The 57320-nt window shown below is 66.0% G+C and carries 49 protein-coding genes and 1 tRNA gene (2 of these 50 cut by a window edge); 21 read left to right on the forward strand and 29 right to left on the reverse strand.

Translation table 11 applies throughout. The features are described 5' to 3' along the window. Positions 1 to 1002, forward strand: the 3' end of a protein-coding gene (locus tag IHE49_RS11570; protein ID WP_192157995.1) for an efflux RND transporter permease subunit. It extends 2103 nt beyond the left edge of the window; 1002 of the gene's 3105 nt are visible here — the last part of the coding sequence; its start codon lies off the left edge, out of view; it ends in the stop codon at positions 1000 to 1002. Positions 1003 to 1041: 39 nt separating this feature from the next. On the opposite strand, the gene IHE49_RS11575 is transcribed toward IHE49_RS11570, so the two are convergent. From IHE49_RS11575 to IHE49_RS11595, 4 genes are all read right to left on the reverse strand, one after another. After that, positions 1042 to 2403 (reverse strand): PAS domain-containing methyl-accepting chemotaxis protein, encoded by a 1362-nt coding sequence (locus IHE49_RS11575; RefSeq protein ID WP_192157997.1) that lies wholly within the window; start codon positions 2401 to 2403, stop codon positions 1042 to 1044. Between the two features lie 600 nt (positions 2404 to 3003). Beyond that, positions 3004 to 4440: a M20/M25/M40 family metallo-hydrolase gene (locus IHE49_RS11585; protein ID WP_192157999.1), complete on the reverse strand. Its 1437-nt coding sequence runs from the start codon at positions 4438 to 4440 to the stop codon at positions 3004 to 3006. 91 nt (positions 4441 to 4531) lie between these two features. Next, on the reverse strand, positions 4532 to 4942 hold the full coding sequence (gene mscL, locus IHE49_RS11590; protein ID WP_225578392.1) for a large-conductance mechanosensitive channel protein MscL: 411 nt from the start codon (positions 4940 to 4942) through the stop codon (positions 4532 to 4534). Between the two features lie 229 nt (positions 4943 to 5171). Continuing rightward, positions 5172 to 5858 carry a fumarylacetoacetate hydrolase family protein gene (locus IHE49_RS11595; RefSeq protein ID WP_192158001.1) on the reverse strand — a complete coding sequence of 229 codons (687 nt, stop codon included), beginning with the start codon at positions 5856 to 5858 and terminating at the stop codon, positions 5172 to 5174. Positions 5859 to 6053: 195 nt separating this feature from the next. Here IHE49_RS11595 and IHE49_RS11600 point away from each other — a divergent pair, with 195 nt between their 5' ends. From IHE49_RS11600 to IHE49_RS11615, 4 genes are all read left to right on the forward strand, one after another. Beyond that, positions 6054 to 7301, forward strand: coding sequence for an efflux RND transporter periplasmic adaptor subunit (locus tag IHE49_RS11600; RefSeq protein WP_192158003.1), 1248 nt, complete (start codon positions 6054 to 6056; stop codon positions 7299 to 7301). A gap of 69 nt (positions 7302 to 7370) precedes the next feature. Then, a complete protein-coding gene (locus IHE49_RS11605) occupies positions 7371 to 8057 on the forward strand; it encodes an ABC transporter ATP-binding protein (protein WP_192158005.1) in 687 nt (228 codons plus the stop codon). 10 nt (positions 8058 to 8067) lie between these two features. Further along, complete coding sequence (locus IHE49_RS11610; protein ID WP_192158007.1) at positions 8068 to 9234, forward strand: ABC transporter permease; 1167 nt, start codon at positions 8068 to 8070, stop codon at positions 9232 to 9234. Between the two features lie 10 nt (positions 9235 to 9244). Beyond that, positions 9245 to 10564 carry an ABC transporter permease gene (locus tag IHE49_RS11615; RefSeq protein WP_192158009.1) on the forward strand — a complete coding sequence of 440 codons (1320 nt, stop codon included), beginning with the start codon at positions 9245 to 9247 and terminating at the stop codon, positions 10562 to 10564. 76 nt (positions 10565 to 10640) lie between these two features. Here the strand turns inward: IHE49_RS11615 and IHE49_RS11620 are convergent, their stop codons facing one another. The 3 genes from IHE49_RS11620 to IHE49_RS11630 form a co-directional block, all read right to left on the reverse strand. After that, positions 10641 to 12056, reverse strand: a complete 1416-nt coding sequence (locus IHE49_RS11620) for a TIGR00366 family protein (protein WP_192158011.1) — start codon at positions 12054 to 12056, stop codon at positions 10641 to 10643. 71 nt (positions 12057 to 12127) lie between these two features. Beyond that, complete coding sequence (gene yedA, locus IHE49_RS11625; protein WP_192158013.1) at positions 12128 to 13036, reverse strand: drug/metabolite exporter YedA; 909 nt, start codon at positions 13034 to 13036, stop codon at positions 12128 to 12130. Between the two features lie 144 nt (positions 13037 to 13180). Continuing rightward, complete coding sequence (locus IHE49_RS11630) at positions 13181 to 13453, reverse strand: hypothetical protein (RefSeq protein WP_192158015.1); 273 nt, start codon at positions 13451 to 13453, stop codon at positions 13181 to 13183. Between the two features lie 78 nt (positions 13454 to 13531). On the opposite strand from IHE49_RS11630, the gene IHE49_RS11635 reads away from it, so the two are divergent. After that, positions 13532 to 13888, forward strand: a complete 357-nt coding sequence (locus IHE49_RS11635) for a Rieske 2Fe-2S domain-containing protein (protein ID WP_192158017.1) — start codon at positions 13532 to 13534, stop codon at positions 13886 to 13888. A gap of 33 nt (positions 13889 to 13921) precedes the next feature. On the opposite strand, the gene IHE49_RS11640 is transcribed toward IHE49_RS11635, so the two are convergent. The 5 genes from IHE49_RS11640 to IHE49_RS11660 all read right to left on the reverse strand — a co-directional run bounded on the left by IHE49_RS11640 (position 13922) and on the right by IHE49_RS11660 (position 20045). Further along, positions 13922 to 15763, reverse strand: coding sequence for an SLC13 family permease (locus IHE49_RS11640; protein WP_192158019.1), 1842 nt, complete (start codon positions 15761 to 15763; stop codon positions 13922 to 13924). Between the two features lie 272 nt (positions 15764 to 16035). Then, on the reverse strand, positions 16036 to 16770 hold the full coding sequence (gene trmB, locus IHE49_RS11645; RefSeq protein WP_192158021.1) for a tRNA (guanosine(46)-N7)-methyltransferase TrmB: 735 nt from the start codon (positions 16768 to 16770) through the stop codon (positions 16036 to 16038). A gap of 4 nt (positions 16771 to 16774) precedes the next feature. After that, entirely contained in the window at positions 16775 to 17575 is an 801-nt protein-coding gene (locus IHE49_RS11650; RefSeq protein WP_192158023.1) for a thiazole synthase, read from the reverse strand. A 50-nt stretch (positions 17576 to 17625) separates the two neighbouring features. After that, positions 17626 to 17826, reverse strand: a complete 201-nt coding sequence (gene thiS / locus IHE49_RS11655) for a sulfur carrier protein ThiS (protein WP_192158025.1) — start codon at positions 17824 to 17826, stop codon at positions 17626 to 17628. Positions 17827 to 17891: 65 nt separating this feature from the next. Continuing rightward, positions 17892 to 20045, reverse strand: a complete 2154-nt coding sequence (locus IHE49_RS11660; RefSeq protein WP_192158027.1) for a DUF6600 domain-containing protein — start codon at positions 20043 to 20045, stop codon at positions 17892 to 17894. A gap of 168 nt (positions 20046 to 20213) precedes the next feature. On the opposite strand from IHE49_RS11660, the gene IHE49_RS11665 reads away from it, so the two are divergent. The 6 genes from IHE49_RS11665 to IHE49_RS11690 all read left to right on the forward strand — a co-directional run bounded on the left by IHE49_RS11665 (position 20214) and on the right by IHE49_RS11690 (position 24183). Further along, positions 20214 to 20287: transfer RNA gene (locus IHE49_RS11665), tRNA-Gly, on the forward strand. Positions 20288 to 20351: 64 nt separating this feature from the next. Continuing rightward, positions 20352 to 20819 carry a RimK/LysX family protein gene (locus IHE49_RS11670; RefSeq protein WP_192158029.1) on the forward strand — a complete coding sequence of 156 codons (468 nt, stop codon included), beginning with the start codon at positions 20352 to 20354 and terminating at the stop codon, positions 20817 to 20819. Further along, positions 20816 to 21739: a 30S ribosomal protein S6--L-glutamate ligase gene (gene rimK / locus IHE49_RS11675; protein ID WP_192158031.1), complete on the forward strand. Its 924-nt coding sequence runs from the start codon at positions 20816 to 20818 to the stop codon at positions 21737 to 21739. Before IHE49_RS11670 ends, rimK begins: the two co-directional genes overlap by 4 nt. A 255-nt stretch (positions 21740 to 21994) precedes the next feature. Further along, a complete protein-coding gene (locus IHE49_RS11680) occupies positions 21995 to 22210 on the forward strand; it encodes a hypothetical protein (RefSeq protein WP_192158033.1) in 216 nt (71 codons plus the stop codon). Between the two features lie 3 nt (positions 22211 to 22213). Continuing rightward, the gene (locus IHE49_RS11685) at positions 22214 to 22900 is read left to right on the forward strand and encodes a response regulator transcription factor (protein WP_192104744.1); all 687 of its coding nucleotides are present in this window, start codon (positions 22214 to 22216) and stop codon (positions 22898 to 22900) included. After that, on the forward strand, positions 22900 to 24183 hold the full coding sequence (locus IHE49_RS11690) for a HAMP domain-containing sensor histidine kinase (RefSeq protein WP_192158035.1): 1284 nt from the start codon (positions 22900 to 22902) through the stop codon (positions 24181 to 24183). Before IHE49_RS11685 ends, IHE49_RS11690 begins: the two co-directional genes overlap by 1 nt. A gap of 88 nt (positions 24184 to 24271) precedes the next feature. Here the strand turns inward: IHE49_RS11690 and IHE49_RS11695 are convergent, their stop codons facing one another. Genes IHE49_RS11695 through IHE49_RS11705 form a run of 3 tightly spaced genes read right to left on the reverse strand, consistent with a single transcriptional unit; the run spans position 24272 to position 26136 of the window. Continuing rightward, positions 24272 to 24706 (reverse strand): hypothetical protein, encoded by a 435-nt coding sequence (locus IHE49_RS11695; RefSeq protein WP_192158037.1) that lies wholly within the window; start codon positions 24704 to 24706, stop codon positions 24272 to 24274. A gap of 48 nt (positions 24707 to 24754) precedes the next feature. Continuing rightward, positions 24755 to 25699, reverse strand: a complete 945-nt coding sequence (locus IHE49_RS11700; RefSeq protein WP_225578393.1) for a serine/threonine protein kinase — start codon at positions 25697 to 25699, stop codon at positions 24755 to 24757. Then, positions 25696 to 26136 carry a hotdog fold thioesterase gene (locus IHE49_RS11705; RefSeq protein ID WP_192158041.1) on the reverse strand — a complete coding sequence of 147 codons (441 nt, stop codon included), beginning with the start codon at positions 26134 to 26136 and terminating at the stop codon, positions 25696 to 25698. The genes IHE49_RS11700 and IHE49_RS11705 overlap by 4 nt, the downstream gene beginning before the upstream one ends. Positions 26137 to 26199: 63 nt before the next feature. Here IHE49_RS11705 and IHE49_RS11710 point away from each other — a divergent pair, with 63 nt between their 5' ends. Continuing rightward, entirely contained in the window at positions 26200 to 27249 is a 1050-nt protein-coding gene (locus IHE49_RS11710) for a 2Fe-2S iron-sulfur cluster-binding protein (protein WP_192158043.1), read from the forward strand. 82 nt (positions 27250 to 27331) lie between these two features. On the opposite strand, the gene IHE49_RS11715 is transcribed toward IHE49_RS11710, so the two are convergent. The 3 genes from IHE49_RS11715 to IHE49_RS11725 all read right to left on the reverse strand — a co-directional run bounded on the left by IHE49_RS11715 (position 27332) and on the right by IHE49_RS11725 (position 28784). Beyond that, positions 27332 to 27778 carry a rhodanese-like domain-containing protein gene (locus IHE49_RS11715; RefSeq protein ID WP_192158045.1) on the reverse strand — a complete coding sequence of 149 codons (447 nt, stop codon included), beginning with the start codon at positions 27776 to 27778 and terminating at the stop codon, positions 27332 to 27334. An 86-nt stretch (positions 27779 to 27864) separates the two neighbouring features. Then, a complete protein-coding gene (locus IHE49_RS11720; RefSeq protein ID WP_192158047.1) occupies positions 27865 to 28278 on the reverse strand; it encodes a hypothetical protein in 414 nt (137 codons plus the stop codon). 50 nt (positions 28279 to 28328) lie between these two features. Next, positions 28329 to 28784: a YiiD C-terminal domain-containing protein gene (locus tag IHE49_RS11725; protein ID WP_192158049.1), complete on the reverse strand. Its 456-nt coding sequence runs from the start codon at positions 28782 to 28784 to the stop codon at positions 28329 to 28331. A gap of 575 nt (positions 28785 to 29359) precedes the next feature. Here IHE49_RS11725 and IHE49_RS11730 point away from each other — a divergent pair. Next, positions 29360 to 30034 carry an AraC family transcriptional regulator gene (locus IHE49_RS11730; protein ID WP_225578411.1) on the forward strand — a complete coding sequence of 225 codons (675 nt, stop codon included), beginning with the start codon at positions 29360 to 29362 and terminating at the stop codon, positions 30032 to 30034. A gap of 316 nt (positions 30035 to 30350) precedes the next feature. Here the strand turns inward: IHE49_RS11730 and IHE49_RS11735 are convergent, their stop codons facing one another. Further along, complete coding sequence (locus IHE49_RS11735; RefSeq protein WP_225578395.1) at positions 30351 to 33524, reverse strand: TonB-dependent receptor; 3174 nt, start codon at positions 33522 to 33524, stop codon at positions 30351 to 30353. 662 nt (positions 33525 to 34186) lie between these two features. After that, the gene (locus IHE49_RS11740; protein ID WP_192158053.1) at positions 34187 to 35842 is read right to left on the reverse strand and encodes a protease pro-enzyme activation domain-containing protein; all 1656 of its coding nucleotides are present in this window, start codon (positions 35840 to 35842) and stop codon (positions 34187 to 34189) included. A gap of 327 nt (positions 35843 to 36169) precedes the next feature. Here IHE49_RS11740 and IHE49_RS11745 point away from each other — a divergent pair, with 327 nt between their 5' ends. Together IHE49_RS11745 and IHE49_RS11750 are read left to right on the forward strand one after the other, a co-directional pair. Beyond that, on the forward strand, positions 36170 to 37222 hold the full coding sequence (locus IHE49_RS11745) for a proline racemase family protein (RefSeq protein ID WP_225578396.1): 1053 nt from the start codon (positions 36170 to 36172) through the stop codon (positions 37220 to 37222). Beyond that, a complete protein-coding gene (locus IHE49_RS11750) occupies positions 37219 to 38253 on the forward strand; it encodes an Ldh family oxidoreductase (RefSeq protein WP_192158055.1) in 1035 nt (344 codons plus the stop codon). The genes IHE49_RS11745 and IHE49_RS11750 overlap by 4 nt, the downstream gene beginning before the upstream one ends. Before the next feature lie 100 nt (positions 38254 to 38353). Here IHE49_RS11750 and IHE49_RS11755 read toward each other — a convergent pair whose 3' ends face one another. Together IHE49_RS11755 and IHE49_RS11760 are read right to left on the reverse strand one after the other, a co-directional pair. Further along, positions 38354 to 39541, reverse strand: a complete 1188-nt coding sequence (locus IHE49_RS11755; protein WP_343227576.1) for a glycoside hydrolase family 27 protein — start codon at positions 39539 to 39541, stop codon at positions 38354 to 38356. A 58-nt stretch (positions 39542 to 39599) separates the two neighbouring features. After that, positions 39600 to 40802 (reverse strand): alpha-galactosidase, encoded by a 1203-nt coding sequence (locus tag IHE49_RS11760; RefSeq protein ID WP_192158057.1) that lies wholly within the window; start codon positions 40800 to 40802, stop codon positions 39600 to 39602. A 256-nt stretch (positions 40803 to 41058) separates the two neighbouring features. Here IHE49_RS11760 and IHE49_RS11765 point away from each other — a divergent pair, with 256 nt between their 5' ends. From IHE49_RS11765 to IHE49_RS11780, 4 genes are all read left to right on the forward strand, one after another. After that, a complete protein-coding gene (locus IHE49_RS11765) occupies positions 41059 to 41814 on the forward strand; it encodes a uroporphyrinogen-III synthase (RefSeq protein ID WP_192158058.1) in 756 nt (251 codons plus the stop codon). Between the two features lie 53 nt (positions 41815 to 41867). Then, entirely contained in the window at positions 41868 to 42980 is a 1113-nt protein-coding gene (locus IHE49_RS11770) for a uroporphyrinogen-III C-methyltransferase (RefSeq protein WP_192158060.1), read from the forward strand. After that, positions 42977 to 44230, forward strand: coding sequence for a heme biosynthesis HemY N-terminal domain-containing protein (locus tag IHE49_RS11775; RefSeq protein ID WP_192158061.1), 1254 nt, complete (start codon positions 42977 to 42979; stop codon positions 44228 to 44230). Before IHE49_RS11770 ends, IHE49_RS11775 begins: the two co-directional genes overlap by 4 nt. A gap of 234 nt (positions 44231 to 44464) precedes the next feature. Further along, entirely contained in the window at positions 44465 to 45361 is an 897-nt protein-coding gene (locus IHE49_RS11780) for a crotonase/enoyl-CoA hydratase family protein (protein WP_192158062.1), read from the forward strand. Here IHE49_RS11780 and IHE49_RS11785 read toward each other — a convergent pair whose 3' ends face one another. The 6 genes from IHE49_RS11785 to polA form a co-directional block, all read right to left on the reverse strand. Then, positions 45362 to 47545 carry an ATP-binding protein gene (locus IHE49_RS11785; RefSeq protein WP_192158221.1) on the reverse strand — a complete coding sequence of 728 codons (2184 nt, stop codon included), beginning with the start codon at positions 47543 to 47545 and terminating at the stop codon, positions 45362 to 45364. Between the two features lie 4 nt (positions 47546 to 47549). Then, positions 47550 to 48608 (reverse strand): HD domain-containing phosphohydrolase, encoded by a 1059-nt coding sequence (locus IHE49_RS11790; protein WP_192158065.1) that lies wholly within the window; start codon positions 48606 to 48608, stop codon positions 47550 to 47552. 345 nt (positions 48609 to 48953) lie between these two features. After that, the gene (locus IHE49_RS11795; protein ID WP_192158067.1) at positions 48954 to 49391 is read right to left on the reverse strand and encodes a GNAT family N-acetyltransferase; all 438 of its coding nucleotides are present in this window, start codon (positions 49389 to 49391) and stop codon (positions 48954 to 48956) included. A gap of 72 nt (positions 49392 to 49463) precedes the next feature. Then, complete coding sequence (locus tag IHE49_RS11800) at positions 49464 to 51758, reverse strand: ATP-dependent DNA helicase (protein ID WP_192158069.1); 2295 nt, start codon at positions 51756 to 51758, stop codon at positions 49464 to 49466. Positions 51759 to 51784: 26 nt separating this feature from the next. Next, positions 51785 to 52003, reverse strand: a complete 219-nt coding sequence (locus IHE49_RS11805; protein WP_192158071.1) for a hypothetical protein — start codon at positions 52001 to 52003, stop codon at positions 51785 to 51787. 451 nt (positions 52004 to 52454) lie between these two features. Continuing rightward, a complete protein-coding gene (gene polA, locus IHE49_RS11810) occupies positions 52455 to 55241 on the reverse strand; it encodes a DNA polymerase I (RefSeq protein WP_192158073.1) in 2787 nt (928 codons plus the stop codon). Between the two features lie 93 nt (positions 55242 to 55334). On the opposite strand from polA, the gene IHE49_RS11815 reads away from it, so the two are divergent. Then, on the forward strand, positions 55335 to 55880 hold the full coding sequence (locus IHE49_RS11815) for a DUF2782 domain-containing protein (protein WP_225578397.1): 546 nt from the start codon (positions 55335 to 55337) through the stop codon (positions 55878 to 55880). A 211-nt stretch (positions 55881 to 56091) separates the two neighbouring features. Here the strand turns inward: IHE49_RS11815 and purH are convergent, their stop codons facing one another. Then, a protein-coding gene (purH, locus tag IHE49_RS11820; protein ID WP_192158075.1) for a bifunctional phosphoribosylaminoimidazolecarboxamide formyltransferase/IMP cyclohydrolase crosses the window boundary here: on the reverse strand, positions 56092 to 57320 show its 3' portion. 382 nt of this gene lie beyond the right edge of the window; the window shows 1229 of its 1611 coding nt (coding positions 383–1611); its start codon lies beyond the right edge, outside the window; the stop codon is at positions 56092 to 56094.

Genomic DNA, 57320 nt, shown 5'->3' on the forward strand with positions numbered 1-57320 from the left:
CTCGATCTCAACGGACCGGCCATCGACGTCAAGGTGGATCGCTCCAAGCTGGCGCCGCTGGGACTCACCATGTACCAGGTGCAGAACGCGCTGGGCACGGCATTCGGCGAAGGGCAGGTCTCGACGATCTACGGCACGGCCACCCAGTACTGGGTGATCCTCCAGGTTAACTACGCGTTGCAGAACAACCCGGAGGTGCTGTCGCAGCTCTACGTCACCTCCAATACTGGCACGCTGGTGCCGCTCAACACGGTGGCCAGCTTCACGCGTACCGCACAGCCGCTCACCGTGAACCACCAGGGCGAGCTGCCGGCGGTGACCATCTCGTTCAACCTCGCGCCGGGCGTGAGCCTGAGCCAGGCAGTGGGGGAGATCGACGGCGCGATGCGCGACCTGCGCCTACCCGCGTCCATCACCGGCAGCGTGCAGGGCACGGCACAGGCCTTCCAGGACTCCATGCAGGGCATGGGCCTGCTGCTGGCGCTGGCGTTGTTCGTGATCTACCTCGTGCTGGGCATCCTGTACGAAAGCTTCATCCACCCGCTGACCATCCTCTCCGGCCTGCCTGCGGCAGGCGTGGGCGCGCTGCTCACGCTGATGATTTTCCGCGCACCGCTGGACCTGTTCTCCTTCGTGGGCATCGTGATGCTGATCGGCATCGTGAAAAAGAACGCGATCATGCTGATCGACTTCGCGCTGGAGCGGCAGCGCACGGAAGGCATGGCGCCGGCCGCGGCGATCATGGAAGCCTGTCACGTACGCTTTCGACCGATCATGATGACTACCATGGCCGCCTTCGCCGGCACCTTGCCGATCGCGCTGGGCCTGGGCGCCGGCGCGGAAACGCGCCGCCCGCTGGGTCTTGCCGTGGTCGGTGGCCTGCTGGTGTCGCAGGTGCTCACGCTTTACCTGACGCCGGTGATCTATCTGTACATGGACCGGTTGCAGCAGCGGTTCGGCGGCAAGCGCCGCCACGGCGCCGAGGCCGCACGGGCAGGCTGAGCCGGCACCCGGCGTCGCGGCGGCGACGCCGGGCGTCATTCAGTCGGCTGCACCTGCCTGCAGTTCGGCAATGGTGCGGCTGGCCTGCGCCAGGCCATTGGCCTGTGCACGGGCATCGTCGGCGATCTGCCGGATCAAATGGCCGACCTGGGTCGACGAGCCGGTGATGGCCTGCATCGCGTGGCCGGCGCGTTCGGCATGGTTGGCGCAACTGGTCACGGCATCGGTGGTGCTTTGCACCAGGGAGTGAATGTCCTTGGCGGACTCGGCGCTGCGTTGCGCCAGCGCGCGCACTTCCTGCGCCACCACGGCGAAGCCCTTGCCAAGTTCGCCGGCATGCGCGGCTTCCACTGCGGCGTTGAGGGAGAGGATATTGGTCTGGAAGGCGATCGAGTTCATCACCGAGATGATTTCGGTCATGTCCCTGGAGTGCCGGTTGATGTCGGCGATGTCGGTGACCAGGCGCGCCACCAATGCGCTGCCGGCGTTGGCACTCTCGTTGGCTTCGGAGGCCAGCTTGTTGGCGGTCTGCGCCTCGCCGGCGATCGCGGGCACCGTGGCATTGAGCTCTTCGACCGAACGGCGTAGCGCCTGCGCGGCCAGCGTCTGGCGGGTTACGTCGGTGGCGAGCTTGACCACCTTGTGCGGCTGGCCCGAGGCATCGAGGATGGGGTTGTAGCTGGCCTGCAGCCATACCGGGCTGCCATCGCGGCGCACGCGCTGGAACAAGCCGGAGTTGTACTCGCCCCGGTGCAGACGTATCCAGAAGTCGCGGTAGGCCGAGCTTTCGCGTTCCTTCCGTTCGACGAACATGCGATGGTGCTGGCCGACCACCTCGTCGCGCCGGTAGCCCATCACGGCGAGGAAATTGTCGTTGGCTTCCTGCACGACGCCGTCGAGATCGAAGGTGATGACCGCCTGCGCGCGGTCGATGGCGGCGAGGCGACTCGCCATCTCCGCCGCCGCAAGGCGCTGGGCGGTGACGTCGGTGGCATGCTTGATCACGCGACGCACGCGTCCGAGCGGATCGCGTATCGGGCTGTAGCTGCCCTGGATCCACACCTCGCGCCCGTTGGCATCGATGCGGCGGTACACGCCGCTGTCGTGCTGGCCGCTGCCCAGTCGTTGCCAGAACTCGCGATAGGCGTCGCTGTCGCTTTCGTCAGGAAGCACGAACATGCGATGGTGCTGGCCGACGACCTGCTCGCGGCTGTATCCGAAGCAACGGAGGAAGTTGTCGTTGGCGTCGAGGATGGTGCCATCCGGCGCAAACTCGATCACCGCCTGCTCGCGGTCGATGGCCGCGAGGCGGCCGATCAGTTCATGGCGCTCGCGCTGGTCGAGCCACAGTTGCCGCAAACCACGCAGGCGGTCGAACAGGGAATACAAGGTAGTAGCCACGCAATCCCCCCTGGTACGCAGGTTGTCCCTATCTCTGCGCTAACGGCGGCAGTGCGCCGGACTTGAGCGCTTTTACCGTTGCCAGGTTCCTTCCCGGCAAACAGCCCTGGTACCGGCCCCGGCATGCATCAGAACAACCATTGTGCGGCCCGCTGACGTTGGCGCTCGCTCAAACGGGAATTCGGCGGGGTTGGGCCGTAGCCCAGCAGGTAGTCGATAGCGCGGTGGCCTTTGGTATCGGCCTGGTACGGGTCGGCGCCGGCGTCCAGCAGTGCCTTGATCAGGTCCAGCGAGCCGTTGGCCGCGGCATGCTTCAGGGCGGTGCGGGCATCGTTGCCGAGTTGTGGTGCAAATCAACCTCGGCTTCAGATCGTTGCGTTGACTGACGCGCGATCTCCGGGCAGCAGGCTTGCAACGCCGGCCTGGTCGAACGGCGCAAACCTCCATGAGCGCCATCCTGCCAGCCCCCGGCTAGCCGCCGCGCGCTGCCTGCGTGCGATGACCCGCCGGGCAACCGGCAAGCGCCGTCGACGGCCTCCTGCATGGCCAAGTCCCGGTATGCGCGCACGGGCATGGGCACGTCGTATCGGGAAGCGGGCCTTATTCCTCCGCGCCATCTCCGGCAAAGGCTCCCGGCGCCGATCCGAAGTCGCCGTCCGCCTGCGCCGCCATGTACGACCACGCCGCATACGCGGCCACGTTCTGCGCCAGCTCCTTGGGGTCGACCTTGTCCAGCGTGTCGTTGCTGGTGTGGTGCCAGTCGAAGTAATGCGTCGCGTCCTGGTCGAGGGTGAGCGCGGCCATGCCCTTGGCGTGCATGGCGCCGAGGTCGGAACCGCCGCCGCCGGGACGCCTGGGGTCGTAGGCCACGCCCAGCGGCTTGAGCACGTCGGCGATCTGTTCGATGGCGTGCCGCGCCCCTGGCTTCACGCTGGCGCTGATGCGGTACACCTTGCCGGCGCCGAGGTCGGAGTCGGTGCCGAGCATGAAGTCCGTCACCTCCTTGGCGTGCCTGTCGGCGTAGGCGCGCGCGCCCCACAGGCCCATTTCCTCGTTGGCGAAGGCGATCACGCGGATGGTGCGGTCGGGGCGTTGCGGCAGGTCGTGGATCAGCTTGGCGGCGGCCATCGAGATGGCGACGCCGGCGCCGTCGTCGATGGCGCCGGTGCCCGGATCCCAGGAGTCCAGATGGCCGCCAATGGCGACGACCTGCTCGGGATGCTTGCTGCCGGTGATCTCGCCGATCACGTTGGCGCCGGTGTATTCGCCAACGATGCCGCAGTCGAGGTCGAGCTGCACCGACACCGGCTTGCCATAGGCGAGTTCGCGTTCGAGCTGGTCGGCGTCGGGATTGGAAAGCGCCGCGGCAGGGATCGCCTTGGACGGGTCGCGGAAGCCGGTGACGCCGGTGTGGGCGATGCGCTCGTGCGCGTCGGTGCCAGCCGAGCGCAACAGGTAGCCTGCCGCGCCTTTCGAGGCGGCGATCACCGGACCGGCCACGCGCACCATCGAACCCATGCCGTAGTCGTGGCCGTCCTGGCTGCGCTGCATGCGGTAGCCGACGTAAACGATCTTGCCCTTGATCGTGGCCGGATCGGCGGCCTTCAGCGCCGCGATGCTGTCGAAAGCGATCACCTGCGCGGTGAGGCCGCCCTTGGGCGTGCCAGGGGAATAGCCCAGCGCGGTGAGCACGAGATGCTGCGGGAACGGCGCCACGATGGAGCCGCTCTCATGGCGGCGCACCCACAACGGATAGGTTGCCGGCTCGGTGTAGACCTTGTCGAAGCCAAGCGCCTTGAATTTCGCCACCGCCCAATCGCGACCGGGCTGGTCGTTGGAGCCACCGGCCAGCCGCGGACCGACTTCGGTGGTCAGCGACTGCAGTACGGCATAGGCCGTGCCGTCATTGAGCGCCTTGTCGCGCAATTGTTCAGCCGTCTTTACCGCCGAGGCGGGAATGGTGGTGTCGGCGGCGCTGGCGGCACCTGCGGCAAGCAGCAGGCTGGCGGCGAGCAGGGTGGAAGCGTGATGGCGCATGAATGTTTCCTTTTTCGTGGGGCATGACGCCGCGGCGAACCATGGGTTCGCACACGGCGTGTCTGCGGCGTGTGGCCGCGCGGTGCGGGATTTACTGCCTGTTCTTCAGCAGATCGCGGATTTCGGTGAGCAGGACCACGTCGGCCGGCGGCGCGGCGGGAGCCTCCTCCTTCTTCTTCTGCAGCCGGTTCATCACCTTGATGAGCATGAAGATCGCGAAGGCCACGATGATGAAGGTGATGATGGTGTTGATGAAGCTGCCGTAGTTGATCGCCACTTCGGCGATCTTGTGCTTGGGGTCGCTGTCGTCGGCAGGCTTGAGCACCCACTTCATCGCCGAGAAGTCGATGCCACCGGTGAGTACGCCGATCGGCGGCATGATGACGTCGCTGACCAGCGAGCTGACGATCTTGCCGAACGCGCCGCCGATCACGATACCGACGGCCATGTCCAGCACATTGCCGCGCATGGCAAACGCCTTGAATTCCTGCAGCATGCTCATTGGTGCTACTCCCCGATGGTGACGAGCCGGATGGCCGGGAAACTCTAGCGCAGCACGCACAGTTTCGGCATCAGTGACGCCGGCAGATTCCGGGTTTGTCCGAGGTTCCACGAAGCCGTGTGGCCTTGCCGAAACCGATAGATGGCAGTGCTTGGCGCAGTGCTTGCTTGGCGGGCAAGCCAGGCCGCGCTGCCGGATGGCAGCCACGGCAAGGCAAGCCACAGGCGGATCAGACGATCCGGCAATCCAGCTCGGCGTAGCCGGCCAACTCGGCGCGGACATGGTCGCCGCGCTCCAGCGCCGCCACGCCGGCGGGTGTGCCGGTGAACACCAGGTCGCCGGGTTGCAGTTCGAACAGTGTGGACAGCGCGGCGAGGATGTGCGGCACGTCGTGGATCATTTCGCCCAATGGCGCGTGCTGGCGCATGCCGCCATTCACCGTGAGCCGAAGCTCGGTATCCGGGGCGGGCAGCGCACCCGCCACCGGCCGCAGCGCCGACACTGGCGCGGAATGGTCGAAGGCCTTGGCCACGTCCCAGGGATGGCCCTTGGCCTTGGCCTGTGCCTGCAGGTCGCGGCGGGTGAGATCCAACCCAACGCCTACGCCCCACACCAGCGCGGCGGCATGTTCCACCGGCACATCGCGGCCGCCGGCGCCCAGGGCGAGCACCATCTCCACTTCGTGATGGAGCTCGTTCGTGAGGGTCGGATAGGGGACATCCTTGCCGTCGGCCACCACGGCATCCGCCGGCTTGCAGAAAAACATGGGTCGCCCGCTTTCCACCGCGGCACCCATCTCCTTCGCATGCTCGGCGTAGTTGCGGCCGATGCAGAACACGCGGCGGATCGGGAAGCGCAAGGTGTCGCCGAGGACCGGCAGGCTGGTAGGAACAGGCGGGGCGATGACGTAGTTCATGTGCGAGAGCCTAGCGGGTAGCTGTCGGTCCAATCCTTACCGGGTCGCGCCAGGATGTCGAGCAGCGGGTGGATCCTGCGCCCGGCACATGTTTGCACGGACGGGATGACATCTGTCATCGTCGATGGCTGATAACCACCCGTGGCCGCGATGGCCCGGGAGCGCTACGGTGTCGCGCATCACGGAGTCACGGGGATGACGGTGAGCCAAGCCGAGTTGCTGAAGGAACTGCGTATCGAAAAACACCAGCGCGACGACCATCGCCAGGGCCCGGCGCGCTGGCCGTGGATCGTGCTGGCGGTCGTGGTGTTGCTGGCGCTGATCGGCGCCGGCACATGGTGGGTGGGGGGGCATCGCGCCATCCCAGTGCAGACCGTGGCCGCGGTATCGCCGGCCAGTGACCCCGGTGCCGGTGCTGTGCTGCAGGCCACCGGCTACGTCACCGCACGTCGACAGGCCACGGTGTCGGCGCAGATCACCGGCACGCTCACCGAGGTGCGGATCGAGGAAGGCGACCATGTGAAAAACGGCCAGGTGCTGGCCCAGCTGGACGACAGCGCCTACAAGGCTGCGTTGGACGCGGCACGGACGCAGGCCGCCGCCACGCATGCGCTGGTTGCGCAATACCAGGTCCAACTGGCGCAGAACCTGCGCGATGCCGCGCGCCAGCAGTCGCTGGCCGAGCAGGGTCTGGTGTCGAAGCAGACGGCCGAGCAGGCGCGCACACTCGCCGACAGTACGCGCGCCCAGCTTGTCTCACAGCAGAAGACCGCGGCGTCGGCCGATGCGCAGGTGGTCGAGGCGCAGGTCAATTTCGACTACTGCGTGATCCGCGCGCCGTTCGACGGCGTCATCACCACCAAGGACGCCCAGGTGGGCGAGATCGTCTCGCCGTTCTCCGCCGGTGGCGGCTTCACCCGCACTGGCATCGGCACCATCGTCGACATGGATTCGCTGGAAGTGGACGTGGACGTCAACGAGGCCTATATCGGTCGCGTGAAGCCGGACATGCCTGCCGAAGCGGTGCTCGATGCCTACCCGGACTGGAAGATTCCTGCCCATGTGATCGCCATCGTGCCCGCCGCCGACCGCGGCAAGGCCACGGTGAAGGTACGCGTGGCGATGGAGCAGAAAGATGCGCGCATCGTGCCCGACATGGGCGTGCGGGTGTCCTTCCTCGAACAGAAAGCGACGAGCGTGGCGCAAGCACCCAAGGGCGTGCTGGTACCGGCCAAGGCGATCGCCCAGCGCGACGGGCGCAGCGTGGTGTTCGTGGTCGCCGGTGGCAAGGCGCAACTGCGTGCGGTACTGCCGGCGGCGCAGAGCTACGGCGACATGAAACTGATACCCGATGCGTTGCAGACGGGCGACGCGGTGGTGCTGTCGCCGCCGGCCGAGCTGCGCGACGGCGCGGACGTCCAGACGGAAAAATCATCTCCCTGATTGCCGTGCCTGCGCGAGCGGGCACGTATCTGCCTCCATCCATCCGGCCAATATCCACGGAGCAATGCCATGGACACACTGATCCAGATCCGCGACCTTTCCAAGGTCTACGCGCGCGGCAAGCAGAAGGTCGAGGTACTGCACCACATCAACCTCGACATCGCCGAAGGCGACTTTCTCGCGCTGATGGGGCCGTCCGGTTCGGGCAAAACCACCTTGCTCAACCTGATCGGCGGCCTCGATTCGCCCAGTGCCGGCAGCATCAGCGTGGGCGGTTCGCGCATCGACCAGCTGGGCGGCGGTGCGCTGGCGAAGTGGCGTGCGTCCAACGTCGGCTTCGTGTTCCAGTTCTACAACCTGATGCCGATGCTGAGTGCGCAGAAGAACGTGGAACTGCCCTTGCTGCTGACCAAACTCTCGGGTGCGCAGCGTAAGAAGAACGCGGCCATTGCGCTGCAATTGGTGGGGCTGGCCGAGCGGGCCTCGCACAAGCCCAGCGAACTGTCCGGCGGCCAGCAGCAGCGTGTGGCGATTGCCCGCGCGATCGTCTCCGATCCCACCCTGCTGGTCTGCGACGAACCCACCGGCGACCTCGACCGCCAGTCCGCCGAAGACGTGCTCGGCCTGCTGCGCACGCTCAACCGCGAGCACGGCAAGACCATCGTGATGGTCACCCACGATCCCAAGGCTGCCGAGTACGCCAACCACACCCTGCATCTGGACAAGGGCACCCTCGTCGAACAAGTGACGGCTTGAGGACGACGCCATGAAATACTTTCATCTCGTCTGGGCCGCGCTGTTCCGGCGCAAGACCCGCACCATCCTCACCCTGGTGTCGATTGTCGCGGCGTTCCTGCTGTTCGGCATGCTGGACGCGGTACGCACCTCGTTCGATCAGGCCGGGCAGAGCGCAAACGGCGCCGAGCGCCTGCAGACCGGCTCGAAACTCTCCTTCATCCAGACCCTGCCGCAGTCGCTGGGTGCGCAGATCGCCCAAGTGCCGGGCGTGAAGATGGTGACGTACGCAAACTGGTTCGGCGGCGCCTACCAGGACCCGCACAACCAGGTCTTCAGCTTCGCGGTGGCGCCGAACTATCTGGATGCCTATCCCGAGATCCAAGTGGATCCCGCCCAACGCAAGGCGTTCGACGACTTGCGCACCGGGGCACTGGTCGGCGAGACGCTGGCGGAGCGCTTCCATTGGAAGGTGGGCGACAAGATCCCGATGCAGTCCACGATCTTCCCGGACAAGAGCGGCAACAAGACCTGGACCTTCGACATCGTCGGCATCATGCACGCGAAGGACAAGAAGTCCGCGGGCTTCTACGACCAGATGTTCCTGCTGCACTGGAAGTACTTCGACGAGACCACGCCGTACAACCGCGGTACGGTAGGCTGGTACGTCACCCGCGTGGCCGACGTGAACCAGGCCGATCGGGTGGCACGAGCGATCGATGCCTTGTCGACGAACTCCGACCACGAGACGCGCACGCAGACCGAGCAGGCCGCCACCGCGAACTGGATGAAGCAGCTGGCCGACATCGGACTGATCGTGGGCTCGATCATGGGCGCGGTGTTCTTCACCCTGCTGCTGTTGTCGGGCAACACCATGATGCAGGCGGTGCGTGAGCGCACGTCCGAACTCGCGGTGCTGAAGACGATCGGCTTCTCCAGCCGCAGCGTGCTGGCGATGGTGCTGGCCGAATCGGTGCTGCTGCTGCTGATCGGCGGCGTGGTCGGGCTGGGGCTGGCCGCGGTGCTGATCCCCGGCGTCAGCGCGCACAGCGGCGGCATGCTCAACCTGCCGACTGTGGGCGCCGGTAGCTGGGTGCTGGGTCTGGTGCTGATGGTGCTGATCGGCCTGTTGGTGGGCGCGCTGCCGGCAGTGCGCGCGATGCGACTCAACATTGTCGACGCGCTGGCCGGGCGTTGAGGAGCGAGCCATGAAGAAATTCCTGATCAATCTGTCCCTGCTGATCGCGCTCGCCGTGGCACTGGCGATCTGGGTGAAACTGCCGTGGCCGGCTGTAGTGGTGCTGGCGGCGCTCGGTGCGCTGTGGATGGCGTTCACTCGCCGAGGCCGACAAGCTGCTTCGGTCACCGGCGTAGGTGTCAGTACCTTGCGCCAGCGGCTGGGCTCGTCTGCGGTGATCGTGATCGGCATCGCCGGCGTGGTCGGCGTGCTGGTGGCGTTGCTGGCGATGGGTGAGGGTTATAGCCAGACCTTGCTCAAGACCGGCAATGCGGACACTGCCATGGTGATGCGCGGTGCTTCGGCTTCCGAGGTGATGTCGGTGCTCGATCACGACAGCATCGTGCAGGTCGTGCAGACACCGGGCATCGCACGCGATGCCAAGGGACAGCCGCTGGCCTCGCCCGAGCTGGTGGTCGCCGCCAACCTGCCGTTGAAAGGCGGCAGCGCCGACGACGAAGGCAGCGTGCAGTTGCGCGGCGTGGGCGACGAGGCCTGGGCGGTGCGGCCACAGGTGAAGATCGTCGAGGGACGCAAGTTCAACCCGGGTATGCGCGAACTCGATGTGGGCAAGGGCGCAGCGCAACAGTTTGCCGGCCTGGTGCCTGGACATCAGGTACGCCTCGGCAGCCAGTTGTGGACCGTGGTGGGCGTGTTCGCCTCCGGCGATGCGATGGATTCGGAAGTGTGGGGCGACGCCAACGTGGTGGCCGACACCTACCGCCGTGGCAGCAGCCGCGCCTCGGTCGTGGCGAAACTCGCCAATCCGCAGGCGTTCGATGCGTTCAAGGCCGCACTGGCGGCGAACCCGCAGCTGAAGGTGGATACGGACACCACGCTGGCCTACTACGCCAAGCAATCCGAAGGCATGACCACGGTGATCCGCATCATGGGCATCACGGTGGGTCTGATCATGGCGATCGGCGCGATGTTCGGTGCGCTCAACACCATGTTCGCCGCGGTGGCCACACGTGCCCGCGAGATCGCCACGCTGCGTGCGATCGGCTTCCGTGGCCTCCCGGTGGTGGTGGCGGTAATGCTGGAGACCATGCTCCTGGCCTTGCTCGGCGGCGTCATCGGTGGTGCGCTGGCGTGGCTGATCTTCAATGGCTACGGCGCCTCCACCCTGGCCGCCGGCACGGTAGGCAAGCTCAGCTTCCAGTTGGCAGTGACGCCCGAGTTGCTCTGGACGGGCCTGAAGTGGGCACTGGCGATCGGCTTTGTCGGTGGCCTGTTCCCCGCCGTGCGCGCCGCGCGACTGCCGGTGACCACGGCGTTGCGCGAACTGTGATCGGACGTCGACTGTAGGAGCGCACCCTGTGCGCGAACGCTCTTCGCCAAGAGCCATTCGCGCACAGGGTGCGCTCCTACGGCATTACCGGCGGCACGTACTGCAGCGTCAAGCCCAGCAGCCACAGCAAGCCGAGCACCAGCGGTATGTGCACGGCGAGCTGCACGAAGGTGTAGCCCACCACGTCGCGTGCCTTGAGGCCCAGCACGCCGAGCAGGGGCAGCATCCAGAACGGATTGATCAGGTTGGGCAGCGCCTCGGCGGCGTTGTACACCTGCACCGCCCAGCCGAGGTGCACGTGCAGGTCCTTCGCCGCCTGCATCACGTAGGGCGCCTCCACCAGCCACTTGCCGCCGCCGGACGGCACGAAGAAGCCAAGGATGGCGGAATACGCGCCCATCACCGCGGGGAAGCTGTCGGTGCTGGCCACGTGCACGAACAACTGCGACAGCCGGTGCGCCAGCGTCGCGCCGCCTGCGCCCTGCGCATGGGTGAGCAGGGAGGCGATGCCGCCGTACAGCGGAAACTGGATCAGCACACCGGCGGTACTCGGCACCGAGCGTGCCACCGCGTCGAGGAAGCTGCGCGGACGCCAGTGCAGTAGCAGGCCCACCGTGAGGAACAGGAAGTTGTAGGTGTTGAGGTTGGCAATGGCGCTCACCACTGACTTGGTGGCGAACTCGTGGCCGAGCCAGCCCAGGCCCAGCAGGCCGATCAGCACCGCCAGCAGCGGGCTGTATTCCAACCACTCACCGGGACGCTGGCGCGGTGGCAGGTCCGGTACGGCGGCGGCTTCGGTCACGCCGAAATCGCGCGCGGTGCGCGCGTTGCGTTTCGACGGCGCGGTGAACCAGCACACCAGCAGCGAAGCGCCGATCAGGCAGGCGGTGAGCGCGAAGGACTGCCACAAGAAGATGGTGCTGGTGAACGGCAGCACGCCGGTGATTGCGAGCAGGCCGGGCGGCATGCTGGCTGGATTGGCCTGCAGTTGCGCCGCGGACGAAGAGAGGCCCATCGCCCACACCGCGCCGAGGCCGAGATACGCCGCCGCGCCGCCTGCGCGGTAGTCCATGTGCAGCTCCTCGCGTCGCGCCAGCGCGCGCACCAGCAGACCGCCGAACACCAGCGAGAAGCCCCACGACAGCAGCGAAGCCAGCATGCTCACCAGAGCCACGTAGCAGATCGCGCCGCGCCCGCTCTTCGGCGCCCGCGCGAGGAGGTCGATGAAGCGCGCCACCACCGGTGCGGTGGCCACCACGTAGCCACCGATCACCACGAAAGCCATTTGCATGGTGAAAGGGATCAGGCTCCAGAAGCCATCGCCGAACGCATTGACGGCGACAACGGGCGTCGCGCCGAAAGCCAGCGCTGCGATCGCCACGATCACCACGCCCAGCGCCGCGAACACCCATGCGTCGGGGAACCAGCGCTCCGACCAAGCCGCGCTGCGCAGCGCCAAGCGCGCCATCAGGCCTTCGTTCGTCGCATTCATGCGGTCCCCCTCGCGTTGTCGCCGGCATGGTGACGTGCGTTGCGCAGGCGAGGCAAGCCGACAATGGTCGATCAGTTGCGTCGCCTATGTGCGGTCATGATTGCCGCGACGCCAAGCAGGATGACCATCATGCCCACGATTCCGGAGGGGCTGATGTGCTCGCCCGCCAGCAGCACGCCAAGCAGCACCGCCACCGGCGGGTTCACGTAGGCATAGCTGGTGGCAAGCGCGGGACGCGCGTGCTTGAGCGCATAGAGGAATGCGCTGAAGCCGATCAGCGACCCGAACACCACGAGATAGGCCATCGCCAGGCCGGCACGCAGCGTGACGTGCGCCGGCAGGTGCTCGCCACCGCCGAAGCCCATGACGAATTGCGCCGCGCTGCCGCACAGCATCTGCGCGGCGGTGTTCATCGGGCCGGTCGGCATGTCCTGCTGCTTGCTCCACACCGACCCGAAGGCCCACGCCGCTGCACCGAGCAACAATGCCAGCGCAGCGATATGCGAACCGGCGAGCGAGCTGCCGAGGTTGAGCACGATCACGCCCGCGAAACCGACCACGAGGCCCAGGGCTTCGCGGCGATTTGGTCGATGGCCATACCCGATGCCGAACAGCGTGGCGAACAGCGGCATGCTGGCCAGCGCGACGGCGGTGATGCCCGAGCTTACGTATTGCTCGGAGAAACTCATCATGCCGTTGCTGATGCCAAGCAGCAGCACGCCGGTGACCGCCGCGTTGCGCCACTGCCGCGGTGTGGGCAAGGCCACGCCGCGCAGGCGCAGGAAGCCGAACAGCAGCGTGCCGGCAATCAGGAGGCGCACGCCGACGAGCAAAAACGGTGGCCAGCTCTCCAGGGCGAAACGGATGCCGAGGTAGGTCGAGCCCCAGATCACGTACAGCACCAGCATGCTCAGTGGCAGCAGCAGGCGGGAATGGTCGGTCGCGGCATCTATCGCGCCGGGAGCGGTGACATCGTTCATGGGGACTCGGCGTGGGGCATCGCGGTGTCGGCGATGCTGCGCATGATGGATGAGGCGCGTGCCGAGTGACAGCAACGGTATGGCATATCGGGCCACAACGAGCCCGATCCCGGTGCGGCATCGCGCGCCGGATGCGCTCGCGGATCAGTGCGCGACAGGCCCCTGGCGGATAACCACGAACTCGCCTTCCAGCACCTCCGGCGCCGGCTTGCCAGGCTGGGTCGCCGAGGTCGCGGGCATGCGCGGCCTCCGCCACTGGCGCCACGCCAGCCACACGCCGCCGCCGAGCAGCAGCACGCCGGCCAAGGCCAGCCCGAACACCAGCAGCACGCCTACCACGGCCACGCCAACCAGCAATGACAGGGCGCGCGCCAGCGGGTGGCGGAAACGACGGGGCGAGGGCAGGTTGAGGCGCATGTGTTAAAAATCCGTGTGCTAAAATCAATGACTTACGTGCGCAACGATGAGGCCATCTGGCCCGCAGGACAAGTGCCGATGGATACCCTTTCCCCCGCCACCTTGCTATGTCGCCTGGACGATGTTCCCGACGGCGGCGCCACCGCGATCGAAGGCGTGGCGGCAGTTGGTGGCGAAAGCGTGATCGTCGTACGCCGCGGCGACGAGTTGCGCGCCTGGCTCAACATCTGCCCGCATGCGGGTCGTCGGCTGGACTACGCACCGGGCATGTTCCTGCTCAAGGACGAACTGTTGATCTGCGCCGTCCACGGCGCGAGTTTCAATCGCAACGACGGTGCCTGCGTGGCCGGTCCGTGCCGCGGCGAGCATCTGCACGCGCTGGGGGTGGAACTGCGCGATGACGAGGTATGGCTTGTCCTTCGCGACCGCCCTTGATTGCAGAAGCGCGCAGGCTTTTAGCTGCCCTTCTCAGCTGAAAAGCAGGTTGATCGAGACCAGGGTGACAATCAGCATCGCCAGCGTCAGCGGTGCGCCCACGCGCAGGAAATCCTTGCCGCGGTAGCCGCCGGGGCCGGTGACCATCATCAGCGCGGGATGGCCGGAGCTGAGCAGGAACGTGTTGGACGAGGACACCGCCACGATCAGCGCGTAGGCCGACGGATTGCCGCCGGTGGCAACCGCCACCGAGATCGCGATGGGCACCATCATCACCGTGGCGCCCACGTTGGACATCACCTGGGAGAACAGCAGCGTCAGCACGGCGAGGGTGAGCTGCAGCACCCACGGCGAGGCGTGGCCGAGGTAGTGCAGCACGTACTGCGCCAGCCACGCGGCGGTGCCGGTGGCGTCCATCGACCAGCCCAGCGGGATCAGGCAGGCGGTGACGAAGATGGTCTTCCAGTTGATCGCCTTGTAGGCCTCGTCCATGTTCAGCACGCCCGACAGCAGCATGCCCACCGCGCCGCACATCATCGCCACCGAGAGATCGAGGTTGGTAAACAGCGCGAGGCACTTGGCCAGCACGAAGAAGCCCACCGCCTGCCAGACCTTGCCGGGACGCTGCTCATCCTTCGGGATGTCGGTGACCACCACGAGGTCGCGGTCTTCCGCCGCCAGCGAAAGGTCGCGCCAGGTGCTGTGCACCACCACGGTATCGCCCGCGCGCAACGTCACCGCGCGCACGTCGTCGCGCAGCACCTGGTCGCCGCGGTTCACGGCCAGCACCGAGATGCCGAAGCGCTTGCGCAGGCGCAGGTTGCCGACGGTCTGCTTGATGAAGCGCGACACCGGCGGAATCACCACTTCGGAAATGCCCGCGCGCGTCGGGTTGAACAACTCGCTCAATTGGCGCATGCGCGTGGAAAGCTTGCACAGCTGGTTGTTGGCGAAGCGGTTGAGTTGCTCGCGCGGGCCCAGCACGCCGAGTACCGAGCCTACCCAGATCACCAGATCGGCTGGCGGCGCCATGCGCGACTCGTTGCCGCTCTTGATGGCGAGGATCAACGGCGCGTCGTGCAACTGCTCGGCCTCACCGATGCTCATGCCTACCAGCGGGCTTTCGGCGGTGACGGTAAGCTCGGAGGTCTCGCCGGCGATGCCGTAGGTGTCGGCAAAGTAGCTCTCGGTGCGACCGGGCGTCACCTTTAGCCGTTCGTCCTCATGGCCGGGCAGCAGCTTGCGCCCGAAGAAGTAGAAATAGCCGATGCCTACCAGGGCCAGCGCCAGGCCGGCCGGGGTCACGCTGAATAGGCCGAACTTAGGGATGGTGTGCGCGCCGGGCAGCAGGTTCGCGTTCGCGCTGGCGATCAGGTCGTTCAGCACGATCAACGGGGAGTTTGCGATCAGTGTGGTGTTAGTGGCGGTGAGGATGCAGAACGCCATCGGCAACAGCAGCCGCGACAACGGCACGCCGGTGCGCGCGGAAAGGCGGCTGGATACCGGGATCATCAGCGCGGCCAGTGCCTGGCTGGGGATCACCGCGCTGAACAGGCTGGCCATGATGTTGATGACGAGACCCAGGCGAGACTCCATGCCCTTGGCCAGTTTCATCACCATGTGCGCGGTAAGGTTGAGCACGCCGGCGCGGTCCAGTCCCTCGCCCATGATCATGATCGCGATGATCGCGATCACCGCGTTGCCGGCGAAGCCGTTGAACACCCGTTCGGAAGGGATCACGCCGGTCAGGCCGATCACCACCACCACCAGCAAGGCCACCATGTCGGCGCGGATCCACTCCAGCACCAGCATCAGCATGGTGAAGCCCACCAGCCCGAGCACCAGGATCATTTCGGGGGTGAGCGCGAGTGGCATCAGCGCGCTCCCCGCCGGGGCGTCGAGTCGTGGAGTGGCAGTGGCGAATTCACGCTGCGAAGCTCGTCCCTGGCTGGGTCGGACAAGTATAAGTGGCGAGGCGCAAGGGCTGGTGAATCGTCGCTTTTCCCTTTCCCCGGAGGGCAGGGTGAAGGGCCGGTTTGCGACGATGCTTGCTGTGAGATGGACCGCGCAGCGTAACCCTTCGCGCCCCTTCTTCCCACAGGGGGGGTAGCGGGGCTGACGAAACCCCGCCGGAGGCGGCATTGCTTTTATTTGATGGGAGTTTGGCGATAGAGCAGATCCCACACCCCGTGCCCCAGCTTCAGCCCGCGCCGCTCGAAGTGGGTCTCGATGCGCCATGCCGGCTTCTCGGCGTACTGGCCAGGTGCAATGGCGTTGCGCCAGTCGGGCGCGGCCTCCATCACTTCAAGCATGTACTCGGCGTAGGGCTGCCAGTCGGTGGCGAGGTGCAGGAGGCCGCCGGGTGCCATGCGCGAGGCGAGCAGGGCGACGAACGGAGGCTGGATGATGCGGCGCTTGTTGTGGCGCTTCTTGTGCCAGGGGTCGGGGAACCAGATGCGTGCCTCGGCCAAGGTGCCGGGGGCGATCTCGTTTTCCAGCACTTCCACCGCGTCGTGCTTGTAGAGCCGCACGTTGCGCGCATCGCGCGCGGCCAGGGCGTTCATCAGCCGGCCCACGCCGGGGCCGTGCACCTCGATGCCGAGATAGTCGCGCGCGGAATCGTGCTCGCTGGCCCATGCCAGCGCCTCGCCGTTGCCGAAGCCGATTTCCATCACCAGCGGCGCGTTGCGTTCGAAGCGGGCGGCATAGTCCTGCGCGCCGCCGCTGTAGTCGATGCCGAAGCGCGCCCAGTGTTCGTCGAAGGCACGTTGCTGTGCCGGCGTCATGCGGCCCTCGCGCAGCACGAAGCTGCGGATGCGGCGCATCACATGCGGATGCCCGTCGTGGTCGGGTTCGCCGTCGCGGTCGTGCGTGTCGCTCATGGAATCAACCGATGGTGCCGTCGATCGGGCTGGATGCCGACGCGTAGCGCTTGCGCGGAATGCGGCCGGCCTTGAACGCGGCGCGGCCGGCCTGGATCGCCAGCTTCATCGCGTGCGCCATCAGCACCGGATCCTTCGCGCCGGCGATGGCGGTATTCATCAGCACGCCGTCGCAGCCCAGTTCCATCGCCACCGCGGCATCGGACGCGGTGCCCACGCCGGCATCGACGATGATCGGCACCTTGGCGCTCTCCACGATCTCCAGCAGGTTGTAGCGGTTCTGGATGCCCAGGCCCGAGCCGATCGGCGCGGCCAGCGGCATCACCGCGACGCAGCCGATTTCCTCCAGCTTCTTCGCCAGGATCGGGTCGTCGCTGGTGTACACCATCACGTCGAAGCCGTCGGCGACGAGGATCTCGGCAGCCTTCAGCGTCTCGACCACGTCGGGGAACAAGGTCTTCTGGTCGCCCAGCACTTCCAGCTTTACCAGTTTGTGGCCGTCCAGCAGCTCGCGCGCCAGCTTGCAGGTGCGCACCGCGTCCACCGCGTTGTAGCAGCCGGCGGTATTCGGCAGCAGGGTGAATTCGTTGGGCGGCAGCACATCGAGCAGGCTGGGCGTGTTGGCGTCCTGGCCGATGTTCACGCGGCGGATCGCCACGGTGACGATTTCCGCGCCGGCTGCCTGGGAAGCCGCGCGGGTCTCGTCGAAATCCTTGTACTTGCCGGTGCCGGTGAGCAGGCGCGAGGCGTAAGTGGTGCCGGCGATGACCAGCGGGTCGGTGACGTCGAGGGTCTTGAGATTCATGAATGGCCTTCAGCGGCATGGGCCGCGGGGTAGCGAATGGCAGCGCGCGATCAACCGCCGCCGATGGCGTGGACGATCTCGACCTGGTCGCCTTCGGCGAGCGCGTGGCTGGCGTGCTGGCTGCGCGGGACGATTTCGCGGTTCAACTCCACCGCCACGCGTCGGCCACCGTAACCGGCGACCTCCAGCAACTGGGCAATGGTGATGGAAGGCGCGCAATCGCGCGGCTGGCCGTTGAGCGTGATCTGCATGCGGCCATTGTAGCGGCTGGCGACGCATCGCTCTCCCCCTGAATTCAGGGGGAGAGCCTTGAAGCTCAGTGTTGCTGGTCGGACTTGCTCGGTGGCGGTGCCTTGCCCGACGACTCGGCGTGTTTCTGCGGTTGCGATTGCGGCTGTGCGGCAGGGCGTGGTGCTTCGCGCTGCTGCGGGTAAGGCCGGGCGAAATCGCTCGGTGGCTGGTAGGACGGGTGCGGTTGCTCGTAGCGTTGCGGAGCCTGGTCCTGCGGCTGGTAGGTTGGCTGGCGTGGCTGCACGCTGGCCGGCGCGTTGTTGTTTTGGGGCGGTGCATAGTTTTGTGGCGCACGTTCGAAGCGTGGCGGTTGCGGCAACGTATTGTCGCGATAAGCGGGCTGTGGGCGTGCCTGCTCCGGGCCGGAGATGTAGCTCACACCGGGTCGCGGCTGCGTTTCCGCAGCTGGCGCACGGCGGATCGGTTCGACCGTGGGCAGGTTGCGTCCGTCCGCGTTCGCATCGGGGCGTGCGAAGCGGGCCGAGGGCAAGGCATCCGCCTGCGGCGGAGCAGGTTGCACGTGGCGCACGTTCGGCAATCCGGCAGAAGGATTCGGACCGGGTATCGGGCGTCCCTGCATGGATGCGGCGCGGTTCGTGCCGGTTTGCGTGTCCAGCACGCGCACATTGTTGAATGGCGCAGCCGGACGGCTGTTCGTCGGAGCGAAGTTCGCGTGGACCGACGGCAACGCGGCCGGCGGCGGCGTGCGTGCCACCACGCTGCGGCGGAAGTCGGTGGTGGGAAGCGGGCGCATCCGCGGGCTGATCGGTTGCGCCACGCCGCGCGGCGTGGGGCGCAGCGCAGTCACGCCGGCGGTCATCACTGGCGCAGCGGCGAGCCGGCGCGGATCGACGCGCAGCATGTCGCGCTGCACGCGCTGGCCACCGGCGAAGGCCGAGCCGGGCATCGCGGTAAAGCCGCGCGGGGCACTGCGGTTCGCATAGTTGATGCCTTGCGGTGCGCGGCCTTCGCGATAGAAGTTGTACTGGTTGTTGATGTTGTTGATCACCGTGCTGCGGTACGTTGCGTTGTGCACGTAGATGTTGGCGGTATTGATGCGCTGGTAGTACGCACGGTCGCAGCGGTACCAGGGGTTGTAGACCTCGCCCGGACCCAGCGGGAACCAGCCCACCGGCGCGCCGCCGCCGAGGCCGGCGGACACGCTCCAGCCACCGCCGCCCACGAAGGCCACCAGCGCTGGCGCGTACACCGGGCGGGTCGCCCGCGGTCCGGGAATCCAGCCCCATGCGCCACGGATATAAGCCCAGCGCCCGTAGTGGTACGGCGCAAAGCCCCATGGCGAATCGTCCACCCAGGTCCAGCCCCAAGGCGCGATGTATGCCCAGTGGCCCTCGCGGTAGGGCGCCCAGCCTGCGGGTACCTGGTTGGGGTACCAGACTGCGCCGTAATCGGGCGAGTCCTGCCAGTTGCCGTACTGGTCGAGATCCTGGTAGCCCACCACGTCGGCGGATACATAGCGCGTGGCGTCGGATTGCGCATAGCGCTGGTCGCGTTGGCTGCACCAGGCGTCGAAGGCGTCGCCGCCGCCGTAGTCGGTGATCGAAAGCGCCGCCAGCGTCGCGTCGTCGAACTGGTAGCTGCGTCCGGCGAACACGTCGCGTTGTGCGCTGTTCTCGCCGTATACCGTGGCCTGGCCCTCGAATACGACGACGCGCGTGCCGTTGCCGTCGTTATCCACGTCGATGCGATAGGTGCCGGGCTGGTTCACCACCAGCGCCAGGGTGGGCGTGTCGATCTCGTAGCTCTGCCCTTGATCGAGGTTGCGAACGCTGAGGTTCAACGTGCCCTGCGTGAGTTCCACCTGCGCGAGGTTGTCGTTGAGGTTGAGCATGCCGAAGTCGGTGCCGCTGCCCATGCGCAGGCTGGCACCGCCCAATTCCAGCTCCGCGCGCGCGCCGTCTCCGGTGGAGAGGCGATCGCCGGTGGCCAGTGGCCGGTTGAGGTCGGCCGCTGCCCAGTCCTGGCTGCCGGCCGGCAGAAAGCCGAGATCGCCGCCGACGTAGGACAGGCGAGCCACGCGATCCGGCGGTGCACCGTTGTCGCCGCCGTTGTCGGTGGATTGCGCCTGGGCCAGCGTGGCTGCGGCGCACAGGAGCAATGCGGCCAGCGACCGCCAGCCGAGGCGCCCAGGGGCACACAAGAAAGCAAGCACACGCATCGAAGTCTCCGGGTTCCATCCGCATTGCGCGGGACGGCACAATTATGCGCACGGCATGGAGCGCGCGTTGTTGGGTTTCCGTGCCGGAGCGCTCATGGTTCAGCCGGCGGATACCCGGGAGCGGCGATTCCCACCGCGCCGCATCCCGGTTACCATCCGCGGGCCGACGCGGGTGTAGCTCAATGGTAGAGCTGTAGCTTCCCAAGCTACTGACGAGGGTTCGATTCCCTTCACCCGCTCCATTGCTCCCCCCAGCAATAATCCTGCTGCTTCCCATCGCCACCCCCAGCGAGCGCGATTGCATCGATGACCGATCCGGCCAATCCGAGTCCGATCGTGCTGGGCTGGCGCGAACGGTTGGCGCTGCCGCGACTCGGCATCGCCCAGCTCAAAGTCAAGCTTGATACCGGTGCACGCAGCAGCGCGCTGCACGTGGAGTCGCTGGAGACTTTCCTGCGCGAAGGCATCATGTGGTTGCGCTTCACCGTGCGCGCCGGCCGGTACCCTTCGGACACCGTGTGTTGCGAGGCGCCGGCGCTGGATCGGCGCATGGTCACCGATACCGGCGGCCGCCGCACCGAGCGCTGGTTCATACGCAGCGAAATCCTGTTGGCCGGGCGGCGTTTCGAAGCTGAGATAAACCTGACCGACCGGCGACACATGCTCTTCCCCATGCTGCTCGGCCGCAGCGCCCTGCACGGGCGTTTCGTGGTCGATCCCGCGCGTGCCTACACCCAACCCAGGCTGCTGCCAGCGGCCACGGATCGTTCATGAAGATCGCCATCCTCTCGCGCAACGCGCGGCTGTACTCGACCCAGCGACTGGTGGACGCGGCGCGCACGCGCGGCCACGTAGTGCGCGTGCTCGATCCCCTGCGTTGCTACGTGCGTATCGCGCCAGGCGACGTGGCGATCCGTTACAAGGGCAAGCCGGTGCGCGACCTGGACGCGACGATTCCGCGCATCGGCACGCAGAGCACGTTCTACGGCACTGCGGTGCTGCGCCAACTGGAAATGATGGGTGTGTACACGCCGAATTCTTCCGATGCGGTGCTGCGCGCGCGCGACAAGCTGCGTTGCCTGCAGATCCTTGCTGCACAGGGCATCGCCATGCCGGTCACCGTGTTTGGCGACAATCCCGACGACACCGGGGATCTGCTCGCGATGCTGGGCGAGCCGCCGCACGTCATCAAGCTCAACGAAGGCACCCAGGGCACCGGTGTGGTGCTGGCCGAGAAGCGCAGCGCCTCGCAGAGCGTGATCGAGGCTTTTCGCGGCCTGTATGCGAATTTCCTGGTGCAGGAGTTCATCGCCGAAGCGAAGGGCCGCGACCTGCGCTGCTTCGTGGTCGGCGGCAAGGTGGTGGCGGCGATGCAGCGCGAAGCCAGCGCCGGCGACTTCCGTGCCAACCTGCATCGCGGCGGCAGTGCGAAGCCGGTGAGGTTGAGTGCGGCGGAGCAACGTATCTCCGTGCTGGCCGCCGATGCGCTTGGGCTGGGCGTCGCCGGCGTCGACCTGTTGCGCTCCGAGCGCGGCCCGCTGGTGCTTGAAGTGAATGCCTCGCCGGGGCTGGAAGGGATCGAGGCGGCCACCGGGGTGGACGTTGCCGGCGCAATCATCGGATTGCTCGAGGCACAGGTGCAGGCAGGTGAAACGAAACGTGGCGTGCGTCGCGCCAAGAAAAACGCGACGTGAACGACTATGCGTGCGTTAACCGGGTCCTAACCCCGGGGCTTCTATAACCATTCTGCTGACGCTGCCAGAGACGACCCATGCGGTTCTCAACGGTGGATGGCGGTGACGGGACGAGCCCAATCCGGATGTGGCGGTATTCGCCACATCCGTTTTTTTTTGATTTGTTTGTGCGTTCGTCCTTGAACGCGAAGATCAAACGGGCGTGTTTGTTTCAGCGTTCGTCCATGAACGCGAAGGTCAAACGGGCGGCCATCCATGGCCGCACTCTTCAAGAGACGCCGCTTCGGTTCGGGGTTTGCGGTGGGGGCGCGAAGATCCGGCGCGAAGATCGAGCGGACGCCTTTTCCGTGGCCGCTCTTCTCCGAGAAAAGCCATGACATTCAGGCCGCGGCAGGTTTGCGGCAGGTTTCACGTGGCGCGAATGTTAAGCTTGCCACTCGGGCCGGCAACGCCGGCGGCATTGCGGAGTGACGCATGCGCGTACTGGTGATTGAAGACAACAGCGATATCGCGACCAACATCGGCGATTATCTGGAAGACCGTGGCCATGTGGTGGATTTCGCCGGCGACGGCGTCACCGGCCTGCACCTGGCGGTGGTGCACGATTTCGACGTGATCGTGCTCGACCTCACCCTGCCTGGCCTCGATGGCCTGGAAGTGGCGAAGAAGTTGCGCCACGAGGCGCACAAGCAGACGCCGATCCTGATGCTCACCGCGCGCGACGCGCTGGAGCAGAAGCTCACCGGCTTCGAATCGGGTGCCGACGACTACATGACCAAGCCGTTCGCGCTGCAGGAACTCTCCGCGCGCCTGGAGGTGCTGGCGCGTCGCGGCAAGGGCCCGCAGAGCCGGGTGCTCAAGGTGGCCGACCTTACTTTCAACCTCGACACGCTCACCGTGAGCCGTGCGGGCAAGGCCATCCAGCTCAACCCGATCGGCCTCAAGCTGCTGCAGGCGCTGATGGAAGCCAGCCCTTCGGTGGTGACACGACAGGATCTGGAGCAGAAAGTGTGGGGCGAGGAACTGCCTGATTCCGATTCCCTGCGCGTGCACATCCATGGCCTGCGCGCGGCTATCGACAAGCCCTTCGACAAACCGCTGATCCACACGCGGCATGGCATCGGCTATCGCATGGTCGAGCCCGACGCTGTTCAAGCTTGATGCAATCCCGGCGCAAACTCCGTTTCCGCCTGATCCTTTCCTTCGCGCTGTTCGGCTTCGGCCTCAGCGCGTTGTTCGCTGTGGCTTCGCTGTACGTGCGCGCCAAAGTGGAGGACCAGCTGGTCAACACCAGCATGCAGAACGACGTGGATCAGGCGGTGGACAACGCTATCTATCATCCCGACCAGGAGTTCCATTCCGAACTGATCGAGGGATGGGTGAAGAGCGACCGCACGCTCTACAAGATGCCCTTGGCATGGCAGAGCCTTGGCAGCGGCGTTCACGACATCTATGAAACCGATGCCAAGGGCCGGGAGCGGCACTACAAATTGGCGGTGCGGCGCAAAGACGGAATCATCGGTTTCACCCGTTACGACATCAGCCGCGAGGATCTGGGCAAGCGCCAGCTGATTACCGCTTTGATCGCAGTGGTAGTGCTGTTCAGTCTGCTTTCTCTGGCCATTGGTCTATGGTTGTCGCGCAAGGTGCTGAAGCCGGTGACTCAGCTCGCGCAGCGCATCCGTGACTTCCGCAAGGCCGGCAAGGCCGAACCGTTGGCGCAGCATTTCGCCGACGACGAAGTAGGTGAACTGGCACGGGCATTGGATGACTATTCGTCACGTCTCACCGCGATGGTGGAGCGCGACCGCGAGTTCAACTCCGACGTAAGCCATGAACTGCGCACGCCGCTGGCGGTGATTTCCAGTACCACTGAACTGCTGCAGGGTTCGCCCGACCTTACGCCAAAATTGGCCGAGCGTCTGAAGCGCATAGAGCGCGCCTCGCGCCAGGCCACCGAACTGATCGAGGCGTTGCTGCTGCTGTCGCGCGCCGAGCGACGCGGCCCAACTCGCGGAGAAACCACCGAGGTGGCCAAGGTCGCTGCCGACGTGATCGAGAGCCAACGCCCGCAGCTACGCGGCAAGCCAATCGAGATCGAGCTGACGGCGCGCGAGTCGCTCAGCGTCAACGCGCCGGCCTCGGTGCTGTCGGTGGCCCTCACCAACCTGATCGGCAACGCGATCAAGTACACGCTGGAAGGCACCGTGCGTGTCGAAGTTGGCGCAGGCCGCATCGAGGTGATCGACACCGGCCCAGGCATCAAGCCCGAGGACGCCGAGAAGCTTTTCCAGCGCGGCGTACGCGGCGAAGGCGCGGGTGGCAGCGGTGCGGGCCTTGGCCTCGCCATCGTGCGCAGGCTGTGCGAGCTCTACGGCTGGCAGGTGTCCATGCGTCCGCGCACCGACGGCAACGGCGCCATCGCCAGCATCGTGTTCGGCTGACGTCACTGTAGGAGCGCATCCCGTGCGCAAATGCTTTGGCTTCGATTAAACGTCAAAGCATTCGCGCACAGGGTGTGTTCCTACAAGCTCAACGCAGCTTCAACGCCAGCCACGACAGCAGTGCAAGCAGATTGATGCCCAGGTGCGCGGCGGCGGGCCCGCCGACGGCGAGCACGAAGCCCTGGCTGGCGAAGTGTGAGGTCAGCCCCAGGTGGGGCGGCAAGTGCAGCGTGGCAAACACGTTGACGTAGCCGCCGCAATGCAGTGCATAGGTGAATACCGGCGTGGCGATCAACGGCAGTTGCAGCAGCTGCGCCCAGCTTGAATAGCGCACGCCGCGTTCGTCGTTTTCCAGCAGCAACACGCCCGCCACCAGCACGAAGGCATACAGCGCCAGCCCGATCAGCGCGACCACGCTGTCGCTTGCGCGGAAAGGCAGCAGGCGGTACAGCATCAGGATCATGCCGTAGCAGCCGCCGGCCACTTCGAGGATGCCGATCAGGCGGAGCAGGATGGTGCGCACGCGAAAGTCCCGTTGGTAAAGCCGCAAGCTTAGGTCATGGGGGCTCGTTCAATCGAGAGCGTCGGCCAATTCGTGCAGGTCGGCGATGTGTTCGTCCCACCAGCGTGCCTCGGCCGCGAACGGGAAGGCCGCCGGGAAGGCGGGATCGTGCCAGCGCTGGGCGATCCACCCCGCGTAGTGCAGCTGGCGCATCGCGCGCAGGGCGGGTACCAGCGCCAGTTCCGCATGGTCGAAGTCGCGCAGGTGGGCATAGCCGTCCAGCAGCGCCTGCATTGCCGCGTCGTCGTTGGCGAGCATCCACAGGTCCTGCACCGCGGGTCCCGTGCGAGCATCGTCGAGGTCGACGAAGTGCGGGCCGGCATCCGTCCACAGGATGTTGCCGGGATGGCAGTCGCCGTGCAGACGCAAGGTGCGGACAGGGCCGACGGTATCGAGGCGCGCGGCGACGGCTTGGTCCAGCCGTTGCGCCGCATTGCGGTAGCCGTCTTGCAGATGGGCCGGAAGCAGCGACGAAGCCAGCACGGCCTGGATTGGCTGCGCGATCATCGTGCGGCGATCCAGCGTGTCGCGATGCGCGAATGGACGCCGTGCACCCACCGCATGCAGGCGCGCGAGCAGGCGACCCAGCCATTCCAGCTGTTCGCGCGATTCCAGCGCCGGTGCGCGGCCGCCATGGCGCGGCGCCAGTGTGTAGCGGAAGCCGCCATGCAGCAGCAGGCTGCGGCCGCCGAACGACAGCGGCGCCACCATCGGCACCTCGTCGCCGGCCAGCTCCTGCGCGAACGCGTGCTCCTCGAGGATGGCCGCGTCGCTCCAGCGGCCGGGGCGATAGAACTTCGCGATCACCGGTGACGCATCCTCGATGCCAATCTGCCACACCCGGTTCTCGTAGCTGTTGAGCGCGAGCAGGCGGCCGTCCGGCCACAACCCGCAGGCACTCGCGGCGTCGAGCACCAGGTCGGGAGTGAGGCTGGCGTAGGGAGCGGCGTTCAACGTGGCGCCACGGCTTCGGCCGGCACCACTGCCATGGTGATGCGGGAGATGCATACCAGCTTCTGCCGAACGTCTTCGATGCGGATTTCCCATACCTGGGTGCTGCGGCCGAGGTGTAATGCTTTCGCCGTGCCAGTGACGATGCCTTCGCGCACGCCGCGCACGTGGTTGGCATTGATCTCCAGCCCCACCGCGCGGAATTGCACCGGGTCGAGCGTGAGCATGGCGGCAGTGCTGCCCAGGGTTTCGGCCAGCGCCACCGAGGCGCCGCCGTGCAGCAGGCCGTAAGGCTGATGGGTACGGGCATCCACCGGCATGGTGCCCCGCAACCAGTCCTCGCCAATCTCGGTGATGCGTATGCCCAGCGCCTGCATCAGCGTGTTGGCGCTCCATGCGTTGATGCGCGAGAGGTCGGTTGCCTGCTGCCAGATGGCCATGGTCTATCCTCGTGAAACAGGCACGCATTGTCGGCCGGGGAGCATCGCGGCGACAATGTGCGCGTGTTCACCGTCACCCTGAAAAGCACCGGCCGCCGATTCGACGTTGCCGCGGGCGAAACCGTGCTGGAGGCCGCGCAGCGCGCCGGCATCGCGTTGCCGTATTCGTGCCGCGCGGGCGTTTGCGGCAGCTGCAAGGCTACCCTGCTGACCGGCCGCTGCGAGTACCCGCGCAACCCGCCCCTGGCGCTGGATGCGGACGAACGCGCTCATCGAGCGGTGCTGCTGTGCCAGGCGGTGCCGGCCAGCGACCTGCTGCTGGAGGCGCGCGAGGTGGCCTCGGTGGAGGACATCGCATGCCGGCGGCTCACCGTGCACGTGGCCAGCAAGCGACTGCTGGCGCCCGATGTCACTGGCCTCTACCTGCAACCCGCCGACGGCCAGCAGCGCCTGCAATGGCTGCCTGGACAGTACCTCGACGTAGTGCTGGAGGGCGGTCGGCGCCGGTCGTTTTCCATCGCCAACGGGCCGCAGGCGGACGGCAGTATCGAACTGCACGTGCGCCATGTTGCCGGCGGTGGCTTCACTTCGCAGGTGGCCGGTGCCTTGGCCGTGGGCGACACGCTGTGCATCGAGGCGCCACTGGGCACCTTCGTGGCGCGCGAGGATTCGGAGCGGCCGATGATCTTCGTTGCCGGCGGCACCGGCATCGCGCCGGTGAAAGCCATCGTTGAGCACTTCATCGAACTCGGCACGCGCCGCGCGATGGACGTGTACTGGGGCGTACGCCATGCGGCGGATCTGTACCTGCTGCCGCAGATCGAGCAATGGCGGCGACAGGCCAAGCAGTTGCGCTTCCACGCGGTGCTGTCGGAAGAGGGGCTGGCTTCCGGCCTGCGCGTGGGGCTGGCGCACGAGGCGGTGCTGGCCGACCATGCCGACCTCTCGGCGCACGATGTCTACATGAGCGGGCCGCCCGCGATGATCGACGTGGCACGCCATCGCTTCGTGGCGGCGGGCTTGCCGGAAGAACGGCTTTACTACGACTCGTTCGAGTACGCGCCGGATGTGCTGGCGCAGATCATCGCCGCGCGGGCAGGTTTTCATCCGTAGGAGCGCACCCTGTGCGCGAAAGCCTTTGCCCTGATCGGGCATCAAAGCCATCGCGCACAGGGTGCGCTCCTGCGGCATTCCGTTATTTGTTGCCCTTGGCCACCGGCAGTTGCGCCTGCTGCCAGGACAGCACGCCGCCGCCCAGGGTATAGACCTTCTGGAAGCCGGCCTTGGCCAGCCGCTGCGCGGCCTTGGCCGCATTGCCGTTGCCGTCCTTGTCCATCACCACCACCGGCAGTTCCTTGGCCTTGGCCAGATCCTTGTTCTCGGGGTCGAACTGGCTCATCAGGACATGGCGTGCACCGGGCACGTGCATCTTCTCGAAGTCGGCGATGGCCGAGAGATCGATCAGCAACGGGTTGTCGCGGTTGATGATGAGGGTGAGCCCGGCCGGCGTCAGCACCTTGATCTTGCTGAACAGTTCACCGAGTTGCACCACGATCAGGGCGACCAGCAGGATCGCGAACAGCGCAGCCAGCGCTGCATGGTTGCCGATGAACTGGGGCAGCTTGTGCAGGAAATCTTGCATGTGGGTTCCACGGGCGCGGCGATCGCGCCGTTGCGTTCAAACCGGCGATTATAGGCGATCCGGGTGCCGGCCCCGCGCTGGCCGGCTCAGTTCGGATCCAGGTCGGGCGGTCCGCTTTCCAGCCACCAGTGCTTGGCCTTTTCGTCGTAGCGCCAGAGCTGATGCACGATGATGCTGCGCTCGGCCTGGGTGTGATTGTTGATGAAGCTGATGCGTACCGTCTGCTTCACCTCATGGTCGTTCAGCGCCACCGGGCCGGAGCCGTCGTCGTAGTCGCTCACACGCACCTGCTGGTAGCGCGCAAGGTCGAAGTCGGTGGGCGGGTGCGCCTTGAGCACTTCGGGGTCGACGTATTGCAGGCCGCTCTGCAGGCCATCCCAGCGCACCGCGCCGCTGTAGGCATTGAGCGTGGTCACCAGGCTGTCGTTGCGGACGTCCTTCATGCAACCGGTGAGGAGTGCAGCAGCGGCGACGGCAAGTGGAGGCAGGATGTGGCGCATGGACGTTCTCCCCGGTAACCCGTGCATTCTGCGGTGGCGGGCGCGCCGCTTCAATCGCGGCGTTTGGCGACGAAGCGCGCGGACAGCGTGGCGGCCGGCTTGCCGTCCGTGCCGGGTACGCTGCAGTCCACCTCGATGCGCGCCTTGCCGCGTGCCTGCAACGTATCGAAGAAACTGGCCCAGTCCGCGCCCGCAGTGAGTCGCGCCTCGGCATGGAAATCCGCCCATACCGGCTGCAGGTAGCGCACGGTGGACTCGCCCACGAAGACGTCGCAATGCTGGTCGCGCGCGAGCAGGGCGAGTTCCACCAGGCCCCAGCCGGTCAGCGTCATCAGACTCACCAGGCTGCCGCCGAAGGCGCAGCCCTTGTCGTTGACGTTCGGCGCCAGCGGTGCGCGCAAGGCCAGCCGATCTTCATCGTGCGCCAGCAGTTCGAGGTCCATCGCCCGCGCCAGCGGGATCTTGTCGCGGATGAAGCGGATCAGGTCGTGGGCTGTGTCGGTCATGCAGTCGATTGTAGTGTGGCACGCGCGGCATCCATGTCGTTTCAACGTGCCGTCGCAGTCCACGACGTGCGCCCGTCGCCGGCGAGGAGCGCTCATCACGAGCCCCGAAACCGGCAACGGCACGGCACTCGGCAGGAGGCGAGCACGCTGCCGTGGAAGGTGCGGATGTCGAGGCGTTCGCGCGGCGCGCCGGCGTCGATGACCGGCAACGCCGATACCGAGTCCGACCAGCGTGGCGCGTTCGCGCAGGTGTTCGCAGGCCTGCCCGCGGCTCCGTCTGTCATGGTGCAGGCCGGCGTCCATCGCCAGTCGGCCGGCGCGCCACATTGGAGGTCGAGGCAGCCAAAATGGCCCACGGCATTTCGTGCAGGCCCATCCCCACGCCGGGGCATTCCGGATACAGCGACCAGCCTTCGCCATATGCCGAGTTCTGCGCGGTGACCGCTAGGTCGCTCTACCGTTACAAGGTGCGGAATTCGGCATAATGGCCGTTGCCAATGCAGGCTTTTGCTAGCGTGCGTTCCCACTTCCATTCGCCGGAATTTGCCGTGGACGTGAAGCTTTCGGCCGAAGACATGCAGATGCTGTTCGACGCGTTGCCCGACGTCGTGTTTTTCGTGAAAGATCGTTCCGGCCGCTACACGCATGCCAACCTCACCCTGGTGCGTCGATTGCGGTTGAAACGGCGCGAGGAGGTGATCGGCCGCAGCGTCGCCGAGCTGTTCCCCAGCACGTTGGGCAGTTCCTACGCTGCGCAGGACAGGCGCGTGCTGGCTGGCGAGAGCATCGCCAACCAGCTCGAGGTACATTTGCTGCCCAACCGCGCGCCCGGCTGGTGCATCACCTGTAAATACCCGCAGCGGCAGCGTGGAGAGGTGTGCGGCGTGCTCGGCATTTCGCGCGACCTGCGCCATCCCGACGGACGCCATCCGACCTATCCGCGACTCGTGCGTGCGATGGAATACCTGCAAGCGCACTACGCCGAAGGCGTACGCGTGGGCGAACTGGCGGCGCTGGCCGAAGTGTCGGTGGCGCAGTTGGAGCGCCATTTCCGCAACGTGTTCCAGCTCACGCCGCAGCAGGCATTGACCAAGCTGCGCATCGACGCCGGAATGCGCCTGCTGCGTGGCGCGGGCAGCGTGGCCGACATCGGCCTGGCCTGCGGCTTCACCGACCAGAGCGCGTTCGCGCGCCAGTTCAAGGCCACCGTGGGCATGACGCCGCGCGAGTTCCGCAATCTGCACGGTTGAGTCTTGAGGAGTGCGGGCGCGGATGGCCGGCCTCCCGATCGTCGCGATTACCTGTCGCAAAGCCTGCAGCAAAGCGGCTTTTCATGAAGCGTGCGGCCATGGTCGCCATTTGTCTGATCTTCGCGACAGGCCGCCACAAAAACCGCGACGAAGCGGATTTTTCTGAAGAGCGCGGCCATGGATGGTCGCCTGCTTGATCTTGTGTTCATGGAGGAACACACAAAAAAAGCCACCCGTAACGGGTGGCAGATGGGGAAAGGGGTGCCGTGCGGCGGAAGTTCCGTTTCCGCCTGCATCCGGGTTGCGTCGGTTTCGATCAGTAGTCGTAGGTCACGCCCAACTGCACGTAGCGCGGCGCTTCCGTGCTGTACGGCATGAGGTAGTACGGGTAGGGATATCCGGAGGAGTTTTCGGCCATGTACTCCTGCTGCTGGACGGACTTCTGCTCGTTGAACACGTTATGCACCTGCAACTGGAAATCCAGCTTGTGGTCGGCGAAGGCCGGACGGTAGTCCACCTGCAGGTTCAACTGATGCGTCCACGGCGTGTTGCCAACGGAGCCGGGCGGCGAGGGCAGGCCGTTGCACATGTGGTAGCTGGCGCCGTAGCCGCCGGGATCGGAAGCCGTGGTGCCCCAGCCGGAGACCGGGCCGAAGGGGCCGAAGCAGGACAGCGGTGTGCCGGAAGCGACGCGGTAGGTGCCGCCGACGCTCCATTCCGGCGTGATCTGGTATGAGCCGTAGATGCGCAACTGGTGACGCTGGCTGTTGGCTTGCGGCCCGTTGGAGTACGCCATGATCTCCGGGAAATCCCACTGCACGGTGGCCGACTGCGAGCTGCCGCCCTGGCCGCCGGGCGAGAACACCGGACCTTCGTAGTCGCCGTAGCTTTTCGAGAAGGTGTAGTCGATCTTGCCCCACCACTTGCCGTCGAACGGATGCTCCAGATACGTGTCCAGCGAGTAGTAGCGACGCTTGAGCTGCGGCATCAGGAAGTCCGCCCACGGCACCTTCACCTGGCTGTAGCCGCCGCTGCCGTTCGGCACGGTCACGATATTGGTGACGCCCGGGTTGATCAGGGTGCTGCTCTTGAAATCGTTCGGATTGGTGGTTATCGCAACGCCCTGCTGGGCGGCCAACTGCGTCAGGATGGCGAAATCCTCATTCGGGAGAGAGCCACCTTCACTGCCGCTGTCCCAATCATCGATGGCGCGGCCCATTCGGTTGAGCGTGCCGCTCACGCCATATACCCAGCTCTGGTCGAGCATCTTGAATTGCTGCTGCGTGCCCAGCACGAACTGGTCCACGTATTCCGCCTTGAGGTTCTGCGACGCCGCCATCTTGGGGTTGGACGACGTGCCGTTCTCGCCGTTGACGTAATAGATCCCGTTCGGGAAGTTGCCCATGATGGGCTGCGTGCCCTGCGGCAAACCGTTCGCGTCGATGCCGGTGTACGTGTAGTACTGCTCCGTGTACAGCGGTGCGCTGGCTTGGCGCAGCGCCACGGAGGTGGGCATGGCGAGGTAGTAGCGGCCGGCGTTGCCGAACACCTTCATGCTGGAATCACCGAACACGTCCCAACTGAAGCCCAGGCGCGGCGCCCACTGCGGCTTGGTCAGGCGCAGGTAGGGCACGTTGTTCGGCGTGTAGTTGGTGAATTGGTCGTTGCGCAGGCCAAGATTCAGCAGCAGGTTTGGCGTGACCTGCCAGTTGTCCTGCAGGTACTGCGCATGCTGCTTCACGGACACGGTGGCGTTGGTGGCGTACACATATTTGTACACGGAACAGGCGGCGGCTTGACCACCGATGGTGCATGGACTGCCCACGCCCGCAGAGTAGCCGTTGGCCGTTGCGACAGCCTGACCCGGCGACGTTACGTTGTAGATCCAGGCATAGCCGGGGCCGCCAATGATCGATCCATCGTTCTTGTCGGTATCGTCGTCGTTGTCGATGCCGAACAGGATGTCGTGGTTGCCCAGCCTCCAGTCGAGGTCGATGCGCAGATTGCGCACTTCAGAGGAATGGTCGGGATTGTTTATCGAGCCCAGGCCGTAAGGGTTGTAGATGTTGCTGGCGTAAGCCGGGTTTTCGTTCTGGGTACTCCAGGTCGCCGGCAGGGTTTGGCCATATGCCGCCGCCGCCGAAGCCACCGGCTGGTTGTAGTAATACTCGCCATCCATCTTGCCGTAGGTGGCGTTCAGCGTCAGGTCGTCGGTGATGTACGAGGTGTACTTCAGGATGCCGATGGTGAAGGTGGTCTTGTCACGCTGGCCCAAGTTTTGGAGCGTGGTGCCTTGGGTGTGCGTTGCGTAGTCGTAGAGGTAGCTTTCGTTCGGGTCGTTGCCAACCTGATTGCGAATACCCGTGAGCGACAAGATGTTGCTGGAGTTGATGTTCCAGTCCAGCTTGGCGTAGAACTTCGGGTCGCTGTCCTTCCAGTAATACATGTAATTCGTGCTGCCCGGACCGCCATAGGCGTCGACGCTGTGCCCCTGCGACTTGTTGACCTCAGCCGACACGAACATGAACAGCGTGTCCTTGATCAGCGGGCCGCCGATGTAGGCGTCATAGACCGTGTTCCAACTGCTGTTGTCTTGGCGGTATTCGTAGATCTGTCCCGGTATCTGCCAGGCCAGCAGGTTGTCCGGGTTGGCGTAGTAGTAGTTGTCGGTGCTGCTCTTGGCGAACGCCGGCTGCCATAGCGCCTGGGCGCCGAAGTGCCAGTCATTGGTGCCGCTTTTGCCCACCTGGCTGATCACTCCGCCGGCCGAGCGGCCATACATGGCGCCGTAGCCGCTGGTCAGGGTCTGCTGCTGGTCGATGGAGCCGTAGGGCAGCGTGATGCCGCCGGTGTTGCTGAGCGGATCGGAGGTGTTGAAGCCGTTGATGTAGTACGCGTTCTCCACGATGGACGAGCCGTTGAACGAGATCACCGGTTCGCCCGTGGGGCCGCCGCCCAGCTTTGCGGCGCCGGAGATGGTGCCCGGCGCCAGCAGGGCGATGGAGCCCGAGTTGCGCGCGACCGGCAACTGGGTCAGCTGCTGCGCCGTGATGGTGAGGTTCTGCGTGGTGGAGGTCACGTCGATCGCGGGTAGCGCGTTCGCCGTCACCGTGACCGTGCTCAACGACTTCGCATTCGCATCGCCGCGCTGCAGGAAGTCCGCTTCGGACGCGCCGCCGGCGGCCGGGTTGACGTGGTCGTGCGACTGCACCACGGCGCCGTTCTGGATGAGGCTGACCGTGTAATCGCCGATCGGCACGGTGATCGAGTAGTGGCCGGTGCTGTCCACCGGCACGGCGCGGTTGAAGCCCGAGCCGCCGGTGACCTGCACGGTGGCGCCGGACGCGGGCGCGCTGCCGAAGATGGTGCCGGTGGTGGCCTGCGCCAGTGCCTGGCCGGTCACGCCGATACCGGCGACGATGGCCACAGCCAATGCCGTGCGGCGCAATGCCGAAGCGCGCACGCCCACATCGAATTTCATGACATTCATGAGATTTGAGAACTCCCCGGTGAAAGACTGGTTTCTTCCGAATGCACGAAACATGGCATCCCCATGCCAGCGCAACGTTGGTTGCGGCATTCGGGAGAAAAGGATTATTTGTAGACAGGACGAACTGGATTTTCAGTCGCTGCGACGACTGCAATCGTTTCGGCCAAATCGGGCCGAAAACCTGCGAATTCCGTTTCGCATGTCAGGCACGGTAGATCACGATTCGTGGATTTGTCTCGGCGCGATGCTGCATGTTGAATGCGGGAAATGGCATAAAGTATTTAATAAGACATTTTCCTGTCGAAGTCGGCATAAACGTGCCGCCTGATTGACGGCAACGGCTCGGCGGGACATCCGTCGCCCGCCCTTGGCACAGGCCCGCAGGGCCGAAATCGAAGGACGATTGCGATGGGCGTTCCGACTCCCTCGCTACTCGAAACCGGCGCCATCCATGGCGCTTCCCCGCATGCGCTTGCCGTCGCAAGCGGCGCTCGGTGAGAGCGGAAACCTCCGCCTAGATGCGCCCGGGGCGAAGTGTGTGCGCACCGTGTTTGCGGGTCGGATCTATCTATCGTTGCGGCATCGGGTCGTTGCCTGATGCAAAGCCGCCTCCGTGGCGCCGGCACGCGCCGGCGTCACGAAGGCGACAGACGACCCCGGACTTACCGCTGATACCGCATGGCGTTCGCCACCGAAGCGGCATTCCACGAACCCCAACCGGATGCCTGGTTGTACTGGCCCGGCACCACCGAGTACGCCCCGTTGCTGCCTCCCGTGAGGAAGTTGTAGCAGTCGAGGCAGTCGCCCTTGGTCTTTTTCACTTGCGCCGTGCCGATGTCGTAGAAGGTCTGTGGCCAGAAATACGGCGGGATGCCGCTCTGCAGGATCCTGGCATAGGTGCCGGCCAGCAGCGGCGCGGCAAGGCTGGTGCCGCCATAAACGGCCCATTGCTGCTGGAAAGTGCCGCTGCTGTCGACATAGCCGGTCACCACCCACAGGCCGGTGTTGGGATCGCCATCCATCACGAAGTCCGGCGTGCCGCGCATGCTGCCGACGACGTTCGCCACGACATCCTGGTACCAGGGGCGCTGCTCGGTCGCGGCCGGGCCGCTTTCGCTGTCGACCCACAAGGTTTCGTGGTCGTAGGTGCTGTACGAGTCGGCCGTGTTGATGAGGGTGGAAGCGCCCACCGAAACGACATAGGGCGAACTGGCCGGGAAGCCGGTGGAACTCGCGTTGTCGGAACAGTTCGGATAGCCGCCGTCGTCCTGGGTGACGGCGAACACGGTGAGTCCCTTGGCTATCGCCGCGTACAGCTCCTGGTCCCAGCTGTTGCGCAGATCCTGCGGGATATCCGAATCGCACGAGGCCGCAAACGACAGCGAGATGGTGGTGTGGTTGTCGTTGACGGCAGCCGTCACTGCCGTCAGCTCGTCGCTCAGGTCGGTCGAAGGCGCCGAGTAGAACGCGATCTGCTGCAGGCCGCCGCTCATGGCCGTGACGGCATCGATGTCGAGTACCGCTTCGGTTTGCGCCTCGTAATCGCCCGCGGTGTATCCGGTGGGATAGGTGATGGCGAGCGGAATCGGCGTGATGCCGTAGCCATTGGCCCAGGTCTGGTACAGCGCAGGGGTTTCACCCTGGTCGCCCACGCCGATGATCGCCACTGACTGGCTCAACGCGGGAGCCAATCCGTCAGCGTTGTAGAGCTGCGGAAAATCCGTCGGCGCATGCACGCATTCGCGGCAAGCCACGGTGGTGTCGCCAGACGCCGCTTGCGTGCCCGGCGCCTTCTTGCCCTTCGCCGAAACCTTGGCCGTGAGCTTCGGCCCGTTCTTTCCTGCCGTGGCCGCTTTCGCGGCCGACAGGCCGCGCTCGCTGTATGAGCGCAAGCCGAGCACCGCGCCGACCACTCCACTCAACGAAGCCGGAATTTGTACCGCATCGACATTGGCTATGCCCGAACCGTTGGCATTGGTCACCTTGTACAGCCGCGTGCCAAACGCCGACTGCACGCCGGATGCCGTGCCTTCGGCCGTGACGATCACATTGTCTTTCGACACGTGGATATTTCCGAAACCGTTGGCGCGGAGGAAGTTGACGACGCGCGCGGCATCGTCGCCGTGCGGCAGGTAGCGGGCCGCCAGGTCGCTGTCCGTCAGCGGCGCGTGCGCATGCGTGCGCACGAGGTCGGCCATCTGCCTGAGTTCGTCCGTGTCGTGCATCTTGAGCACGACGTTGACGCGAACCGGCTCGAACGCCCCCATCATGCTCGCCTTGTCGGTGGATTGAAGCTTGACGCCCTCCGCAAGGGCCACGTTCGTGCCACTTGTTGCGGTGCCGCTTGCCGGCGGACTGCCGGTGGCAAGCGCGATTCCCATTGCACTGGTACACGCCAACCCGCACACGGCAACCCTCATTGCCGTGGACAATGTCGTCTTCCGAATCATTTGCTCTCTCCCCGCATTGGTCATGGGCCAGACCATCGGACGATGGCTGGATATGTCGAGCCGAACATCAGCCAGAGCCCCTCATGCACTGACGGGTTGCAGTATTGAAACCATCGATGGCGGCGTCTTGATCGGATTCGTCCGGGAAGCGTGCGGAATTCGCACGGTAACGGCGCAAGGCGGCCGCACGGTGCCATGCTTGGCATCACCGTATTTGCCGGCACGATCACGCAAATGAGCGACTACGTCCGCCAGCTCCACACCGTCGACCTGCATACCGGCGGCGAGCCGCTGCGCGTGGTGCTTTCCGGATTGCCGCCATTGCCCGCGGGCACGATGCTGCAGAAGCGTGCCTGGCTGCGCGAACACCACGACGACCTGCGCCGCTTCCTGATGTTGGAGCCACGCGGCCACGCGGACATGTATGGCGCCTACCTGTTCCCGCCGGTCACGCCCGGCGCCGATTTCGGCGTGATCTTCCTGCACAACGAGGGTTACAGCGACATGTGCGGGCACGGCATCATCGCGCTCGGCAGGTTGCTGGTGGAACTGGGCATGGTCGAGCGGCAGTCGCCGCGCACGCGCATCGCCTTCGACGCACCCGCGGGTTTCATCGAGGCGTGGGTGGAATGGGACGGTCGGCACGCCGGACGCACGACGTTCCGCAATGTGCCCGGCTTCATCTACCGTCGCGACGTCGCGGTGCGGACGCGCGACTTCGGCGCGATCACCGGCGACATCGTGTTCGGCGGTGCCTTCTACTACTACCTCGCCGCGCCGGACGGGTTGTCCATCGCGCCCGAAAACGTGCGTACGCTGATCGAACTCGGCGCGCAGGCGAAAGCGGCCGTGGTTGCGCAGATACCGATCCGGCATCCGCTGGAGCCGGACCTGGACCAGCTTTACGGCAGCATCATCGACGGGCCGCCGAATGCGGCCTCCGCCGGTGCGGACCAAAGCAACGTCTGCATCTTCGCCGATCGCGAGGTGGATCGTTCGCCCACCGGCACCGGCAGTTCGGGTCGTGCCGCGCAGTTGTTCCTGCGCGGTCGACTCGGATTGAACCAGGCCTATGTCAATGCCAGCATCGTTGGCAGCCGCTTCGAGGTGCGTGTGGTCGAAGCCGTCAAGATCGGCCCGTTCGACGGCGCCATCACCGAAGTGACCGGCGAGGCGCACATCATGGGTTTCAACCATTGGGTGCTGGAACGCGAGGATCCGTTTCCGCAAGGGTTTTTCCTGCGATGAACACCGCATCCTCCGACACCCTGCGCGTGCCGCTCGACGAACTGGGCGAGCAGATCCGTGCCGCCTTGCGTAGCCTGGGCCTGGGCGAAGCGCACGTGCAGGCGATGGCACGCGTGATCGTCGCCGGACAGCGCGACGCCTGTCAGTCGCATGGCATCTATCGCGTGCTGACCTGCGCGCGGACCGTGCACGCAGGCAAGGTCGACTTGCAGGCCGAACCCGTCGTCGAATCCGACGGCAGCGCCGTGGTGCGTGTGGATGCGCGTCGTGCGTTCTCGCCGCTGGCCTTCGAGCGCAGCCTGCCGGTGCTGGCCGAGGCGGCGCACAGACACGGCGTCGCCGCGCTGGCGATACGCCACTGCTTCCACTTCTCCGCCTTGTGGCCGGAAATCGAGGCCGTCGTCGCGCACGGCCTGGCCGCACTCGCGCTCACGCCCAGCCACGCGTGGGTCGCACCCGCCGGCGGTCACCGACCGGTGTTCGGCACCAATCCCGTCGCCTTCGGCTGGCCGCGCCCCGGCCCGTATCCGCTGGTGTTCGACTTCGCCACCAGCGCGATCGCGCGCGGCGACCTGGAGCTGCACCGCCGCATCGGCACGCCGCTGCCGTCAGGGTGTGGCGTGGACGCCGACGGCCATCCATCGATCGATCCCGTCGCGATCGCCGGCGGTGCGATGCACACCTTCGGCGGCCACAAGGGTTCGGCGCTGGCGATGATGGTGGAACTCATGGGCGGTGCGTTGATCGGCGACTGGACCAGCCGCGAATCGCTGGACTTCGATCAGGGCGCCGGCGCCGCACCCTGCCACGGCGAACTGATTCTTGCCTTCGATCCTGCGCGTCTCGGCGGAGCGGACGCCGCCGATGGTGCGCGGCGCGCCGAGGAAATGTTCGGTGCGATCACCGCACAAGGCGCGCGCCTGCCTTCGCAACGCCGTTTCGAAGCGCGCGAACGCAGCCTGCGCGAAGGCGCAACGGTTCCATCGGGGCTTTACCGCGAGATCCTGGCCATGGCAGCGGCCGACGCGTAGCACGACGCGGTCAAAACGGCTCGAACAAAGAGAGTGCGTTGCGGGGCCCTTCGACCCCGCTACGCCGCACTGGATGTCCCGACGTTTCGGGAGCAGGCGCTCACTCTATCCGCAGCATCGCCACGCCATGCGACGGCACGTCGGCGGTGAAGCTGCCGCGTGCGGCCGGCAGATCCTTGTGCGTCCAGAGGTCGCGCACCTTCATGCGCAGCGAGGCCGGCAGGTTCAAGTCCGCCCAGTCCACGGTGATCGCGTGGGCGGTGGCGCCGCGGTTGAGCAACAGCACCGCGCGTCCGCCGCCCTTGAGCGGGCGCGCCCAGACCTCGTAGTCGCCCTGCTTGGCGACGCGGCTGGCTTCGATGCCCAGCGGGTCCTGGTCCACCGCGATCACCTCGCGGTTGGTGAGGATGGCCTTGGTCTCCGCGCTCATGTCGGCGAGGTCGTTGCCGGCCATCAGCGGCGCGGCCAGCATGGCCCACAGGCTGAAGTGGGACTGGTACTCCACGTTGCTCATGCCGCCGTTGCCCACTTCCAGCATGTCCGGGTCGTTCCAGTGGCCGGGACCGGCGAAGCCGTCCAATCCCACCTGCAGGTCGAGGATGGCCAGCACGCTGTGCTGGTAGCCGTCCTGGCCCGACCAGTGGTCGTAGATGTCGTCGGTGGTGCGCCAGAGGTTGCCGACGTTCTTCGCCCACAGCCACGGCTTGTTGACGCCCCACTCGCAGATGCTGAACACGATGGGGCGGCCGGTGGCGCGCAGGGCGTCGCTCATCGTCGTGTACGTGGACGGTGCATCCTGCGTATAGGTGGAGCACCAGTCGTATTTCAGGTAATCGACGCCCCACGAGGCATAGGTGCGCGCGTCCTGGTACTCGTGCCCCCAACTGCCTGGGCGCTTGCCGCAGGTGAGTTGGCCGGCGTCGGAGTAGATGCCGAACTTCAGGCCCTTGGCGTGAATGTAGTCGCCCAGCGCCTTCATGCCGGAGGGGAAACGCAGCGGATCGGGCCGGATGTTGCCCTTGGCGTCGCGCTCGCCCTGCCAGCAATCGTCGATGACGATATAGACGTAGCCGGCGTCGCGCATGCCGGAGCTGACCATCGCATCCGCCGCCTGCCGGATCAGCTTCTCGTTGATCTTGCAACCGAACCTGTTCCAGGTGTTCCAGCCCATCGGCGGCGTCAGTGCCAGTCCGTTCGGCGTGCGCGGTGGCGCGGACTCGGCATGCAGCATCGCTGCGACCAGACCGCAAGCCAGCACCATCGTCAACAGCATCCGCAATCGCTTCACCGTCCGTTCCTCGTGCAAAGAATCGTGTGAGCCGCGCACCGGCGGTGCGCGACCCGCGTCAGTTGTCGATACGAACCATCACCACGCCGTGCGAGGGAACCTCGGCGGCGAAGCTGCCGCTTGCGCGCGGCAGGTCCTTGTGTTGCCACAGGTCGCGCACGCGCATGGCCACGCCCCTGGGATAGCCGAGCATGTCCCAGTCCGCGGCGATACGGCTCGCCTGCGCGCCACGGTTGAACAGCACCACCGCTCGGCCGCCACCCTTGAGCGGCTTGGACCACACTTCATGGTCGCCATCCTTGAATACGCGCTGCCCCTGCACGCCCAGCGCATCCTGATCCACTGCAATCACTTCGCGGTTGGTGAGGATGACCCTGGTCTCCGCGCTCATGTGGGCGAGGTCGTTGCCGGCCATCAGCGGTGCGGCCATCTCTGCCCACAGGCTGAACTGCGATTTGTATTCCTCGTTGCTCATGCCGCCGTTGCCGATTTCCAGCATGTCGGGATCGTTCCAGTGGCCTGGACCCGCGTAGTGCGCCAGCTCGGCCTGCATGTCCACGATGTTGGTCATGCCGTTCTGGCGGCCTGCACGGCTTTCCCAGCCGTCATAGATATCGCCGGTAGTGCGCCAGAGGTCGCCGACGTTCTGCGCCCACAACCAATCCTTGTTGCTGCCCCAGTCACACTGGCTGAACACAATGGGGCGGCCGGTGGCGCGCAGTGCGTCGCTCATCAGCGTGTAGGAGGACTCGCCGTCCTGCGTCCCCGTGTTGCACCAGTCGTACTTGAGGTAATCCACGCCCCAGGAAGCGTAGGTGCGCGCGTCCTGGTATTCGTGGCCGCGGCTGCCGGGACGGCCGGCGCAGGTTTTCGACCCCGCGTCGGAATAGATGCCGAACTTCAATCCCTTCGAGTGTATGTAGTCGGCCAGTGCCTTGATGCCGGAGGGGAAGCGCCCGGCGTCGGCGGTGATGTTGCCTTCGGCGTCGCGCGGGCCGTGCCAGCAGTCGTCGATCACCACGTACTGGTAGCCGGCGTCCTTCATGCCCGAACTTGCCATCGCATCGGCGGCGGCGCGGATGGTCCGCTCGTCGATGTTGCATCCGAAGTGGTTCCACGAGTTCCAGCCCATCGGTGGCGTGAGCGCCAGCCCGTTCGGTTGCCGTGGCGGTTGGGGCGGCTGTCCTCCAGCATATGCAGGCGATCCGACGCACGCGAACCACGACAGCAGCATGAAACCCGACATTACCAACCAGCGCATCGACTTCTCCCCGGTGTGCGAAACGTGCAATGGAATGCATTCGGCCGACTTCGTGTCACGCGAAGTCGCACACAGCATAATGTCCGACAATAGAACAATTGTCGGATGATTTGGCCGGCCATTCAACATTGCTATGCAGCACGGGTGCCGCTTCCGCGGCACTGGTGGAAGATGGATTGCCAAGCGGCGCGAAGCCCCTGGCTATACTCGCGACCTGTTGCCCGCGCGCGATGCGGGCTGGACCGCCGGGCACCGCATGGGTCGCAAGCCGCACATTCCGTCGTTGCATGGCCGCATCGTGGTCATCACCCGTCCGGCCGGCACCGCTGCCGCGATGGCGCGGCGCGTGCGCGCCTGCGGCGGTGTGCCGTTGCTTTTGCCCGGTCTGTCCCTGCGTGCTGTCGACGATCCGCGGTTGCCCGCAGCCATGCGTGCCGCGTTGAAGGACGAGCTGCTGGTGTTCACCAGTCCGGCGGCAGTGCGTTTCGCCGCCGCGCTGCTCCCCTTGCGCAGCAAGGCCATGGTGCTCGCGGTGGGGCAGGGCACGGTGCAGGCGTTGCGCAGGCATGGCGTGCGGGCGCAGGCGCCTGCACGGCAAGATAGTGAAGGCGTGCTCGATTTGCCGGCGATGCAAAACCTGTCAGGCAAGCGCGTGGTCTTGGTAGGTGCCCCTGGCGGTCGCCGCCTGTTGCACGGGCAACTGGCCGCACGTGGCGCGCAATGCCACGAGGTGCAGGTGTATCGACGCGTGCCCCCGCGACTGGACAGGCGGCATGTCGATGCGGTGCTGGCGTTGCCGCGTTCGGCGCGCGTGCTGCTCTCCAGCACCGAGGCGCTGCACAATCTGACGGGCTGGTTGCCCGCGTCGGCCATGGTGCGCTTGCGGAAAGCCATGGCCGTGGTCAGCAGCGAGCGCTTGGCACAAGCGGCGCAGGGCGAGGGTTTCACGCGCATCGTGCTGGCCAGGTCTGCGCTGGCTGCCGATCTGCTTGAGGCCGCCGCATCGCGTTGACGGCTTCACGAGCTTGCAACGAACGCTTGAGGGCTGCCTGTTAGCATGCCGGCATGAACGAACAAGACACCAAACCATCCCCATCGCCGGTCGCTGCGCCGCGCGCCGACAGACCGCTTCCCGTACGCGACGCTGCGCCGCGTGGCGGCAGCATCGCGCTGGCCTTGCTGTTGGCGTTGCTCGCCCTGCTGGCCGTCGGCTACGTGGGCTGGCGCCAGTGGCAACAGCGGGTCGGCATCAATGCCACCGTTGCCAATTCGAAGAACCTGCTCGACCGGGTGGATGCGCTGGAAAAAAGGCTGGATGGTCTGAAGGGTGGCAGCGCCAGCCTCATCCAGCGGCTGGATGCGTCCGACCAGCTCGACCGCGGGTTGCAAGCCGCGCAGCAGGCGCAAGGCGATCGCCTGCGCCAGTTGGAGGAGGCCGTGGGCAAGCTTTCCGAGAACACGCTCAGCGCACATGACACCGCCTTGCTGGACGAAACCGAATCGCTGCTGCGCATGGCCAAGGAGCGCTATGACCTGTTCCATGATGCGCAAGGTGCGGCCGCGGCCTATGCACTGGCCGCGCAAACGCTGGCCGCGGTGAACGACGGCGCATTCGCGGACCTGCGGCAGAACGTCGAGGCCGAACACCTCGCCCTGCTTGCCAGCCAGCCGGCTGGCCAGGATGAGGCGCTGGGCAAGCTCACCAGCTTGCGGGATGCCGTACCTGCGTTGCCGCTGAAGCCGCTGGATGCGCCGGCGGGCGCTTCGTCGTCCGGCGCGTGGTCGCGCATAACGCGTGCGCTCGCAAGCGTGGTCAGCGTGCAGCGCGACAACGGCGCGCCGTTGGCGGTGGCCGATGCGCGCTTTGCGCGCGAGCTGGTGGCGTTGGATCTCGCGCAGGCGCAGGCGGCGCTGCTCGCACATGATCCCAAGGCCTACGTCGGTGCACTGCAGCGCGCCGACGCCGGCCTTGCTGGCCAGTTCGACGGCAACGCGGATGCCGTGCAGCAGGCTCGCGCCAGCTTGAAGCAATTGGCCTTCGTCGTGCCCAACGACGCACCGGTGCAGCTTGGTGCCGCTTTGTCGGAACTGCGCAACCTGCGCGCGGTGCACGCGCTGTCGAACAGCCCTGCGCCCGCGGCGTCGGTACCTGCGCAACCCAAAGGGGCGGCGCGATGAGCTTGTGGCGCTGGATCCTGCTGTTGGTCATCGTCGCGGCGCTGGCCGCGTTCGGCTGGCATTGGGTGGCAGTCGATCCCGGCTACGTGCTGGTGCGCATCCGCGGCTGGAGGGTGGAGACCTCGCTGCTCGCCGCCGTGGTCATCCTGCTCGTGGCGTGGGCCGCCCTCGTTGCGGCATGGCGGTTGCTGCGCTGGCCGTTCGGCGCGTTGTCGCGGCGGCACCGCAGGCTCAGCCGCAAGCGTCTGGGCGAGGGCCTGATCGCGCTGATGGAGGGCCGTCATGGCGACGCCGAGCGCGATTTGAACCGCGCGTCGCGGCTGGGCACGTTGCGCGGCGTGGCCTTGCTCGCCTCCGCCGAAGCCGCCTCGCGCCGAGGCGAGCATGGCCGCGGGCTGGAAATCCTGGCCGAAGCCTCGCAGGCCGCGCCACAGGCCGCGCGGGTATTGCGCGCACGCATGCTGCGCCGAGACGGCAAGGCGGCCGAAGCCGTGGCCCTGCTGGCGCCCGATGCCGACAAGGCCGCATTGCCACCCGGCGGCTGGCGCGAACTGGCACTCTCCGCGCTGGCCGTGGGCGACACGCGGCGTGCCTTGGCTGCATTGGATCCTTTGCAGAAAAGCGGTGCGCTGGGCATGCGCGGTTACACCACGCTGGAAGCCAGGGTATTGACCGCCGCCATCAATGCCGCCCCTGATGGCGCCGCTCTCAACACCTTATGGTCGCAGTTGCCCAAGACCCAGCGCCGTGCCAACGCCGCCGTCGATGCCTACGCACGTCGCGCCGCCGGCTTTGGCCTTGTACTGCCGGCGATGGACGAACTTGAATCGGCGCTGCGCCGCGAATGGTCGCCGGAACTCGTGGAAGCCTATGGCGTGCTCGCCGGCGGCGACCTGGCTGCGCGCCTCGGTCGCGCCGAAAGCTGGTTGTCGGACCATCCCAACGACGCCACCCTGCTGCTCGCTGCCGGCCGTATCTGCGTGCGCTCCGGGCTCTGGGGCAAGGCTCGCCAATACCTCGAGCGCTCGCTGGCGTTGGAGCCGGGCAGCGGCGCATGGGAGGCACTGGGCGACACGCATGCAGGCCAGGGCGACGCCGCGCAGGCGCAACGCTGTTACCGCAATGCGCTGGCCATGGCGCGTGGCGAAACCGTGCAGTTCACGCATTCCGCCACGGCCGGCGTGATCGACACCAGCGCCATCGCGATCGAGGAACGCGACGAACATGGGGTGCCGAGGTTGCGCCGGTAGGCCTTCCGGGTCCTTTCCGGCGAGGAGCACGTGCCGGGCGGAGGATGCTCGTCACTGTGAATGCGTGACCTGATTTGCAGCTTTCCCTTGGTCCGGAGCATGCGGCTCCAGGGGCCGGACTTTTCCTTGCACTTCCGACCGTTTAGGTGCATAGAGGCCTCCGGGCCTCCCTCGATGTACCTTCCGTTCCCCGCCGGTCACGGCCCGGGCTGGCATCAACCGTCTGGAGTGACCATGGCTACCGCGATTCTCGAGAAGCTTGCTTCTGTCCCCCGTTACCCCACCCTGCGCACCACCGAGAGTGCAGATGCGTCCGTGCACTGGTGTCACATGCACGCCGATCTGGCCGCCTCGCCCGGCCGCGCCTGCTTCAAGCCGGCGCTGGTCGCCGACATCCTTCAATACCAGAACGTGCTCGGCGACAGGCTGCGCCGGGAACGCATGTATGGCGAATCAGGACTGCGGCACGTGGTGCTTGCTTCCGACTGCGATGCGTTCAACCTTGGCGGCGACCTCGAATACTTCTGCGAGGCGATCCGTCATCAGAACCGTCCTGCGCTGCTGACTTACGCCCGGCAATGCGTGCGTGGCGTGCATGCTTTCCATGCCGGGCTGGATGCCGACGTGCACAGCATCGCGCTGGTGCAGGGCGATGCATTGGGTGGTGGCTTCGAAGCCGCGTTGAGCTGCCACACCATCGTCGCGGAAGAGGGCGTGGGCATGGGATTGCCGGAGGTGCTGTTCGACCTGTTCCCGGGAATGGGGGCCTACTCCTTCCTGTGCAAACGCATCCCGCCCCAGCAGGCCGAGCGATTGATGCTTGGCGGCGACATCCTGTCCAGCGAAGAGCTCTACAAGATGGGGCTGGTGGACGTGCTGGCTCCCCGTGGGCAAGGCGCGCAGGCGGTCGAGGAAGTCATCCGTGGCAACCGCCGCATCCCGCATGCGCGGATGGCCATGCATAGAGTCCGGGCGCTGGCACAACCGGTGACGCTGGAGGAGATGATGGCGATCACCGAGATCTGGGTGGACACCGCGCTGCAGCTGGGCGAGAAGTCGCTGCGAACCATGGAAAGGCTGGTGCGCGCGCAGTACCGCCGGCACGGCGAACAGGCCGTGGTGCAGGCCTGATCATGGCGACAACGGGCTGTCCTCGCGCGCGGGTGTCCAGCTCCCGCGCGTCTGCAGCGCCTGCTCGCCGTCATGCAGGCGCTGCGTCAGGCTCTCGCAATGGCGCTGCCAGTCGCGCTCCAGTTCGAAGGCGGTCATGCGCATCAGGCCGCCACTCAACCCGGCGCACTGCACCAGGCCGAGATTGCCGGAGATTCCCTTTATGGCGTGGGCCTGGTCGCGGAACCGCTCCCAGTCGCCCTCCGCTCCGGCCTGGCGCATCCTCGCCAGCGCCAGGCGTGCGTCGACAACGCACTGATTGATGAAGTCGGCCTCGAATGTCTTTCCCATCCCAAGCGCGGCGAACTCATCCAGCACCGACATGTCCAGCACCTGCTCGGCGGAGGCGTGTACGCTCGGGCGGGCGCTTTCCACCTCCTCGCCGCTTCCACCGGTCAGGATCGTCGCGATGGCATCGAGCAGCCTTACGGCGGCAAAGGGTTTGGTGATGAAGGCGCGCGCGCCGGCATCGCGGCACACCCGCGCAGACTCGGGAGTGGCATCGGCGCTGATGATCACCACCGGCGTGCGGGTACGCGTGCCCGCCTCCATCACACGCAGCTGACGCAATAGGTCGATGCCGCTCAGTGACGGCATGTGCAGGTCCAGCAACGCCAGGTCGAAGCCTCCGCCCGCCAGCGCATCCAACGCGGCTTCGCCGTCCCCCACTGTCATCACCCGATGCCCGGCCTTCTGCAGTACGCCCTGCAGGAGCAGGCGGTTGGCGGCGTGGTCGTCGGCGACCAGGACGCGTGCCGACTTGATCCGCGCGCGATGGCGCGAGAACGGATCGGCAAACGCAATGATGTTGTGCGCCGTCGATGATGGGGGCGATATGCGCGCGTCCGCGGCTTTCGGTTTGGCGCCGGCGGATGCGGGCGCGGGTTCCACGGCGGAACCGAACGGCAGTTCGACCCAGAAGCGGCTGCCGACGTTTTCGCTGCTTTCGAACCCGATCGATCCCCCCATGGCTTCGGTCAGGCCCTTGGCGATCGTGGTTCCCAGGCCGGTGCCCTGGTGCTTTCGCGCAAGGCTGCTGTCGACCTGCTCGAATGCCTCGAACAGTTTTGCGCGTGCCGATGCGGGAATGCCGATACCTGTATCCGAAACCGTGAAGCGCAGGCGCACCTCTGTACCGACCCCGGCCGATTTCGCCACCGTCATGCGAACTTCGCCCGACGCGGTGAATTTGATCGCATTGCTCAGCAGGTTCACCAGTACCTGCTGCAGGTGATGGGGGTCGCCGCGCAGTTGCTCCGGCACCTCCGGCAATACCGTGACCGTGTATTCCAGCCGTTTCGAGCGGGCCTCGGGGCGCAGCATCAGGTTGATCTGCTCCAGCAAGGCATTCAGGTTGAAGGTTTCCTGCTTCAGCCGCAGCTTGCCGGCCTCGATCGCCGAGATGTCCAGCACATCCTCCACCAGAGCCAGCAGCGAGCGGCTGGCAGCCTGGATGGTTTCAAGATAGCCGCGCTGCTCCGTATCCAGCCTGGTGCTCGCCAGCAGCTCCGACATGCCCGACAGCCCGTTCAATGGCGTGCGGAACTCGTGGCTCATATTGGCGAGGAACCGGCTCTTGGCCAGGTTGGCGCGGCGGGCTTCTTCGATCGCGGCGGTCAGCGCCTTGAGCAGGGAGGCGAAGTACAGCGGTACCGCGATCAGGCCAAGCAGCAATCCCCAGGACAGGTAGCGGTTCTGCAGCCAATAGGGAGTGACCGTCATCATCGCCGCGAACGACAGCGCGGCCAACGCCGTGGAGGCGTACAGGTAGCGCGGTCCGTAGCGCATGCCGTTGCCGATCGAAACCCACAGGTAGGCCGCGTACAGCGGGGAGGCCGACTCCCCCTGCAGGAGCATGACCCCGCCAATCGCCGCGTAGTCGGCCAGCATGCCCAGCCAGCGCCGTACCCACGACGGTTGCGGAGCAACGAGAATGGCGGCCAGCAGGCCGATCGACAGCGCCAACTCCCCGAGCAGGATCAGCCAGGTCGAGAACAACGCCGGGCTGTCGTCGCCCCAGTCGACTTTCCAGCCGAGATAGGTGCAGAACAACATGGTGATCGCGATGCGCACGAAGACTTGCGCATGCTCACTGTCCGCGCGCCCGTGCAATCGCCGGCGTACCCAGGCCAGTGCCGGGCGCACGCGGTCAACGCCAGTCGCGATTGAGCGGAACACGGGAGAAACGTTCGCAAATGCCGCGCAGCCGCGGCAGGTTGTCCATGAGCGAGCGCACGCAGGCCGGATCCAGCATGGCGCCGCTTTGCGCGCCAATGAATTCGAGCGCTCGCTCGATATCCCAGGCTTCCTTGTACGGGCGCGGCGACAGCAATGCATCCAGCACGTCGGCTACGGTCGCCACCCGCGCCTCGATCGGGATCTCCTCGCTGGCGAGCCCGTCGGGGTAGCCGTTTCCGTTCCAATGCTCATGGTGGCGCAGCGCGATCTGCGCCCCCGCCTGGATGAAGCGGTTCTGGCTGTCCTGCAGCAGCTGGTAGCCGATGCGCGGATGCTGTTGCATGTGCAGGCGCTCCTCCGCGTTCAACGGGCCGGGCTTCATCAGGATCGCATCGGGAATGGCGATCTTGCCGATGTCGTGCAATGGCGCAGCCAGCTCGATCGTGCGTACCTGCTCCTCCGGAAGCCCCAGGCCTTCCGCAATCAGTCCGGCTATATGCGACATGCGCTCGAGGTAGGCGCTGGTGCCGGCATCGCGGAGCTCGATGGCCCGTGCGAGCCGTGACAGCGTTTCGCGCTCGCGTTCCTCCACTTCGTGCATGCTGGCCAGGAGTCGCTGCTCCAGCGACAGCGAGCGTTGCTTGATCGACTCCGACTGTTGGCGCAACTGCAGCAGGTTGCGGCAACGCGCGCGCAGCTCGCGGGGATGGACCGGTTTGACCAGGAAGTCGATCACGCCGGCGTCCAGCGCCGCCTGCCGTACCGGTTCGTCGCCCACCACCGTGACAAGCACGATGGGCACGTCCCGATTCCGCAGCGGCTTGCGAAAGGCCATGGCCAACTCCAGCCCGTCCATGTCCGGCATGCGGTAGTCCAGCAGCAGCAGGTCGGGCCGGTTGCCCTCGCACCAATCCAAAGCCGCCTGGGGCACGCCGAAATCATGCACGACGAGTTGCGGGCCGATGCCCTGCACGATATGCCGTAGCATGGTTCGTGCCGAAGGTTGGTCGTCGACGATCACGACATCCATGCAGTCCCCCTTTCAGCCAGAGCGCATGAAGGCGCGATTGTCCGCATCCTCCCCGCAATCCGGCGCCTTGGCAAGGGGCAGTCCAGGGGTCTGGACTGCCAAAAAAATGGTGGAAGACGGCGGGAAGGGAGCCCGCTTTCCCATGTCCGCGGCGAACCCATGCAGCCAACGTATCGGGTCAAGGCTGGCGTGACCGACGCCTGCGTCGTTGCGACCTGGGAATGCGACAAGCGAGTGGCGCCAAGGTTGCAGGGACAAGAAGCGAACGCTGCGTGGATTTGACCGGGTAATTGCATCCGTTCGATGCGCGCCGCGTTGCTGGTCGGGTTCGCTGGGCATCGATAATCACGTTGCCGGTTGCAGATCCTTGGTGAGGAAGATGCGGCTGGTGCCCGGCGGATCGCAGGGGATCGTCCCGAACTCGCGCCAGCCATGTTTCTTGTAGAACTCCGGAGCCTGGAAGCTGATCGTGTAGAGCACAGCGGCCCGACAACCGCGCCGCCCGCCTTCCGCTTCGGCCATCTGCAGCATCCGGCTGCCGATGCCCGATCCGCGCAGGGCTTCCGGCAGAAAGAACACGTCGAGGAACAGCAGGCCAAGAGAAGTGCGACCAGTGATTCCGCCCAAGGTTTTGCCTGTCAGGGGATCTCTCGCCAGTACGGCGAGGGGACGCCGGTCGGCGATGCCGCTGGCATCGATGTTGAACCGGTCCAGGCTGTCGGAGACCACGGCAAGATCCGCGGCTTCGGGTGCGTCCGTGACGATGATGTCCGGTGGGTTCATGGGGTTTGACGGCCTGCTGTCTGGGTCAAGTGCTTGGCGAGGAAGGAAAGGTCTGTCCGATGCTGCACGTGTCTACAGGGGCGTGAGGTTGGCATAGGCCGCCACCAGCCATTTGCTGCCTGCGTCTTCGAAGTTCACCTGCAGCCGCGTGTGCGCGCCGCTGCCCTCGGCGCTGACCACCACGCCTTCGCCGAAGCTGGGATGGTTGACGCGCTGTCCGAGCTTCACCGGCAGGTCTTCCTGCAAGGAAGGAGGATCGACATGGCGGCTGGCTCCGGCGTACAGCGGCCGGCTCACTTGCACGCGTGGGCGCACCTCGTCGATCAGTTCGGCCGGCATCTCGGCGAGGAAGCGCGAGGGGCGCGCCAGCATTTCGGTGCCGTGCATGCGGCGCGATTCGGCGTAGCTGACGACGAGGCGTTCGCGGGCGCGGGTGATGCCCACGTAGGCAAGGCGGCGTTCTTCCTCCAGCCGGCCTTCGTCTTCGGTGGAGCGCTGGCTGGGGAACAGGCCTTCTTCCAGTCCCACCAGGAACACCAGCGGGAATTCCAGGCCCTTGGCGGAGTGCAGGGTCATCAGCTGCACGCAGTCGTCCCACGCTTCGCCCTGGCCTTCGCCGGCTTCCAGCGCGGCGTGCGAAAGGAAGGCGGGCAGCTCGTCGAGGCCGGCGTCGATGTCTTCCTGCGTGCGCTCGAAGCGGCTGGCGACGTTGACCAGTTCGTCGAGGTTTTCGATGCGCGCCTCGCCGTTGCCGCGGCTGTCCTTCTCGTAGTGGTCGCGCAGGCCGGTATGGCTGAGCACGTGGTCGATCTGCTCGGCGAGGGGCAGCGTCGAAGCGCTCTCTCCTCCGGAGAGCGGGTTGGCCGAGGCGGCGGTCGAAGCGGAACTTTCCGGCGAATCCCGCCCTTCTGCTCGCTCCTCAAAGCCGGTGCCCCGCAGGGGAGAGGGCGAAAACGTGCGGGCCATCCCTTCGATCAGCGCAAGGAAAGTCTTCACCGCATTCTTCGCACGCCCGGCCAGTTCGCCGCCGGCGAGTTCGGCGAGTGCGGCTTCCCACATCGACGTGGTGTCGTGGCGTGCGCGACGGCGCAGCACGTCCAGCGTGCGGTCGCCGATGCCGCGCGGGGGCGTGTTCACCGCGCGCTCGAACGAGGCGTCGTCGTGGCGATTGGCGGTGAGGCGCAGATAGGCCAATGCGTCCTTGATTTCGGCGCGCTCGAAGAAGCGCTGGCCGCCGTAGACGCGGTAGGGGATGTTGCGCTGGGTGAGCTGTTCTTCGAAGTTCCGCGATTGCGCGTTGGAACGGTAGAGGATGGCGCAGTCGCGCGCGTTGCCGTGCTCGGCGACGTATTCGCGGATGCGCTCGATGACGAAGCGCGCCTCGTCCTGCTCGTTGTACGCGGCGTAAAGCGCGATGCGTTCGCCCTCGCCGCCGTCCGTCCACAATTCCTTGCCGAGACGGCCGCCATTGCGCGCGATCACGCTGTTGGCGGCCTTGAGGATAGTGGCGGTGGAGCGGTAGTTCTGTTCCAGTTTGATCGTGCGCGCACCGGGAAAGTCACGCAGGAACTGCTGCATGTTCTCCACTTTCGCGCCGCGCCAGCCATAGATGCTCTGGTCGTCGTCGCCCACGGCGAACACCTTGCTGCTGTTGCCGGCGAGCACTCTGATCCAGGCGTATTGCAGCGCGTTGGTGTCCTGGAATTCGTCGATCAGCAGATGCCGCCAGCGGTTCTGGTAATGCTCCAGTACGGCGGGGTTCTTCAGCCACAGTTCGTGCGCACGCAGCAGCAGTTCGGCGAAATCGACCAGGCCGGCGCGGCGGCAGGCGTCTTCGTAGGCCTGATAGATGCGTACCAGGGTGGCGGTGACGGGATGGTCGCGATGTTCGATGGCGTCGGGGCGCTTGCCCTCGTCCTTCCAGCCGTTGATCGTCCATGTGGCCTGCCGCGGCGGGAATCGCGCCTCGTCCAGTCCCAGGCCGGCCACCACGCGCTTCACCAGCCGCTGCTGGTCGTCGGCGTCGAGGATCTGGAAGCCTTCCGGCAGGCTGGCCTCGCGCCAATGCCGTCGTAGCAGGCGATGGGCGATGCCGTGGAAGGTGCCTACGGTAAGGCCCTGCGTACCGCCGGGGATCAGGCTTTCCAGCCGCGCGCGCATCTCGCCCGCAGCCTTGTTGGTAAAGGTGACCGCGAGGATCGCCCACGGTGGCACACGCTCCACCTGGGTGAGCCAGCCAATGCGGCGCGTGAGCACACTGGTCTTGCCGGAGCCGGCGCCAGCGAGTACGAGGTAGTGGCCAGGCGGTGCGCAGACGGCTTCGCGCTGCGCGTCGTTGAGCGAATCGATCAGGTGCGAGACATCCATCGCGCCAATTGTAACGGGTGCCGCGGTCAGCTCTTGCGGAGAATGCCGCCCAGAACCAGCAATGCGCCGACCACGATGCCGGCAATGCCCAGCCATTGCGGGAAAGCCTTGTCGTGCGTGGCGGTGAGCTTGGCCGAGCCGAGCTGGAACAGCGTGTCGGTGGTCTGGTAACTGCCGTGGCCGAATACCACCCACGCGCCAGCAATGAGCAAGGCGAGGCCGATGATGATCAGTGCGAAGCGCATGGTTTTTTCCGGCGATGGAACAGTCTTGAGTATGCCGGGTCGATCCGCGCAGTTGAAGTGAAAGGGCTGGACAGGGCGCAGCGGATGAAGTGGCCTGCTTGGAGAGTGCGACCATGGAGGCCGCCGTTTGATCTTGGCGATCGTGGGCGAACGCGCAATGGTGAGCAGTGCGGCCATGGAGAGTCGCTCCTGGATCCACGCGTTCGTGGACGAACGAACGACTAAACGCGCATAAAAATGGCCCCGAAGGTCAGGGGTACCTTCGGGGCCGGGGAGGCGGAGGCCCAGGGGAGAGGCTCCGCGTCCGGGTGGCTGTCCAGGGAGGTGACCAGCCGTGGGTGCCGTTGCGTACACCCGATAACTAAGAACGCGCGGCGGCGGAAAAGTTCTACGGCCTGCGCAAAGAAAAGTCAGGCTTCGTTCATTTCACGGGAAAGCAACAAATGGACGTCTAATGCGCCTCGTCCCAGTTTGCGCCAACCCCTACCTCCACCAGCAAGGGCACGGCCAGTTGTGCAGCACCCTGCATGTGCTCGCGCACCGCTTCGCGCACCAAGTCCACCGCATCGTCGCGCACTTCGAACACCAGTTCGTCGTGTACCTGCATCAGCATGTGGGCGTCGTCGCGACCGTTGAGCCATGCCGCCACGGCGATCATCGCGCGCTTGATGATGTCGGCGGCGCTGCCCTGCATCGGGGCATTCACCGCGGCGCGCTCGGCACCGGCGCGGTGGGCCTGGTTGCGTGACTGCAAGTTCTCCAGGTACAGGCGGCGGCCGAAGATCGTCTCCACGTAACCATCGCGGTGCGCCTGCGCCCGGGTGGCCTCCATGAAGGCGTGCACGCCGGGGTAGCGCGCGAAGTAGCGCGCCATATAGTCGTTGGCTTCGCCGCGGTCGATGCCGAGCTGGCGGGCGAGGCCGAACGCGCTCATGCCGTACATCAGGCCGAAGTTGATCGCCTTGGCCGCGCGGCGCTGTTCCTTGCTCACTTCCTCCATGGCCACGCCGAACACTTCGGCGGCGGTGGCACGATGCACGTCGCCGCCTTCGTGGAAGGCCTTGAGCAGGCCTTCGTCGCCGGAGAGGTGCGCCATGATGCGCAGCTCGATCTGCGAGTAGTCCGCCGCCATCACCTTCCATCCCGGCGGCGCAATGAAGGCCTGGCGGATGCGCCGCCCCTCCTCGGTGCGTACCGGAATGTTCTGCAGGTTCGGATCGGTGGAGGAAATGCGACCGGTGGCCACCGCGCCCTGGTGGTAGCTGGTGTGCACGCGGCCGGTGCGCGGGTTCACCGTGCCGGCCAGCTTGTCGGTGTAGGTGGAGCGCAGCTTGGCCAGGCCGCGGTAGTCGAGGATCAGGCGCGGCAGTGCATGTTCGTCGGCGATGGCTTCCAGCGCCTCTTCGTTCGTCGAAGGCTGGCCGGTAGGCGTCTTGAGTTTCGCCGGAAGGCCCAGCTGGTCGAACAAGATCGCCTGCAACTGCTTGGGCGAGTCGAGGTTGAACTCGCGGCCTGCTTCGGCATAGGCCTGCTGCTGCAGCTCGTGCATGCGTTTGCCGAGCTGCTGGCTCTGCTTACGCAGTTCGTCCACGTCGATCAGCACGCCGCGCTGCTCCATGCCTGCCAGCACGGGCACCAGCGGTATCTCGATCTCTTCATACACCTTGCACAGGGTGGGCACGCGTTCGAGCTGCGGCCACAGCGCGTGGTGCAGGCGCAGCGTGATGTCGGCGTCCTCGGCGGCGTAGCGACAGGCGGTGTCCAGATCCACCTGCGAGAACGAAATCTGCTTCGCGCCCTTGCCGGCCACTTCCTCGTACTTCACGGTGTCGTAGCCGAGGTACTTCTTCGCCAGCGAATCCATGTCGTGGCGTGTGGCTGTGGCGTTCCACACGTAGGACTCCAGCATGGTGTCGTGGCGCACGCCCTGCACCACGATGCCGTAGTGCGACAGGATGTTGATGTCGTATTTCGCGTGCTGGCCAAGTTTGGGCCGGCTCGCATCCTCGAAGACGGGCTTCAGCGCGGCGAGCACCGCGTCGCGCGGCAACTGCGCGGGGGCGCCGGGATAGTCGTGCGCCAGTGGAATGTAGCAAGCATGGCCCGGCTCCACCGCCAGCGACAGGCCCACGACATCGGCCAGCATCGGATCAAGCGCCGTGGTTTCGGTGTCGAAGGCGATCAGCGGCGCATCACGCAGCTTGTCCAGCCAGACGTCGAGTTGTGCCTGGGTAGTGACGAGTTCGTACTCGCCCTCCACGGCAAGATTCGCAGGCGAAAGATGGGAGCCTGGGACAGAGCCGCTCTCTCCGTGGAAGACGGGCGGAGGTGGTGGGGAGGGAGTGTCGTGCGTTCCGGCCGAACCCGCGCTCCCGGCACCTTTCCCGGCGAGAGAGGACAGATCGAGCTCCTTCAGCGCCGCCTTGAAATCGTAGCGCGTATACAGCTGGCACAGCGCGTCCGTGTCGGCGTCGCGCATCGCAAGGTCGGCGGGGCGTTGTTCCAGCACCACGTCGGTCTTGATCGTCACCAGCGCACGCGACAACGGCAGTTGCGGCAGGGCCTCGCGCAGGCTCTCGCCGATCTTGCCGCCGACCTTGGCCGCGTTCGCGACCACGCCATCCAGCGAGCCGTATTCGGCCAGCCATTTGGCGGCGGTCTTGGGGCCGCATTTGGGCACGCCAGGCACGTTGTCCACGCTGTCGCCGACCAGGGTGAGGTAGTCGACGATGCGCTCGGGCGGTACGCCGAATTTTTCCTCGACGCCGGCGCGATCCATCGTGGTGTTGGTCATGGTGTTGACCAGGGTGACGCCGGGGCCGACCAGTTGCGCCATGTCCTTGTCGCCGGTGGATATCTCCACCTCGATACCGGCCTGTTGCGCCTGCACGGCGAGCGTGCCGATCACATCGTCGGCTTCCACGCCGGGCACGCGCAGGATCGGGAAACCCAGCGCACCCACGATGGCCAGCATCGGTTCGATCTGCGCGCGCAGATCGGCTGGCATCGGTGGGCGGTTCGCCTTGTAGTGCTCGTACATCGCGTCGCGGAAAGTCGGGCCAGAGGCGTCGCTGACGAAGGCGACGTAGTCGGGCCTGGCTTTCAGCGTGGAGCGCAGCATATTGACCACGCCGAACAGTGCCCCAGTGGGCTCGCCTTGAGCATTGGTCAGCGGCGGCAGCGCGTGGAAAGCGCGGTAGAGGTAGGAGGATCCGTCGATCAGGATGAGCTTGGGCATGCGCGCATTCTTGCATGCGACGCGTGCGGGTGCGGTTCACGGGAGGGTGGCTGTCGCGCTGCTATGCTTCGCGCCTCTTTCGAGGTCGCCGCCATGAAAACTGTCGTCTGCATGCTTGCCATCTCCGCTTTTGCCGCGTCGCCGGTTTGGGCGCAATCCAGCAGCCAGTCGCCGCAGTTCGCGCCGGCACCTCCGCCGCCGGGCATGAACGATCCGGGCGTGCAGGCCGCGGCCCCAGCCCGGCCGGCGTCATCCAGCACCAACGGCAGTACACCGGCGACGGTCACAGCCACACAGGTGCCCAGCAAGCCGATTCCGCTGCCAGTGATGCCGGGCGACAACGGTGCACCGAAGACGGTAAAGCGTAATGCGCCGGCGGACGATGTCAGCGTGCATACCGAGGGCGATGCGGTATATCAGGAGTATCGTCGTGGCGGCCGCGTCTATATGGTGGTGGTCACGCAGAAGAACGGCTTGTCCTACACATACATGGTCGACAACAACGGCACGATGAGCGCCACCGACGGCGCGCCGCCGGTGAGGCCGGTGATGTACAAGATCCTGGAATGGGGCAAGAGCAAGCCGGCCGAGTCCGAGGACGATTCGCAGGACAGCGGTTCGCAAGACGGCGCACATTGATGCGTCATTCGAGGAGCGGAGCGAAATCGGCTCCGCATCCCGACCCTCTTCCTGCAGGAAGAGGTAAAGCGACGCCAGAGTGCCGGCGCGGCCTGCGTCATCTTGGTGGCGAGATTGGCGGATTGGCTCCGGTCACTTTCAGTGCCGGGATTGCCTGATTGACTTCCGTCACTTTTAGCGACGAGGTTGCTTGACTCAACTTCCGTCACTTTTAGTGACGGAAGTGCCTCATCCCGGTGAATACCATTGCCATGCCGTGCTCGTCGGCGGCGGCGATCACTTCGGCGTCGCGCATCGACCCACCGGGCTGGATCACCGCGCTGATGCCGGCCGCGGCCGCCGCGTCGATGCCGTCCCGGAACGGGAAGAAGGCGTCGCTCGCCATCACCGAACCGCGCACTTCCAGCTTCTCGTCGGCGGCCTTGATGCCGGCAATCTTCGCGCTGTATACGCGGCTCATCTGGCCAGCGCCGATGCCGATGGTCTGGCGGTGCCTGGCATAGACGATGGCGTTGGACTTCACGAACTTCGCCACCTTCCAGGCGAAGATCAGGTCGTCGATCTGCTGCGGCGTGGGCGCCACCTTGGTCACGACTTTCAGTCCTTCCGCCTTGACCATGCCGGTGTCGGCGGTCTGGATCAGCAGGCCCGAACCCACCCGTTTGACGTTGTTGCCGGGATGCGCGGCCACCAGGTCGGTACCGGCCGGCACCGGGATCTCCAGCACGCGCACGTTGCCCTTCTTGGCGAATGCCTTGAGTGCGTCGCCGGTATATGCCGGCGCCAGCACCACTTCCACGAACTGCCGCGACACGATGGCCTGCGCGGTGGCGCCATCCACTTCGCGATTGAAAGCGATGATTCCGCCAAAGGCCGAGGTGGGATCGGTCTGGTAGGCGAGGTCGTAGGCCTTGCCGATGCCGTCCAGGCTCACCGCTACACCGCATGGGTTGGCGTGCTTGACGATGACACAAGCTGGCTTGGTGAAGCTGCGCGCGCATTCCCAGGCGGCGTCGGCATCGGCGATGTTGTTGAACGAGAGCTCCTTGCCCTGCAGTTGCCTGAAAGTGGCCAGCGTGCCCGCCGCGGGATACAGGTCGCGATAGAACGCGGCGTCCTGGTGCGGGTTCTCGCCATAACGAAGGTCCATCAGCTTGACGAAGCGGCTGTTGCTTTGCGCCGGGAAGGGCTCGTGGCCGGCGATCGCTTCGTGCGCATCGTCGAGCCTGAGGCCGGAGAGATAGTCGCTGATCGCACCGTCATAATTGGCCACGTTGTTGAACGCGGCGACCGACAGCATGAAGCGCGTGGCACGCGAAAGGCCGCCATGCTGTTCGATTTCGGCGAGCGCCGTCTCGTACTGGCCGGGCGAGGTGAGTACGCTCACGTCGTTCCAGTTTTTCGCCGCCGAACGCAGCATCGCCGGGCCGCCGATGTCGA

Source organism: Rhodanobacter sp. 7MK24 (assembly GCF_014842995.1).
In the GTDB taxonomy this organism is placed as follows: domain Bacteria; phylum Pseudomonadota; class Gammaproteobacteria; order Xanthomonadales; family Rhodanobacteraceae; genus Rhodanobacter_A.

Coding starts and splice junctions, on each gene's coding strand:
- IHE49_RS11585 (WP_192157999.1), bottom strand. CDS start 4,440: ATGCGCCATCACGCTTCCACCCTGCTCGCCGCCAGCCTGCTGCTTGCC.
- mscL (WP_225578392.1), bottom strand. CDS start 4,942: ATGAGCATGCTGCAGGAATTCAAGGCGTTTGCCATGCGCGGCAATGTG.
- IHE49_RS11595 (WP_192158001.1), bottom strand. CDS start 5,858: ATGAACTACGTCATCGCCCCGCCTGTTCCTACCAGCCTGCCGGTCCTC.
- IHE49_RS11600 (WP_192158003.1), top strand. CDS start 6,054: ATGACGGTGAGCCAAGCCGAGTTGCTGAAGGAACTGCGTATCGAAAAA.
- IHE49_RS11605 (WP_192158005.1), top strand. CDS start 7,371: ATGGACACACTGATCCAGATCCGCGACCTTTCCAAGGTCTACGCGCGC.
- IHE49_RS11610 (WP_192158007.1), top strand. CDS start 8,068: ATGAAATACTTTCATCTCGTCTGGGCCGCGCTGTTCCGGCGCAAGACC.
- IHE49_RS11615 (WP_192158009.1), top strand. CDS start 9,245: ATGAAGAAATTCCTGATCAATCTGTCCCTGCTGATCGCGCTCGCCGTG.
- IHE49_RS11620 (WP_192158011.1), bottom strand. CDS start 12,056: ATGAATGCGACGAACGAAGGCCTGATGGCGCGCTTGGCGCTGCGCAGC.
- yedA (WP_192158013.1), bottom strand. CDS start 13,036: ATGAACGATGTCACCGCTCCCGGCGCGATAGATGCCGCGACCGACCAT.
- IHE49_RS11630 (WP_192158015.1), bottom strand. CDS start 13,453: ATGCGCCTCAACCTGCCCTCGCCCCGTCGTTTCCGCCACCCGCTGGCG.
- IHE49_RS11635 (WP_192158017.1), top strand. CDS start 13,532: ATGGATACCCTTTCCCCCGCCACCTTGCTATGTCGCCTGGACGATGTT.
- IHE49_RS11640 (WP_192158019.1), bottom strand. CDS start 15,763: ATGCCACTCGCGCTCACCCCCGAAATGATCCTGGTGCTCGGGCTGGTG.
- trmB (WP_192158021.1), bottom strand. CDS start 16,770: ATGAGCGACACGCACGACCGCGACGGCGAACCCGACCACGACGGGCAT.
- IHE49_RS11650 (WP_192158023.1), bottom strand. CDS start 17,575: ATGAATCTCAAGACCCTCGACGTCACCGACCCGCTGGTCATCGCCGGC.
- thiS (WP_192158025.1), bottom strand. CDS start 17,826: ATGCAGATCACGCTCAACGGCCAGCCGCGCGATTGCGCGCCTTCCATC.
- IHE49_RS11660 (WP_192158027.1), bottom strand. CDS start 20,045: ATGCGTGTGCTTGCTTTCTTGTGTGCCCCTGGGCGCCTCGGCTGGCGG.
- IHE49_RS11670 (WP_192158029.1), top strand. CDS start 20,352: ATGACCGATCCGGCCAATCCGAGTCCGATCGTGCTGGGCTGGCGCGAA.
- rimK (WP_192158031.1), top strand. CDS start 20,816: ATGAAGATCGCCATCCTCTCGCGCAACGCGCGGCTGTACTCGACCCAG.
- IHE49_RS11680 (WP_192158033.1), top strand. CDS start 21,995: ATGGCCGCACTCTTCAAGAGACGCCGCTTCGGTTCGGGGTTTGCGGTG.
- IHE49_RS11685 (WP_192104744.1), top strand. CDS start 22,214: ATGCGCGTACTGGTGATTGAAGACAACAGCGATATCGCGACCAACATC.
- IHE49_RS11690 (WP_192158035.1), top strand. CDS start 22,900: ATGCAATCCCGGCGCAAACTCCGTTTCCGCCTGATCCTTTCCTTCGCG.
- IHE49_RS11705 (WP_192158041.1), bottom strand. CDS start 26,136: ATGGCCATCTGGCAGCAGGCAACCGACCTCTCGCGCATCAACGCATGG.
- IHE49_RS11715 (WP_192158045.1), bottom strand. CDS start 27,778: ATGCAAGATTTCCTGCACAAGCTGCCCCAGTTCATCGGCAACCATGCA.
- IHE49_RS11720 (WP_192158047.1), bottom strand. CDS start 28,278: ATGCGCCACATCCTGCCTCCACTTGCCGTCGCCGCTGCTGCACTCCTC.
- IHE49_RS11725 (WP_192158049.1), bottom strand. CDS start 28,784: ATGACCGACACAGCCCACGACCTGATCCGCTTCATCCGCGACAAGATC.
- IHE49_RS11730 (WP_225578411.1), top strand. CDS start 29,360: ATGCAGATGCTGTTCGACGCGTTGCCCGACGTCGTGTTTTTCGTGAAA.
- IHE49_RS11735 (WP_225578395.1), bottom strand. CDS start 33,524: ATGAATGTCATGAAATTCGATGTGGGCGTGCGCGCTTCGGCATTGCGC.
- IHE49_RS11745 (WP_225578396.1), top strand. CDS start 36,170: ATGCTTGGCATCACCGTATTTGCCGGCACGATCACGCAAATGAGCGAC.
- IHE49_RS11750 (WP_192158055.1), top strand. CDS start 37,219: ATGAACACCGCATCCTCCGACACCCTGCGCGTGCCGCTCGACGAACTG.
- IHE49_RS11760 (WP_192158057.1), bottom strand. CDS start 40,802: ATGCGCTGGTTGGTAATGTCGGGTTTCATGCTGCTGTCGTGGTTCGCG.
- IHE49_RS11765 (WP_192158058.1), top strand. CDS start 41,059: ATGGGTCGCAAGCCGCACATTCCGTCGTTGCATGGCCGCATCGTGGTC.
- IHE49_RS11770 (WP_192158060.1), top strand. CDS start 41,868: ATGAACGAACAAGACACCAAACCATCCCCATCGCCGGTCGCTGCGCCG.
- IHE49_RS11775 (WP_192158061.1), top strand. CDS start 42,977: ATGAGCTTGTGGCGCTGGATCCTGCTGTTGGTCATCGTCGCGGCGCTG.
- IHE49_RS11780 (WP_192158062.1), top strand. CDS start 44,465: ATGGCTACCGCGATTCTCGAGAAGCTTGCTTCTGTCCCCCGTTACCCC.
- IHE49_RS11790 (WP_192158065.1), bottom strand. CDS start 48,608: ATGGATGTCGTGATCGTCGACGACCAACCTTCGGCACGAACCATGCTA.
- IHE49_RS11795 (WP_192158067.1), bottom strand. CDS start 49,391: ATGAACCCACCGGACATCATCGTCACGGACGCACCCGAAGCCGCGGAT.
- IHE49_RS11800 (WP_192158069.1), bottom strand. CDS start 51,758: ATGGATGTCTCGCACCTGATCGATTCGCTCAACGACGCGCAGCGCGAA.
- IHE49_RS11805 (WP_192158071.1), bottom strand. CDS start 52,003: ATGCGCTTCGCACTGATCATCATCGGCCTCGCCTTGCTCATTGCTGGC.
- polA (WP_192158073.1), bottom strand. CDS start 55,241: ATGCCCAAGCTCATCCTGATCGACGGATCCTCCTACCTCTACCGCGCT.
- IHE49_RS11815 (WP_225578397.1), top strand. CDS start 55,335: ATGAAAACTGTCGTCTGCATGCTTGCCATCTCCGCTTTTGCCGCGTCG.